This window comes from Pectobacterium sp. CHL-2024 (genome assembly GCF_044751765.1).
In the GTDB taxonomy this organism is placed as follows: Bacteria; Pseudomonadota; Gammaproteobacteria; order Enterobacterales; family Enterobacteriaceae; genus Pectobacterium; species Pectobacterium brasiliense.
The window spans coordinates 230,687-274,490 of the sequence record NZ_JBIXKO010000005.1; the positions used below are offsets into that span (position 1 = coordinate 230,687).

Below are 43,804 nucleotides of genomic sequence, written 5' to 3' on the forward strand. Positions count from 1 at the left end.
CGCATGAAAAAAGTTACCGTTGCCGCAACACAAATGGCGTGTTCCTGGGATCTGCCCAAGAATATCGAAAACGCTGAAAAACTGGTGCGACAAGCGCATGCAAAAGGCGCTCAGGTTATCCTGATTCAGGAACTGTTTGCCGCACCGTATTTCTGTATCGATCAGAGCCCGGAGCACTATGCGCTGGCGCAGGAGCTGGAAACCAGCCCGCTGATTAAGCATTTTTCCGCACTGGCGGCGGAGCTGAACGTGGTGTTGCCGTTGAGCTTCTTTGAACGTGCCAATAACGCCTATTACAACTCGCTGGTGATGATTGACGCGGACGGCACCGTGCTGGACGTTTATCGCAAAACACACATTCCAAACGGCCCAGCGTATCAGGAGAAGCAATTCTTCATTCCGGGCGATACCGGCTTTAAAGTCTGGCAGACGCGCTACGCGAAAATCGGCGTGGGCATTTGCTGGGATCAGTGGTTCCCAGAAACCGCCCGCAGTCTGGCGTTGCAGGGCGCAGAGCTGATTTTCTATCCGACCGCGATTGGTTCTGAACCGGCTTACCCGGACATCGACAGCCAGCCGCACTGGACTCGCGTTCAGCAAGGTCATGCCGCCGCGAATCTGGTACCGGTGATCGCTTCCAACCGTATCGGTACTGAAGCCAGCAAATACATCGATGGTCTGGAAATGACGTTCTACGGTTCGTCCTTTATTGCCGACCAAACCGGTGCGCTGCTTGCTCAGGCCAACAAGACAGATGAAGCGATTCTGGTGCATGAATTCGATTTAGAAGCTATTGCTGCACAGCGTGCGTCATGGGGGCTGTTCCGTGACCGTCGCCCGGAAATGTATGGCACCATTGCCAGCTCAGACGGCAAGACCCGGAGATAAGTGATGTCACAGTTAGCTACCCCTCATCTCACCACGCCGCATCAGGATGGTTTTGCGATGCCCGCCGAGTGGGCTCCGCATGATGCCGTGTGGATGATTTGGCCGTATCGGACCGACAACTGGCGTGAGCGGGGCGTTCCGGCGCAGAAAACGTTCGCGCGTGTCGCGGAAGCCATCGCCCAAAACACGCCGGTGATTATGGGCGTGCCCGCACGCTACATGGCGGATGCGCAAAAAGTGATGCCGGTGAACGTCACGCTGGTGGAAATGGAAAGCGACGACGCCTGGATGCGAGACACTGGCCCAACCATCGTACTGAATTCAGAGGGTGAGCGTCGGGGTATCGACTGGCGGTTCAACGCCTGGGGCGGCGAACTTGGCGGTCTGTACGAAGACTGGCGTCAGGATGAAAAAGTCGCGGCACAGGTGTTGGACTATCATCAGGCCGCGCGTTATGCCGCGCCGCTGATTCTGGAAGGCGGCTCCATCCATGTCGATGGTGAAGGCACGCTGCTGACCACGGCGGAATGCTTGCTCAACCCAAACCGTAACCCGCACCTGAGTAAGGCAGAAATCGAACAGCTGATGCGTGATTACCTCAGCATCTCGACGATTATCTGGCTGGAAGAGGGCGTGTACAACGACGAAACCGACGGGCATATCGATAACATGTGCTGCTTCGTCCGTCCCGGTGAAGTCGCGCTGCATTGGACGGATGATGAAAACGATCCGCAGTATGCACGCTCCGTCGCGGCCTATGAGGTACTGTCGGCCGCGCGGGATGCGCAAGGGCGTGAGCTGAAAATCTGGAAACTGCCTGCACCCGGCCCGCTGTATGCGACCAAAGAGGAAGCGCAGGGCGTGGACAGCGGCGATGCGGTTGAACGCCTTGCTGGCTCGCGTCTGGCGGGGTCTTACGTGAATTTCCTGATCAGCAATCAGCAGATCATTTTCCCGCTGCTGGATGAGAAGACGGATGACGTTGCACGCGATCTGCTGCAACAGATGTTCCCTGGCTACCTGATTAGCGGCGTGCCTGCGCGGGAAATCCTGCTGGGCGGGGGAAATATTCACTGCATTACGCAGCAAATCCCAGCGGCGAAGTAACGTTTCCTATTCTATGGTGACGGGCAATCACGTTAGCCATGATTATTCCCCCTGTTAGCATGCTACTCACAGGGGGATCATCTCATCAGGGTTAGCTTAAAAGACTGGCTCTATGTGGGAGTGTGTAGAGCCCGCATCAAATTTTGATGTCGTTTGGGGAATGGTTTTTAAGCCAATCCGACATCGCTGCATCCATGCGGGTTTGCCAACCACGACCAGTAGCTTTGAATGCTGCGATAACTTCTGGTGAATATCGAATACTCACTTGTATTTTTGGAGCCGGTTTAACGGGGCGTCCCTGTTTGCGCATGGCTTTCAATTTGCTGAAAGGCATAAGCTGCACGTTCTCACCTTCAAGCGAGCGTGTATCAGGATCTTGCGCAATGGCTTCCTGAATTTTACGGTCTTCCTCATCGGTAGGGAGGATAGTACCCTGCTTAAGTTTTGGCATATTTTTCCACCTCCGCTTTAGTGGCTTTCCGCAAACTGATAATGCGGTAAATTTCTTCGTCGTCTCCATCGCTGTAAGTAAATACTACGACATAAATTCGGTTGTTGAGATAAGCAAGGCCGTAAGTGATACCGATGTAACGGTCTTCGCTGTAGTTACCAAGAGAGTCAGATGCGGCAACCATTCGGTCCCAATCCAGATATTTAGCATCGGCTAAGTACACACCGTGTTTTTGCTTATTACTCTGATTCTTAATCGGGTCGAATATGATTTTCATTTATTTATTGTAGCTACAATAAATATGAAGTCAAACGCATAGAAATAGCCAGATAAGCTGACAGTAAACCTAGTGGTGCTGACAGTTGAATGAGATAAAAAAAGCCGGTTGGCGCAATAGCGTGAACCGGCTTTTTGATTAGACGAACCTTTGTCCGCCCGTTTTCGATAAAGCTTAGCCGCGTTTAGCGTCGGCTGCCGCTTTCACGATGACAGCAAAGGCGTCAGCTTTCAGTGATGCACCGCCAACCAGCGCGCCGTCGATGTCCGGCTGGGTGAACAGCTCGGCAGCATTCGCTGCATTCACAGAACCGCCGTATTGGATGATCACTTGCTCAGCAACGGCCGCATCTTGCTTGGCGATGTGGTCACGGATGAATTTGTGAACTGCCTGAGCTTGCGCAGGAGTCGCAGATTTGCCAGTACCGATAGCCCATACAGGTTCGTAGGCGATAACGGTGTTTTCAAATGCTTTCGCGCCCAGCGTGTTCAGCACGGCGTCCAGTTGACGTGCACAGACGGCTTCCGTCTGGCCCGCTTCGTTTTCTGCTTCGGTTTCTCCAATGCACAGTACCGGAATCAGACCGACATCTTTCAGCACGCCAAATTTCTTCGCAATGAATTCATCGCTTTCTTTGTGGTAGGTGCGGCGCTCAGAGTGGCCGATGATGATGTATTTCGCGCCGATATCTTTCAGCATCTCGGCAGACGTCTCGCCGGTGAAAGCGCCGGAAAGGTTCACGTCAACGTTCTGCGCGCCCAGCGCAATGCGGCTGCCGGCCAGTTGGTGATTAGCTTGATCGAGGTAGATAGCCGGTGGTGCAATCGCTACGCCACAGCCGTCAACGGTGCTGAGCTCTTTACGCAGGCCCGCGATCAGTTCGTTGACCATGTTAGTGCTGCCGTTCAGCTTCCAGTTACCCATAACTAATGGATGTCGCATCTTTTTTCCTCCAGCCGGAATCGCGAATGAATCAATATGTTAATAAATCAAGGTGTTAATGAACCGATGCATAAATTTTACTGCCGTCAGGCAATATGACCTGCCCACAGTATAGAGACGAAATGTGACCGTGGCTCTGTTTTTCGTCATGAATTACCGTGTTGATCACGGTTCAGATAGCGTTAGCTTAATCGGTTCAACAGCAAAAGTTAGCCCTTTTTCACCATCATCTGCAACAACATAACGCAAGGCTCCTTCCGTTTGCTGATAAAAGCGCTGTCCTTTGCCTTTTTCCAGCAGGCCGGTGACTTTTTTCACACTCTGTTCTTCCGTCAGTGATGGTGCGAACGTGCGTGCCAGTGCTGCCATATAGTCGATAGCCTGCTTACGGCGCGCCGCAGTTTCTTGTTCGCTCTGCGGCTGCGGCAGCCAGGTGATTTGCAGCGTTTTGATTTTCCCGGTGCCTTTCTCCAGCGCGGTTGAGGCATAGAGGTGGTCGTTGATCCGGCTGGCGGCGCGGGTCAACATGCTGGTGATATTACCGGTGTCGACAACCCGAAATTCACCGATCGGCAGCGTTGGATTGCTCAGATTGTAGCGAGAGCGGAACTGCGTGATGGTTTGATCGAAGGTAGGGGCACCAGCCAACAGATACGGCGCATTGGCTGAGGGTTTAGGCGGGAACGTCGGATCGGCCCCCGCGTGAGTCTGGTACAGCACCAGCGATGATAAAACCAAAAGTGAAGCGATGCGTTTTCGTGTCATAGGGATTCGGGTCAGCCACTTCAAAAGATGTCCAGGCCGATAACGGCAGAATACGTTTGATTAAAGCGGCATTTGTACGTCGTTGTCAAAAATAGTACGTCGTTGTGAGAAATCGCACGTGGCTGACAAAAATCGCGTAAAGATGGCGGGCAACTGTCTCGGTTGAGGTAAAATCAGCCTGCGTAAAATACAGATTAATTCGGCCAGGCTGGCCGACAATTCAGGGCGTTATCGTTAATGACATTACAGCAGTGGTGCTTCTCGTTTAAAGGCCGAGTCGGTCGTCGTGATTTCTGGCTTTGGATGGCTATTTGGGTCGCGCTGATGGCGGTGCTGTTTACGCTATCCGGCCAAAGCTGGCTGGATACGCAATCGACGGCGTTTGGTTTGGTGGTATTGCTGTGGCCGACGGCGGCGATTATGGTGAAACGGCTGCACGACCGTAATAAGAGCGGCTGGTGGGCGCTGCTGCTCGTGGTGGCGTGGATGTTGGCTTCGGGGAATTGGACGATGTTCTCGTCCATCTGGCAGTGGGGCATTGGCCGCTTCTTGCCGATCCTGATTGTCGTGATGACGCTGCTCGACTGCGGCGTTTTTCTGGGAACAAAAGGGGAAAACCGTTTTGGAGCAGCGGCGGAGCCGTTTCGCTTCCGCCGCTGATTAACAACGAACTGCCGTTTACCAATAGTTTTCGGCAGTCATATGACCGGGCCTGCGACGCAGGTGCTTGGTCATTTGGCGCTCTTCTTTCAGCAACAGCTGAGTGTCGCGTACCATCTGCGGGTTGCCGCACAGCATGACGTGGCTTGTCGCTGCATCCATCGGCAGGCCTACGGCGGCTTCCAGCGTACCGCTGCTGATAAGCTGGGGAATGCGGCCCGTCAGCGAGCCCGTTTCTTCTTCCCGACTGACGACCGTTTGAATACGCAGTTGACCGTGGTAGCGCTGCTGTAATTGCTGCATCAGCGGCAGATAACTCAGATCGCGTGAGAATCGGGCGGCGTGCACCAGCACGATATTCTTAAAACGCTCCAGACCCTTGCCTTCCTGAAGAATCGACAGATAAGGGCCGATACCCGTCCCTGTTGCCAGCATCCACAGCGTTTCACAGTCAGGCACTTCTTCCAGTACGAAAAAGCCGGCAGCCTCTTTGACGATCAGGACGTCTGAACCGGGCTGCAACGCATGCAGATGCGGGCTAAGCTTACCTTCTGGCACCGTCACCAGATAGAACTCAAGCGTGGGATCGCTGGGCGCATTCACGTAGGAATAAGCGCGTTGCACCTTCTCGCCATCAATCTCCAGCGCCAGTTTGCCATACTGCCCGGCAGTGAATGCATCGGTGGGCGCGTGAACCCGAATGCTAAACAGACTTTCTGTCCAGTTTTCTACCTGAACTACCTTGCCTGTCACCCATTCAGCCATATGTTGTTGCTCCTGTTGCTTGCATTAGACGCTGCTATTTTTGCATGTCAGTCGTGCATCTACGATACGCCATTTATTAACAACTGTGAAACAATCAGTCAGTCGGGCAGTGGCCTGCTACAGCAGGAATTCGTGCAGCGTACGATCCTTACGATCCAAATAGTGCGTCGATTTAATCCGGCGGATCGTGCGGGATTTGCCGCGGATCAGTAGCGTTTCGGTCGTTGCCATATTGCCTTTACGCGCGATCCCATCCAGCAAATCACCTTTGGTGATGCCGGTTGCAGAGAAAATCACGTTATCGTTGCGCGCCATGTCATCAAGCTTAAGGACACTACCCGCGTCGATGCCCATTTGGCGGCAGCGTGCCAGCTCATCTTCACCGATACGGCGGTTTTCAGCACTATCGCCTTTGACCTGATGACGAGCGAGCAAACGCCCCTGCATGTCGCCATCAAGCGCGCGGATAACGGCTGCTGAAATCACGCCTTCTGGCGCGCCGCCGATGCCGTACAGCACGTCAACTTCGCTGTCTGGCATGCAGGTGAGGATGGATGCCGCTACGTCGCCGTCTGGAATCGCGAACACTTTCACACCCAACTGCTGCATGTCCGCGATACAGGCATCGTGGCGCGGTTTAGCGAGTATAGTGACCGTTAACTGGCTCAGCGGTTTACCCAGTTTCAGTGCGACATTGCGCAGGTTGTCCGCCAGCGGCAGGTTGAGGTCAATCGCGCCTTTTGCCTCGGGGCCGACAATCAGCTTTTCCATGTACATGTCTGGCGCGTGCAAAAACGTACCTTTTTCGCCAACGGCCAGTACGGCCAGTGCGTTCGCCTGACCCATTGCCGTCATCCGCGTGCCTTCAATCGGATCGACAGCGATGTCTACGGCATCGCCCTGACCTGTACCGACCTGCTCGCCGATGAACAACATAGGCGCTTCGTCGATTTCCCCTTCGCCGATGACAATCTGACCGTTAATATTGACCTGATTCAGCATGATGCGCATTGCCTGTACGGCAGCATTGTCGGCGGCATTCTTGTCGCCACGGCCTAACCACTTATAGCCTGCCAGCGCGGCTGCTTCGGTGACGCGCGAGAACTCAATGGCTAATTCACGTTTCATAAATACCTGTCTATTGTCGATCGGGAAAGGAAGAGATGTGGGCGAGGATTTTATCACAACGGGGGAGAGTGGCGGTTGGGCGATAGGAAAAAACGGGCGCGATAGACGCACCCGATGTGGATAGATGCGTTGGCGGATTACGCGTCGTGATCTTCCCAGTTACGGGCACGAGCCACGGCTTTCTGCCAGCCGCTGTAGCGAATGTTACGCTCTACGGTTTCGATGCTAGGGCGGAATTCACGCTCAATCGTCGCTTTGCTCTTCACTTCATCCAAATCGTTCCAGAAGCCTGTCGCTAAGCCTGCGAGGAAAGCCGCACCCAGCGCGGTGGATTCACGTACTTCCGGACGTTCCACACGCGTGCCGAGAATATCGGACTGGAACTGCATCAGGAAGTTGTTGGCGACCGCACCGCCGTCGACACGCAGTGCTTTCAGACGCGTATCGGCGTCTGCTTGCATGGCATCCAGTACATCGCGGGTCTGGAAGGCAATCGATTCCAGCGTCGCACGAATGATGTGGTTAGCATTAACGCCACGGGTCAGACCGAAGATCGCACCACGGGCATACGGGTCCCAGTAAGGCGCGCCCAAGCCGGTGAAGGCAGGGACGACATAAACGCCGTTAGAATCCTTCACTTTCGTCGCGAAATATTCGGAGTCCATTGAGTCGCCGATCAGCTTCAGCTCGTCACGCAGCCATTGGATGGAGGCGCCGCCAACGAACACGGAGCCTTCCAGCGCGTAGTTCACTTCGCCGCGTGGGCCGCAGGCGATGGTGGTCAGCAGGCCGTGTTTGGACAGCACCGCTTCTTTACCGGTATTCATCAGCAGGAAGCAGCCCGTGCCGTAGGTGTTTTTCGCCATGCCAGGATTGACGCAAAGCTGTCCATACAACGCCGCCTGCTGGTCACCCGCGATACCGGCGATAGGAATACGCGTGCCGCCTTTACCGCCAATGTTGGTCTGGCCGTAGACTTCTGAAGACGCGCGCACTTCTGGCAGCATTTCGCGCGGGATATCCAGCGCTTCCAGCATGCGGGTATCCCATTCCAGCGTATGAATGTTAAACAGCATGGTGCGAGAGGCGTTGGTGTAATCCGTTACGTGAACACGCCCTTGCGTCATTTTCCAAATCAGCCAGGTATCGATGGTACCAAACAGCAGTTCACCGCGTTTGGCGCGTTCGCGAGAGCCCTCAACGTGATCCAGAATCCATTTCACTTTGGTGCCGGAGAAGTAGGGATCCACCACCAGACCGGTGGTGTTGCGCACGTACTCTTCCAGACCGTCTTTCTTCAGCTTTTCGCAAATTTCAGCGGTACGGCGACACTGCCAAACGATGGCGTTATAAATCGGCTTGCCGCTCTCTTTTTCCCATACGACGGTGGTTTCACGCTGGTTGGTGATACCAATGCCTGCGACTTCATCCGCGCTGATGCCGGCTTTAGCCAGCACTTCGACCAGCGTTGAGCTTTGTGTGGCCCAAATTTCCATCGGGTCGTGCTCTACCCAGCCCGCTTTTGGATAGATCTGAGTGAATTCACGCTGTGAAACGCTAACGATATTCGCATCGTGATCCAGTACGACGGCGCGGGAGCTGGTTGTGCCCTGATCGATTGCGACAATGTATTTTTTTTCCGGGTTCATAAATCCAATCCTGTAATGATTAACCGTGAAATAGGATGGTCGTGGCGTTAAGTCTAACGGCTTTCACGACGCGTGGTAGCTTCTGCCTCGGGTTCACACACATCGCATGGCAGATTGCGGCCAATCAGTGCGCGATAACCGAAGGCACCCAGACAGGCACCGATAATGGGGCCGAAGACAGGAACCAGGAAGTAAGGAATTTCGCGTGCGCCAGTGAAGGCCACGTTGCCCCAGCCCGCCAGGAAAGCGAACAGCTTAGGACCAAAGTCACGCGCCGGGTTAAGGGCGAAGCCGGTCAGTGGTCCCATCGACGCACCGATAACAGCAATCAGAATACCGATCAGCAGGGGAGCGAGTGGCCCGCGTGGGATGCCGTTGCCGTCATCAGTCAGCGCCAGAATCAGGCACATCAGGATAGCGGTGATGACGGTTTCAACCAGCAGCGCCTGCATAACGGAAATGTGTGGGTTCGGATAGGTTGAGAAAATGCCCGCTAAACTCAGGCTTTCCGTACTGCCGCGCACCATATTGTTGGCTTGTTCAAAATCCACGAACAGATTGTGATACAGACCGTAGACCAGCGCGGCGGCACAAAATGCCCCGGCAATCTGCGCCAGAATGTAAGGCACCACCTTGCGCCCGTCGAAACAGGCAAACAGCCACAGGGCGATAGTAACGGCCGGGTTGAGGTGAGCGCCGGAAATGGCGGCAGTCAGATAGATTGCCATCGCAACCCCCAGACCCCAAATGATGCTGATCTCCCACTGTCCGAAGCTGGCTCCCGCCAGTTTCAAGGCGGCGACACAGCCGACACCGAAGAAAATCAGCAGGCCAGTGCCGAGAAACTCGGCGATACACTGGCCTTTTAGCGTTGAACGTTCTGCTTGGCTCATATTTTTTTCCTGCTGGGTAACGTACAGAGTGGTAGGTCTAAGGATACCGTGGGGGCATCCTCTGTTTTAAATGTATTTATGATGTGAATTTATCGTTAATGCTCGAAAACGAGAAATATCGAAATTGAAATGTGTGTTGTGCGTCAAGAAAATGAGCGTATTCGCTTATAAAATGACTCGCAGTGATTTTTCGCCCACGGTTGATAGTAACGCTCAGGTTAAATTTATTAACACAATAGGAGTAATGGGGAAGCGAACAGGAGTAGTTTTCAGTTTACGCCGCCCATTTTTCCGTTTCGGCTGTTCGTTTTTCAGTTTGTACTGTTTGTTTTTCAGTTTGTACTGATAGTGTTACGTAAGAAAAGCTGCCACACTCGCGTAGTGGGGGATGTGCGCTAGACAGGTGGCGGTTGGCTACATACAATTTCGCTATGGTCTGTCTTGCCAGCCGTCCCGCGGTCAGGATTATGTTTACGGGCGGATGGCGACACCGTTGGGTGTTGGTTACAGAGTCCGAAAGCCAGCGTTAACCGATCTTTGCCTTGTTGCGATTAAAAGGGGTTTGAAGAATGTCATTTGAAGTGTTTGAAAAGCTGGAAGCGAAAGTTCAGCAGGCGATTGATACCATCACGCTGTTGCAAATGGAAATTGAAGAGCTGAAAGAGCAGAACAACGCGCTGTCGCAGGATGTGCAGGCGGCAGCTGGTTCACGTGAAGCGCTGGTGCGCGAGAACGAGCAGTTGAAAGAAGAGCAAGTGGTATGGCAAGAGCGCCTGCGAGCGCTGTTAGGCAAAATGGAAGAAGTCTAATAGGACTTTTGACAGCCTGAGAAGCCTGTTTCACTGAAGTAGAACGGTGATAATGGGATAGAAGAGTAAAGCGTCCGCGCCAGGGATGGCGCGGCTCGAGCGTACAGGGACGTATTTACCGCGTCTTTACGATCTACCCATTATCATCGCTCGACGCCATCAATCCCTGACAATTCAACGATATTATTCAATATCCAGCGGGTCTTCCGCCAAAATAATACCGGTATTATCGGCATACAGATGGTCACCGGAGAAGAAGGTGACGCCACCGAAGTTGACGCGAATATCGCTCTCGCCGATGCCTTCGCTACCCGCGCCGACCGGAATAGCCGCCATCGCCTGAATACCGATATCCAGCTCAGCCAAATCGTCAACCTGACGCACCGCGCCATAAACGACAATGCCTTCCCACTCGTTTTGCGTTGCCAGCCGGGCGATTTCCGCGTTGATCAACGCGCGACGCACCGAGCCGCCGCCATCAACCAGAAGCACGCGCCCGAGGCCGTTCTCTTCAAGGAGATCGAACAGCAGGCCGTTATCCTCAAAACATTTCACCGTGGTGATCTTGCCACCAAATGAAGTACGCCCGCCAAAATTAGAGAACAGAGGCTCAACAACATTCACCTCTTCGTGGTAGATATCGCACAGTTCGGAAGTATCGTATTTCATAGGATTAACGTCTGTTTGCCGCCGGAATCATGAGTATATCCCTTTCTGGCGGCTGTTGGCAAAAGCATCAAATGTTAACTTGATGCGTATCAGTAAATACGCACCACTTTTCGCCCGCGCTCACTTTACCCGCACTAACTCAATATCACGCCAACGGCGAACAGAATGTTGGTCAGCAGCGCACCTTTCACCGTTTTTTCCAGCATCGGACGCATACTGAATGCGCTGGTTTCACGCAGCACATAGCGCGCCTGCTGAATCAGCAACGGAAGCGCCAGAATAAAGAGCCAGCCCGCCAGACTGTGCAGATAAAACGTGGCAAACAGACCGAGACAAACCGGTGCCAGCAACAGCAGCATCGTGTGGTAGAAGCGCGCTTTTTCCGCACCAAGACGTACTGCCAGCGTGTTCTTTCCGCTGATACGATCGTTGTCGATATCGCGCAGGTTGTTGATGTTCAGCACCGCCGTCGCCAACAGACCGCAGGCCGTCGCAGGCAGCATCACGATGCTGTCGAAATGGCCGGTTTGCAGATAATACGACCCCGCGACGCTGAGCCAGCCGAAAAAGATCAGCACTGAGATATCGCCGAGTCCGATATAGCCGTAGGGCTTGTTACCGACGGTATAGGTGATGGCGGCGAAAATCGCCAGCAGCCCCAGAATCAGGAAACCAAAGATATCCGCTGGCTTTTCGCACGCCAGAATCACCAGGCTCACGCCGGAAATGATAGTGAGCGCCACGGTCACGATTAGCGCATTGCGCAGCTGTGCCAGTGTAATCGCCCCAGTCTGAATACCGCGCAACGGCCCGATGCGTTCCTCGGTATCGCTGCCTTTTATCGCATCCCCATAGTCGTTCGCCAGATTGGAAAGGATTTGCAGCAGTCCGGCGGTTAACAACGCCAGTAATGCTACGCCCGGTTTAAAGCTGCTATGCCAGCTCGCAATCGCCGAGCCGGTGACGATGGACGCAAAAGCTAATGGCAACGTTTTTGGACGCAGGCTATCCAGCCAGGCTTTGGTTTTGCTGCTATGGGTCGATAAGGTCATGGTGTGCTTCAATTTTTATTGACGATTCAATTGCGTGAATCATCCGTTTATAAACAAGAAAAGTCAGTGATGGCGGCGTCAGAAACAAAAGTGGGAGGCCAACGCCTCCCACTTTATCGTTAATCGTGCGATCCGCGAAAACGGATTATAAGATAAATCGACTCAGATCTTCATCTGCTACTAATTCATCCAGATGATTACGTACGTAATCTGCGTCAATGGTAACGCTTTGGCCGTTCATTTCGCTGGCGTCGTAAGACACATCTTCGATCAAACGCTCCATCACGGTATGCAGACGGCGTGCGCCGATATTCTCAGTGCTTTCGTTGACCTGCCAGGCGGCTTCGGCAATACGACGGATACCATCGGCGGTGAACGAAATATCCACGCCTTCCGTCGCCATCAGCGCTTTGTACTGCTCGGTCAGCGATGCGCTCGGTTCGGTCAGGATGCGCTCGAAATCTTCCGTGGTCAGCGCCTGCAACTCTACGCGAATCGGCAGACGCCCCTGCAATTCTGGAATCAGATCGGACGGGCTGGCAACCTGGAACGCACCGGACGCGATAAACAGGATGTGGTCGGTTTTGACCATGCCGTGCTTGGTGGACACGGTGCAGCCTTCAACCAGCGGCAGCAGGTCGCGCTGAACGCCTTCACGGGACACATCCGGGCCGGAGCTTTCGCCACGCTTACAGATTTTGTCGATCTCATCGATGAACACGATACCGTGCTGCTCAACGGCTTCGATCGCCTGCTGTTTCAGCTCTTCCGGGTTCACCAGCTTGGCGGCTTCTTCTTCTATCAGCAGCTTGAAGGCGTCTTTGATTTTGACCTTACGGGCTTTCTGCTTCTGTCCTGCCAGGTTCTGGAACATGGACTGGAGCTGGTTGGTCATTTCTTCCATGCCCGGAGGAGCCATGATCTCTACGCCAACGGGAGCGGCTGCCAGGTCGATCTCGATCTCTTTGTCGTCCAACTGGCCTTCACGCAGTTTCTTGCGGAATGCCTGGCGTGCAGCGGAAGGCTCCTGCGTGCTTTCTGCCTGTCCCCAGTTGTTTTTCGCTGGTGGAATCAGCACGTCCAGAATGCGGTCTTCCGCCATCTCTTCCGCACGGAAGCGGTTTTTTTCGATGGACTGAAGGCGCACCATTTTGATCGCGGAATCTGTCAGATCGCGGATGATGGAGTCAACTTCTTTACCTACGTAGCCCACTTCGGTGAATTTGGTGGCTTCCACTTTGATGAACGGCGCATTGGCGAGCTTCGCCAGACGACGAGCGATTTCGGTTTTACCGACGCCGGTTGGACCGATCATGAGAATATTTTTAGGCGTCACTTCATGACGAAGTGCTTCGTCCAACTGCATGCGGCGCCAGCGGTTACGCAGCGCGATGGAAACGGCGCGTTTCGCTTTATGCTGGCCGATGATATAGCTGTCGAGTTCGCTGACTATCTCGCGCGGGGTCATTTCAGACATAGTTGATCCTTACGCCTTGGAGGCTAATTCTTCTATCGTGTGGAACTGGTTGGTGTAGATACAGATGTCGCCAGCAATCCCCAGAGATTTCTCGACGATATCACGCGCACCCAGTTCTGTGTTTTCCAGTAAAGCACGCGCGGCAGCCTGTGCATAAGGACCGCCGGAACCAATCGCGATCAGATCGTTTTCAGGCTGCACGACATCACCATTACCGGTAATGATCAGCGAAGCATTTTCGTCCGCGACGGCTAACAGGGCTTCCAGCTTGCGTAGCATACGGTCGGTACGCCAGTCTTTCGCCAGCTCGACGGCTGCTTTCACCAGATGACCCTGGTGTAATTCCAGCTTGCGCTCAAAAAGCTCAAAAAGGGTGAAGGCATCCGCCGTGCCGCCTGCGAAACCGGCGATGACGCGGTCATGGTAGAGACGACGCACTTTACGCACGTTGCCTTTCATCACGGTGTTGCCCAGAGTGGCTTGTCCATCACCGCCAATGACCACCTGGCCGTTGCGGCGTACGCTTACAATTGTTGTCACGAGTCAGTCCCCGTTTGAAGAAAAAGATCCCCGCATGATTCGGGGCACATTGAAGTTATAGATGGGGGAAGGCGTGGGGTTTTTCAACCCCCGCTGGCAAGAGGAATACAGTTTGATGCGCCCGCGCCCTTAAGACGTTGGATCATGCTATCTGCGGCAGCACGGTTGTTATAAGGCCCAAGCATAATACGGTTCCAGCCGCCGTTAGAGGTGATGCGGCTTTCGATACCGGCAAATGCCAGCTGTGCTCTGACCGATTCGGCAGGATCCATAGTCTTGAAGGAGCCACATTGGATCGCCCAGCGCTGGGTTTTCTCGGCTTTTGGCGCTTCAGGCTGTTTGACCGGCTGTTGCTTCGGCGCTTCCTGTTTTGCAGCTTCTTGTCTTGGTACGACAGGTGCCGCTTGCGTGATCGCAGGTGCCCGAGTGGTAGGTTGCGTCGTTACGACAGGCTGCTGCTGCATCGATTGGGTCGGCGGCTTGATCGTCACCTGAGAACGTGGAACCTGCGTCTGGTCGTTATACGGCACTTCGGAAAGCTGCGTTGGCTGACGACGCATATCAGACTGCATCTGTTCCAGCAGCTGGCGCTGTTCATCCGTCAACTGCACTGGCGACTGAATCTCGCCACCCGCGGAAGGCTCCGTTGGCGTCGTGACGCCCAACTGACGGTTTTCCAGTTCTTTGATGTAACGCCAGCGTTCTTCCGGTTTGGGTGGCAGCCCGTTACCTTTGCCTGCATTCTGATGCGGCAGGACGGGTGAATCATCCGGTTTATTATGGGCGATAAAGTACAGACCGCCCGCGAAGGTGACCAAAACGGCAACAGCGAGTGCGATCATCGTTTTGGACGCACCTGAAGCCTTGCCTTTTTTCCGGCTATTTGTCGTTTTCCGACGCGTCCCTGATGAACGTCCCCGGCTCACGTAGTCTCTTTGTGCCACTGTCGTTTCGCTGTGAATTGATAGGTAAATGTACCCGTCATACTTCAAGTTGCATGTGCGTTGGCTGCGTTCAGTCACCCGAATCACTTACCCGAGTAAGCTCATCGGGATTCCTTCCCTTGCCGCCTTCCTGAAACTCGAATTATTTAGGGGATAACATAATTAGGGGGTCATGTTACTGAACCCTCAAATATTTGACCAGCACCTGAAGTCTTAAAGCCTGTTACGGGCGTAATTCGGTGCGGCGACGCTGTCGCGTATGACCAGCTCACTGGACAACAGACGGGAACCGCTTTGTACCGTGTTGCCTTGCAACTGCTCTAAGAGTAGCAGCATTGCCTCGCGTCCGATCTGATAACGAGGCTGGGCGACAGAAGTCAGAGGCGGCCAGCTGTACTGCGCCTGTTCGATATCATCGAAACCGATAATGGAGAGGTCGCGCGGGATATCCAGCCCCATCTTTCTGGCCTGCGCCAGCACGCCCAGCGCCATGAGGTCGCTATGACAGAAGACCGCGCTGGGCGGCTGAGGATGTTGCATCAGCGCAATCAGGCCGTTTATCCCAGTTTCGTAGGTGAAATCGCCCCGAAAGATATACTGATTATCGATGAGAATCCCGTTACGACGCAGGGCCTGAATATATCCCTGGAGGCGATATTGGCTCAGGTGCATGTGCTCTGGGCCCGCAATACAGGCGATGCGTTGATGACCCGCCTGATACAGATAATGTACGGCTTCAAAGGCGGCGGTCAGGTTATCGATATGCACGGTGGGCAGCGCCAGATCCGGTGAGAACTCATTCGCCATCACCATCGGCGGCAGATTACGCTGCTCTTCTTGGCCTGCGTCAAACGGCAAATTAGAGCCGAGTAACAGCATGCCGTCGATCTGCTTGGTAATAATCAGGTCGACGAAGGTTTTTTCTTTCTGATGCTGGTGAGCGCAATCGCCAATCAACACCAGATAGCCGTGTTCGGCTGCCGTTTCCTCGATCCCGCGAAATATTTCGGAGAAATAGGGATCGCAGATATCCGGAACGATCGTCAGGATCGTGCGCGATTCGTTACGCTTGAGATTCCTGTTGAGTGCGTGAGGCGAATAGCCAACGGCGATGACAGCCTGCTCGACCTTCCTACGGGTGGTCGCAGAGACTTTCTCTGGGTTCATTAACGTTCGGGATACGGTCGCGGTGGAAACGCCCGCTTCATCCGCCACGTCTTTCATCGTCGCCGTGGTGACGCCTTTCTTCTGCTTCAACGCTTTTCTCCTTGCGTCAGCGTTAACTGGCGCTGACTGTCAGCAGAACGCCTCTGTCTACTGACTTTCTATGATTACGGGTAACGCTTTTTGGGGACGGTATGCCGATGGAACGGCGCTATACCTGAGTACACGATCTGACCTCAGTAAACGGTCTGGCCTCAGCATACGGCCTGCGCAGACAGTGATAACAGATTGAACGCAGGTTTTGTTGCTTAATTTGCACAGAAAGTGTGATGAATATCGTGTTCTCGACGCCGATCGCAAAAAATGAGTGGCAAGAAACCGAAATGGCGCTAACAGGAAGCGCTAACCGTCCGTGGGGTCGACATCCAGCATCCATTTCACTTTACGCGCCTGCGGTAACGTGCCGATTAGCGTCAGCGATGTTCTGACTAGTTTCTGCAATAGCGCTCTGGAGGGGTGCTGTAGCAAGAGCTGCCAGCGGAAGCGTCCCGCACGTTTGGGTTGCAAAGCAGGGACTGGGCCCAGCAGCCAGAGTGATTCATCCCGCAGCGGGCTCGCCTCCAGCAAATTACGCAACTGCTGGAGGAATAATGCGGCCTGCTGATTATCGTGGTCGTCAGCGCGGAAGAGAATATGGCTGGTAAACGGCGGTAGAAAAACGCTTTTCCGTTCAGTCAGCGCCTGGCTGGCAAAGGCATCGTAGCCCTGTTGCAGTAGCGTTTGTAATAGCGGATGTTCCGGGTGGTGAGTTTGCAGCGCCACTTCGCCCGCCTTGCCTGCACGTCCTGCGCGACCCGCCACCTGAGTATAGAGCTGCGCAAAACGTTCGGCTGCGCGGAAGTCGGCAGAGAACAGCGAACCGTCCACGTCCAGCAGGGCCACCAGCGTCACGTCAGGGAAGTGATGGCCTTTCGCTAACATCTGTGTGCCGATGAGAAGACGTGCGCCGCCCTGCCTGACCTGCGAGAGTTGCTGCTCAAGCGCCCCTTTACGGCTTGTGGTATCACGGTCGATGCGGGTGATCGGGACATCTGGAAAGATCGGCGCAAGGCTTTGTTCCAACTGCTCGGTACCCAGACCGACTGGCACCATATTGGTTGAGCCGCAGCCGGGACATTGCTGTGGAACGGGACGCTGGCTGTCGCAGTGGTGGCAGCGCAACATCCTCTGATGCTGGTGGTAGGTATAGTAGTGATCGCAGCGCTGACACTCGGCAATCCAGCCGCACTCGTGGCACATTACTACGGGGGCGAACCCGCGCCGATTAAGGAACAAGATAACCTGATTATCGTTCGTCAGATGGTGGCGGATGCGGGTAATCAGCGGCTGGGATAAGCCAGCTGTCAGCGGCAGTCCTTTCAGATCGATGACGTGCTGTTTGGCGAGCGCGGCATTGCCCGCTCGTTTGGTCAGGTTCAAGCGTCGATACTTGCCGATTTGGACGTTATACAGCGTTTCCAGCGCGGGCGTCGCCGTCCCCATGACGATGGGAATGTCTTCCTCTCGGGCGCGGAAGACCGCCAAATCACGGGCGTGATAGCGCCAGCCTTCCTGCTGTTTATAGGAACTGTCGTGTTCTTCATCGATCACAATCAGCCCCAAACGGGCAAAAGGCGTAAATAACGCCGACCGCGTTCCGATGACGATGGCGGCTTCACCGCTGCGTGCACGTAGCCAGACAGCAAGGCGTTCGCTGTCGTTGAGTGCCGAGTGCAGCACATCCACCGGGGCGTTAAACCGTTCGCGGAAGCGGGCGATGGTTTGCGGCGTCAGGCCAATTTCCGGCACTAACACCAGCGCCTGTTTGCCCTGCGCTAGCACGTTTTCCAGCACGCTGAGATAGACTTCCGTTTTGCCCGAGCCGGTGATACCCGCGAGCAGCCAGGCGGCAAAATGGTTATCTTCGCTGCGGATCGCGCCGACGGCAGTTGCCTGTTCGGTATTCAAACGCAGTCGGTCGGTTGCCAAACTAAAACTTTGACGCCAGTCGTGAAGCGTTTGCTCTGCGGCCTGCAATTCGCACAGTCCTTTACTGCGCAGCGCCTGCAACGCCGTTTCCGTCAGCCCGATTTCGCTCACCTGATGGCGGTAAAGCGGCGACTGAAGTAGGGCCGCCAGCGCCTGCTGCTGTTTTGCGGCACGTTTGAGTGTGCTGAGCGGTGTCGCCCGACCCTGTTCGGTGGCAAACCACTGCCAGAGCGGGGCACGATGTGCGGGTTTCCCCTGACGCAGTAGGATCGGCAGCGCGTGGAACAGCACTTCGCCAATCGGATAGTGATAATACTCAACGGCCCACAGCAAAATGCGCCACAGGCTGGGGGGGAACAGCGGCTGTTCGTCCAGCACGTCATGCACGGGTTTTAATTGCTCAAGCGGAAGTTCACTGGTGTCGCTCAGCGCGGTAATAATGCCGATCGCTTTACGGTTACCAAAGGAGACGCTGACGCGCGCGCCGACCTGCGGAGTGATGCCTCCTGCGGGTAGCAAATAATCGAATGTACGTGCCAATGGCACGGGCAAAGCGACCTGAGCGACAGACATAACTTCTCCGTGATAGTCGACGTAGATTGGCGCGGCGATCAATGACATAACCGAGCGGTCTGTATCATGCGCGACGCGGGGTGAAAATAACGCAAGGCGCTAGTGTACATGCTGCGAGGGATAATGTGTGGATGCGATTGCATCAGGGTAGCGGATTCTGTATGATCCGCCGCCATTGTGCCGTTTGCATAATGAAACTTACTTATACAACTTTCGTGTGGTGTCTGGCGGAATAGGGCTGGATAGCGACACGGCCTTAACTGAGGTTTCCCCATGAAAAAAGGTATTCACCCGAATTATTCTGCAGTTACTGTAACTTGCTCTTGCGGTAACGTGATCAAAACCCATTCTACCGTGGGTCGTGACCTGAACCTGGACGTTTGTGGCGAATGCCACCCGTTCTACACCGGCAAACAACGTGATGTTGCAACTGGTGGCCGTGTTGACCGCTTCAACAAGCGTTTCTCCGTTCCAGGCGCTAAAAAATAAGTTTTACTGGTCAATTGGCATTGTCCTTTTTGGCATTGCCCCTTTTGACATAGTAACTTTCTGCAAAGGCACCGATAGGTGCCTTTGTTGTTTCTGGTGGCTCAGTGCTGTTCATCGGGAAGACGAGATTCGCTCTAATGCCGCCTGCGCGAGAAAACCTGAGCGGCTTTTAAATTCAGGATTACTCGCCACGCAACGGTCAATTCGGTCAATCAGCGATTTAGGCAGCGTGACGTTAATTTTTTCTGAACCGCCCATTAAACGCGTCACATCGATATCAACAACCGCCCACGTGTACCCGGCGTATTCTGCGCTTTTTGCCAATTGGCCTACTGACGACACGGTAGGAATATCCTGACCCATCTCGATCAGCAGTTCGATATGTCCGGTAATCGCCTCTTTAGCATTCGCGATGGCATCGTCTAGCGTATCGCCTGCAGAAAAACAGCCCGGTAGATCTGGCACTGTTACACCGTATGCGTGGGTATCGTCGCCTGCTTCAATTGCAATCGGATAAAACATAATTAAGCCTCTTCGAGTCAGCGATGATCATATTCCTGCTTGTTTCCTGATGCTTTTTACCGTGCCTATCGGTAAATCTTTCTTAGGGTGGGGGATTGTGACTAACCCCGGTTTACTAGGATGCATAAAATGGTGGTGGCTTCCGTTCACTCTTATCAGTTCCCACCCATCGGCCTTGATTTCTGCTATTAACGTCCTGCTATCCATCCCTGCACCCCGCTGCCCTTTAATACGATAAAGATAACCCCAATAACTCCAGTTGGCAATACTTTGGAGTTATTGGAGTTATTTCATCCCTGCTGACGTTTTACCAGCATCCCCAGCACGAAGATGCCGCCCAATCCCGCGGTAATAATCCCGATGGGCAATTCCTGTGGTGCCAGTAGCTGTCGGCTGAGCCAATCGCCGCCGCACAGCAGTATCGCACCCAGCACTGCGGTCAGCGGCAGAAGCTTCTTGTGCAGCACGCCGCTCAGCGGGCGAGCCAGATGGGGAATCATCAGGCCGATAAACCCAATCACGCCGGTCAGCGCGACTAACAGCGACGTGGCGAACGCGCAGCAGATGAAAATTTCCACCCGTACGCGAGACAGATTAACCCCCATTGAGGCCGCGGTTTGTCCGCCAGCCAGCAGCGCGTCGAGCGCACGCCAGCGCAGGGCGGTAAGGCCGAATAGCAGTAGAACGCTGAACACCGCAAAAGGTAACGTGTCCCAACGGGCAAGGCCCAGCCCGCCCAGCGACCAGAAAAGAATCGAGCTGGCGGCCCGCTGATCGCCGGAAAACACTAGATAGTTCGTCAACGCACCTAACAGAAATGAGATCGCCAATCCACAGATGATGAGGCGCTCTGCGCCCCGCGCCTGTTGCAGCAGAAACAGCACGGTCACGGCGACGGCCGATAAGAGTCCGCCACAGAAGGCCGCTATCGGCAGCGCCCAGTCACCGAGCTGCTCACCAAAGCGGGTGATGACGGCGACCGCACCCGCTGAGGCACCGGCAGACAGGCCAAACAGAAACGGGTCGGCCAGATCGTTGCGGGTTGCCGTTTGCAAAAAGGCACCGACCATCGCTAACCCCGCGCCGCACAGCGCCGCCAGCAGGCTGCGGGGAATACGCAGTTCGAGAATAATGCGTGACGTCATCGGCGACACGTCTGCTGACGATAGCCCCAACACGCTGGCGACCTGCGTAAGGGGGATCGTCGTGCTGCCTGTCGCAATATTTAACAGCATCAGCCCAGCCAGTATCAGCAGCGCGATAACGAAGGTTGCGGCATAACGTGAAGACCTAGGGCTCACTTAAAAGCATCCGGGTAGAGTGCGTGCGCCAGTTTATCGACGGCAGCGATATTCGCGGGTCCCGGCGTGAGCTCTGCATATTGCAGTTTCAGATAGCGATGCTGTTGTACGGCGGGGGTAAATTTCATCAGCGGATGTGATTCCAGAAAGCGCCTTAACGCATCTGCACCATTGCCGGTCTGGTAATCCAGCAAAATGATAAAGTCAGGCTCGCGTGCCGCCACGCTTTCCCACGATGTCGAGGCCCAGCTCGTCTCCATATCGTCCATGACGTTCTTGCCGCCCGCCGCCTCAATGATGGCGGTTGGCATGGCGAATTTCCCGCTGGTAAAGGGCTTATCGTCGCCAGAGTCATACAGAAAAACCGTCTGCTTCGGTTGATTGCCAATGCTGGTTTGCAGTTCGGCAATGTGCTGCTTCCAGTCGTCAATCTGTTCCTGAGCCTGCTCCTGCTTACCGAAGATTTTCCCCAGTTTCAGCATGTCACCGTAGAGCAGATCCATGCTGGCTCGTGGCCGCTGTTTCTGCTGTTCGGTGAAAACGCAGCTTTCGCTGAGTACCAGTGTCTGAATGCCGTATTTTTGCAGCGCTTGCGGCGTGACTTCGCCACCGACTTTCATGCCGTAGTTCCACCCTGCAAAGAAGAAATCCGGGTGTACAGCCAGCAGATTTTCCAACGTCGGGTATTTTGCTGCCAGTTCAGGGATTGTGCCCTGCTGCTTGATAAAGTCAGGGGGCGCTTTATACCAACCGGTGATCCCCGTCAGTCCGACAATATTTTTTTGCAGCCCAAGCGCAAATGCCATTTCCGTCATGTTCAGATCATGAATAACGGCTCGCTGCGGCGGCTGGGTGAAGGTTAGCGGTTGCCCACAGCTGTCGACCGTGACGGGAAAACCCGAGGCGTGTGCCCAGCACGACGTCAAGGCCAGCAGTCCAGACAGAAGCGTTATTTTCATCAGGGTTCCTTAGTGCAGTTCAGGGGCTTCAAAGATGCGAATGGGCGAGCCGTTTATCGGATGTGGCACCGTAAAGCTCTCCATCCCAAATACGGATTTCACACAGTCGGCGCTCAGCGCGTGTGCAGGTGTTCCCCAGCGGAGTAGCGTTCCCTGCTGCAACACGGCGACACGGTCGGCAAAGGGGGTTATCAGTGGCAGATCGTGCAGCACCGCCAGCGTTGAAATGCCGCGTTTCCGCACGAGAGACAGCAGTTGCGCCCGCGCTAACGGATCGAGATGGTTCGTCGGTTCGTCCAGCAGCAGGAGCTGCGGCGTTTGCGCAAACGCACGCGCCAGCGCCGCGCGTTGGCGTTCTCCACCGGAGAGCGTGCCCAGCAGGCGGTGGCGCAGCGGTAATAATCCGGTATCGTCCAGCGCTTCTTCGATGAGCTGGCGATCGTACGCAGGCGTACTGAATCCGTGGTGGGGAATCCGCCCTAAGGCGACGTACTCTGCGACCCGCAGACGCAGGTCCGGTGCATCGTTCTGCGCCAGAATCGCGATGCGCTTTGCTCGCTCATGGCGGCTGAGTGTATTCAGCGGCTGACCGTTTAGATGGACGTATCCCGTTGTCGTACTGAGCTCGCTGGTTAATACGCGTAGCAGCGTGGATTTACCGCTACCGTTGGGCCCAACCAGCGCCAAACGCTCTCCAGCCTGCATGGACAGCGAAATATCACTGAGCCTCGGTGCGCGATTGGCGTCGGCAACGGAAACATGGTGAAGCTGTAGCAGCACGGGTTTACTGGAGAGAAGCTCTGTCATGATGCGGGCATATCACCGTTATAGGTTAAAATGATATGTTATAACATAACAAATTAAATGCAATCCCGATTCACAATGTGAGTGGAAGACGAAGCGTTCGGAAGAAGTGCGGGCGGTGGAGGGGCGAGGTTTTAGAGGTTAATGAAGAGTGATGTGTTGAGCGGGATTCTCTGCATAGCAAAACCCCGCCGGAGAAGGCGGGGTTAGCCAGAAAGCCGACAGCGCAAACGCGATCAGTATTCCCACGTATCCGGGTCGATACCCATTTCACGCATGATGATTTTCGCGGCTTCAGGAATTTCATCGCTGCGTTCTTTACGCAGGTCTTCGTCATTCGGTAACGGTTGACCTGTGAACGCGTGCAGAAACGCCTCGCACAGCAGTTCGCTGTTGGTGGCATGGCGCAGGTTGTTCACCTGACGACGCGTGCGTTCGTCAGTCAGTATCTTTAGTACTTTCAATGGGATAGATACTGTTATCTTCTTGACTTGCTCGCTTTTTTTACCGTGTTCAGCGTAAGGGCTGACATACTCGCCGTTCCACTCAGCCATGGGATACCTTAAAAATTAATCTAATGAAGACAGCATCTGTCATGAAATGCCACAATTCTAGCGGTTATTATGCTTATGCTCAATCTATACGCAAAGAAGTTTAGATGTCTAGATGTGTTGACGTCTATTAAAACTGCGTTTACTCTTAAGTTCCTATCTTTTCAGCCTCCAGCCAGGAAATGAGCCGATGACGCGTAAACAGGCAACGATCGCAGTCCGCAGCGGGTTAAATGATGATGAGCAGTATGGCTGCGTCGTCCCACCCATTCACCTTTCCAGCACGTATAACTTTACCGGATTCAATCAGCCACGCGCACACGACTATTCGCGTCGCGGTAACCCCACGCGTGATGTTGTGCAGCGTGCGCTTGCCGAACTGGAAGGCGGTGCGGGTGCGGTAATGACGAGCAGCGGAATGTCGGCGATCATGCTGGTTTGCACGGTGTTCCTGCGTCCCGGCGATCTGCTGGTGGCACCGCATGATTGCTACGGCGGCAGCTATCGTCTGTTTGACAGCCTGAGCAAGCGCGGCGCATTTCGCGTCAAATTTGTCGATCAAAGTGATACCGATGCGCTCAACGCGGCGTTGGCAGAAAAGCCGAAGCTGGTGCTGGTGGAAAGTCCGAGCAATCCGCTGCTGCGCGTCGTGGATATTGCCGCGATTTGTCAGGCCGCGCGTGAAGCGGGCGCGGTCAGCGTGGTGGATAACACCTTCCTGAGCCCGGCGCTGCAGAAGCCGCTGGAGCTGGGTGCCGATCTGGTGGTGCATTCCTGTACCAAGTACCTGAATGGTCACTCTGACGTAGTGGCGGGTGCAGTGATCGCCAAAGATGCCGATACCATTACTGAACTGGCCTGGTGGGCGAACAACATCGGCGTTACAGGCGCGGCGTTTGACAGCTATCTGCTGCTACGCGGCCTGCGTACTCTGGCACCGCGCATGGCAGCCGCGCAGCGTAATGCGCAACAAATCGTTGAATTCTTACAGACGCAGCCGTTGGTGAAGGCGCTGTACCATCCTTCATTGCCGAACAATCCCGGCCATGATATTGCCCGCCGTCAACAATCCGGCTTTGGCGCTATGCTAAGTTTTGAGCTGGATGGAGATGAAGACACGCTGCGCCGTTTTCTGGCCTCGCTGGAGCTGTTCACACTGGCGGAATCGCTGGGCGGAGTCGAAAGCCTCATCTCTCATGCGGCAACAATGACGCATGCTGGCATGGCGCCAGAAGCGCGTGCTGCAGCGGGTATCTCTGAAACATTACTGCGTATTTCCACCGGCATTGAAGACGGCGATGATCTGGTTGCCGATCTGGATCGTGCGTTTCAAGCCGCAGCCAAGAGGTAAGAATGAGTGCATTAGGAGTAGCGCCATCGGTAACAGGCCGACAGCTGCATAAGTTTGGCGGTAGCAGTCTGGCCGATGTGAAGTGTTACCTGCGCGTAGCCGGTATTATGGCGGAGTATAGCCACCCCGGTGATTTGATGGTGGTATCTGCCGCAGGCAGTACCACAAACCAGCTGATTAGCTGGTTGAAATTGAGCCAGAGCGATCGTCTGTCGGCGCATCAGGTTCAGCAGGCATTACGCCGCTACCACAGTGAACTGATTGCCGGGCTTCTGCCTGCGCAAGAGGCAGAGACGCTGACCGCTCAGTTTATTCGCGATCTGGAGCGTTTGGCTGCGCTGCTGGATGGCAAGCTGACGGATGCTGTTTACGCCGAAGTGGTTGGACACGGTGAAATCTGGTCGGCTCGCCTGATGTCTGCCGTGTTGAATCATTTGGATATGAATGCAGCGTGGCTGGATGCACGTGATTTTCTCTGCGCAGAACGTGCCGCGCAGCCGCAGGTGGATGAAGGTCGTTCCTGGCCGCTGTTGCAGCAATATCTGACGCAACACGCAGGTCAGCGTTTAGTGGTAACGGGTTTTATCTGCCGCAATGATGCAGGCGAAACGGTGCTGCTGGGGCGTAACGGTAGTGACTATTCCGCCACACAAATTGGTGCGTTGGCGGGCGTTGAACGCGTGACCATCTGGAGCGACGTCGCCGGGGTATATAGCGCCGACCCGCGTAAAGTCAAAGATGCCTGCCTGTTGCCACTGCTGCGGCTAGATGAAGCCAGTGAACTGGCACGTCTGGCGGCACCGGTATTACATACGCGTACCTTACAGCCCGTTTCCGGCAGCGATATCGACCTGCAACTGCGTTGCAGCTATCAGCCTGAACAAGGGTCGACGCGCATCGAACGCGTGCTGGCCTCGGGTACAGGTGCCAAAATTGTCACCAGCCATGATGACGTGTGCCTGATTGAAGTTCAGGTTCCTTCTGAACACGATTTCGTGCTGCTGCAAAAAGAAGTCGAACAGCTTCTGAATCGTGCGCAGCTGAAACCGCTGGCGATCGGCGTTCATCAGGATCGTAACCTGCTGCAACTGTGCTACACCTCCGAAGTGGTGGATAGCGCGCTGCAACTGCTGGCACAGGCTGCGTTACCCGTTGAACTCAATCAGCGTGATGGGCTGGCGATGGTCGCGATGGTCGGTGCAGGCGTGGGTAAAAATCCGCTGCACAGCCACCGCTTCTATCAGCAGTTGAAAGACCAGCCGATTGAATTTGTCCGCCAGGCCGATGATGGCATCAGTCTGGTGGCGGTGCTGCGTGTCGGTCCGACGGAGCATTTGATCCGTGGGCTGCACCATTCGCTGTTCCGGGCAGAAAAACGTATCGGTCTGGTGCTGTTCGGCAAAGGAAATATTGGTTCACGCTGGCTGGAGCTGTTTGCGCGTGAGCAGAGCAATCTGTCTGCACGTACCGGTTTTGAGTTTGTACTGGCCGGTGTGGTGGATAGTACGCGCAGCCTGTTGAACTATGACGGACTGGATGCCAGCCGTGCGTTGGCTTTCTTCGAAAGTGAAGCGCAAGAGCGGGATGGTGAAGATCTGTTCCTGTGGATGCGTGCGCACCCCTTCGATGATTTGGTGGTGTTGGACGTCACTGCTAGTGAATCGGTCGCCGATCTGTATCTGGATTTCGCCAGCTATGGTTTCCACGTCATCAGCGCTAACAAACTGGCGGGTGCATCAGGCGGCAATAACTATCGCCAGATCCGCGACGCGTTCGCGAAAACGGATCGTCACTGGTTGTATAACTCGACCGTCGGCGCAGGGTTGCCGGTCAACTTTGCGGTACGAGATCTGCGCGAAAGCGGCGACAGTATTCTGGCGATTAGCGGGATTTTCTCCGGCACGCTTTCCTGGCTGTTCTTGCAGTTTGACGGCACTGTGCCGTTCACCGAGCTGGTCGATCAGGCTTGCCAGCAGGGGCTGACCGAGCCGGATCCGCGTGTTGACCTCTCTGGTCAGGATGTCATGCGTAAGCTGGTGATTCTGGCGCGTGAAGCGGGCTATGACATCGAGCCTAGTCAGGTTCGGGTTGAGTCGCTGGTGCCGCCGGGCTGTGAGCAGGGTTCTGTCGATTACTTCTTCGAGAACGGCGATTCGCTGAACGAGCAGATGCTGCGTCGTCTGGAAGCCGCACAGGAAATGGGCTTGGTTCTGCGTCACGTTGCACGTTTTGACAGCAATGGTAAAGCGCGCGTGGGCGTTGAAGCCGTCCGTCCCGATCATCCGCTGGCCTCGCTGCTGCCGGGTGATAACGTGTTTGCGATTGAAAGCCGCTGGTATCGGGATAACCCGCTGGTTATCCGTGGGCCGGGCGCGGGGCGCGATGTCACCGCCGGTGCGCTTCAGTCTGATCTGAACCGTTTGGCGCAGTTATTGTAGAACCTGTTGTCAGCGCGACATACCGTTGGCCGTCTCTTAGTCATATTTTTATGCAGACCAAGAGACGGTTTCGTGCGCCACAACCCCGCCATTTTCATGCTACCTCGTAGCAAACGCCCGACACGGGGCGGCTCACGCGCCGCTCGCCCCGTGACCCCTGGCTTTCCGGCGCAAATTATGCCGCTGACGCGGTGCCTTCTTCGATATCCGGCTTAACGGACCGCTTGCGACACGTTCCCTACGTGGCGCAAGCTTGAGCCGCTTCCCTGCGGCTCATCCTAAGCCTGCTATCTCTTCAGCATAATTTTTTACGCCGGATAATGGCAAACTCCGCAGAGCTTTCGCGCACTTATATAAGGCGAGCGTTAAGAGTATTTCCCCATATTCCCCACCAGTCGTGTCATTGAAATGTCACGGTGACAACACGCCACTGACACGATGTCACCGCACAATCAGCGCATTGTTTGATTATCGTGGAATGCACAGCTGTGCAAAAAACAACTTCCTCTACGGCATCACCGCATATTGTCATCGACCACCTACATGTTGGATACGGCACGACCGCCGTATTGAACGATATCCATCTGGAGATTGCACAGGGCGAATTCGTGGCATTGCTCGGGTCGTCAGGGTGCGGCAAGACGACGTTACTGCGTACAGTCGCTGGGTTCTCGTCACCGCGAGCGGGGGCGATTCGCGTTAACGGGCAGGATATGACGCAAGCGCCGCCGGAGAAACGCGGAATGGCGCTGGTGTTTCAGAGCTACGCGCTGTGGCCGCATATGACGGTGGCACAGCATATTGCCTACGGACTGCGTTTGCGCCGCGTCCCGCGTGCGGAGATTGCCAGCCGTGTGGCGGAACTGGAAACCATGCTCGGTTTGACGGGCCTGAGCGCCCGTAAGCCTGCGGAACTGTCCGGTGGACAGCGCCAGCGGGTTGCCTTGGGGCGCGCACTGGCGGTGAGGCCCGATATTCTGCTGCTGGATGAACCGCTCTCCAATCTGGATGCCCGCATTCGCCTACAGCTGCGTGATGAGATCCGTGCGCTGCAACAGCGGCTGGGATTGACCGCAATCCACGTAACGCACGATCGCGAAGAAGCGATGGTGATGGCGGACCGCATCGTGATTTTGAATCAGGGCCGCATCATGCAGGCGGGTAGCCCGCAAGAGGTGTATCACCATCCTGCCAGTTCGTTTGTCGCGGCGTTTATGGGTGCGGAAAATCGGCTTGTGCTGGAAGCGCGCTATGACGGCGAGACGCTGATGATTCCCGGTGATGCCGAGAGTCATTCGCTGGTGCCAGCGAATACGTCGCTACCGCCCGGTGGGATAGAAGCACGTTTTCGTGCGGAAGCCGCTCGTCTTTACGATGCGGCGGACGTCCCGCTTATCCAGCCCGGCATGTTGATGCGCTACGGCACGGTACAGGCACAAAGCTACCCCGGCGGATACTGGCTGCATACGATTTCCAGCGGCACCTGGCGGATACAGGTTCATGCGTCGCACTCCTATGCCATCGGGCAGCGGGTTGCGGTGCAGATCCCTGCCGAGGCGCTATTTCTTTTCCCGCTGGCAGAAGAGACGACATCTTCGACGGCGATACCGGATACCACTTCACGTTATTCCCCGCTTCCCGGCCTGACGGCCTGATCCTGAATTGGAGACAAATGAGATGAAACGCATTTTTGCTGCAACGCTGATGATGAGTACGCCGCTGGCGGCGGTACAGGCACAGGAATTAACAGTGTTGACGGCGGGTGACCAAAACATGGTCGACTATGTCAATGAATATCTGGGGCCGCTGTTTGAGAAGCAGCATCCCGGCGTAAAAGTACGTGCCGTCGGCACCGGACCGGGTGATGCGGGGTCGCAGAAGATTCTTGAGCGTTTCAATGCACAACAGGCCGCTGGTGCCAAAGTCTGGGACACCGATGTGGCGGTCGTGCATGAGAAATTTGTCGGCCCGATGGTACAAAAGGGCGACCTGCTGAAATATCGCGATGATATCGCCAGTGGCAAGCTGGTCAGCATGGCCGCTGCGGATAAAGCCATGGGCACAGATGTGAAAGGCTACGTCATGCCGATGTTCAGCAGCCAGACGGCGCTGGCCTATAATCCCGGCATGGTAGCGAATCCGCCTAAAAGTTATGACGAAATCCAGCAGTGGGCCGCCGCGAACCCGAAGATGTTCGGCTACAACGGCATTAAGGGCGGCGCATCGGGCGTGAGCTTCGTGATGGGCTGGATTTACGCTTACGGCGGCGATGCCCAGAAGCTGATGAACGGACCATTTGATGAGGCAGAAGCGAAGAAATGGCAACCGGCGTTTGAGCGCCTGAAAGCCTTTAACAAGAACGTGACGCTGACGCCGGGCAATGCTGGCACGCTCGACATGCTGAGCCGCGGTGAAATCGCGATGGGGCCGGTGTGGGTCGACATGTTCTATTCCTGGAAAGCGAGTGGACAACTGCCGGACAATTTCAAATTGCTGCTTCCTGCGCCCGGTATGCCGGGGCAGCCGATGCACTATGTCATCCCCGCGCAGGCACCGAACCGCGAACTGGCTAAACAGTTTGTCGAACTTGCCACCAGCGCCAAAGTGCAGGCCGAAGGGATTGTGGAACGCTTTAACTGGTATCCGGGGATCGATGCCAAGTACGTTCAGGCCGAGCTGAAGCCCGCTGTCTGGCAGCGTCTTTTCACGGACGTAACGCCTGATGAACTGGCGAGCAAAGGCAAGACGTTCCCTATCGCGCCTTACCACACTGCGATTCTGAACGCCTATGAGCAGGCGATGGCGAAGTAATTATACCCGTCATACTTCAAGCTGCTTGTGCGTTGGCCGCCCTTACTCACCCCAGTCACTTACCTGAGTAAGCTCCTGGGGACTCGTGCGGTTGCCGCCTTCATGCAACTCGAATTATTTAGGGTATATACATTTAGTACCACAGGCGCTCTGGCGGGATGAAGCCAGAGCGCGGAGATATTCATGTTGCAAGTATCCCAATTCTCTTCCCGACTGGCGGGTATCGCGCTTGTGCTACCCGCGCTGGCGGTGGTGGCTGTCTGTTTTATTACGCCGCTGGGGCTGTCGGTTGGGGGCGCTTTTGTCAGTCAGAATGGTGTGGGTGTTGATAATTTTGTCACTGCATTAACACTCTATCTGCCCGATATTCTGTTTACCTTACTGATTGTGAGCCTCGCGACGCTGCTGATTGGCCTGCTATCCGTCATGATCGGCGGCTACCTGACGTTGGGGGAAAGCCCGCGCATGGTGGCGCTGCTGCGCTGGGTCTATCGCTGGCCGCTGTTTATCCCGTTTATCGTGACCGGGCAAATTTTACGCACGTTTCTGGCCAAGAACGGCTGGTTGAATGGCGCACTGGATACGCTCGGTATTGTCGATATGGCCAGCGCCAGCAATTGGCTGGACTGGCGTGGCATCGTATTTGCCTTCGTCTGGAAACAGACGCCGTTTGTGGCGCTGCTGGTCGCGGGCGCGATGGCATCGCTGGATCGCACGATGATCGAGTCCGCCCGTAACTTAGGTGCGTCGCGCTTGCGTATTCTGTGTGAAATTGTGGTGCCTCAGGTTGGGCAAACGCTGCTCACCGGGCTCATTCTCTCTTTCGTCACCATGATGTCGGTGCTGTCCGTACCGATGATGATCAATGCCCAGTCGCCGACGATGCTAACCGCCAACATTGCCTTCCGCATTAACGCCTACGGCGATTATGGCGTGGCGAATGCGTTGGGGGTGATTTCCCTGCTGATGACCGGCCTGTTTGCCGTGATTTATCTCCGCCTGAACATGAGGGATAAGGCATGAAGAACGTACTGTGGTGGATCCCGAGAATGCTGATTCTGGGGACGCTGATCTTCTTGATCTTTGGGCCATTGGCTAACCTCCTGCTGTGGTCAGTGGCGGAAAAATGGTTCTATCCCCATCTGCTGCCCAATGACTGGGGCTTTGCCTTCTGGAAGCGGGTGTTTTCACCGCGTGGGGTAGCCTGGGAAGCGCTGGGGAATAGCGTGCTGGTGGCGGTGTTCACCGTGCTGGCCTCGCTATCGCTGGCGATTCCGGCGGGATATGCGCTGGCACGGCTGCCGCTGCCCGCTCGTGGATTGATACTGCTGGTCTTCCTGATCCCACAGGCATTTCCGAATCTGACGGTGTACGTCAATATCGCTCGCCTGTTTTATCAGTGGGGGCTGAACGGCACGCTGCTGGGCGTTGTGCTGGTTCACACGGTTCATGGGCTGGTATTTGCGGTCTGGATTGCCTCGGCGGCGTTCTCGGCGGTTGGGCGTGAAATGGAGCAGGCGGCGCGTTCAATTGGTGCCGGGCCGTGGCGTGCTTTTGTCGATATCACTTTGCCGCTGGCTATGCCGGGGCTGATGGCATCGGCCATCTTCGTTTTCCTCGAATCGCTGGATGAGTTTACCGGCAGCTATTTCGTTGGGGCACCGGACGTGCAAATGATGCCGCTGCTGCTCTATACCGCGGGGGCGGGTGGTAACTATCAGATCGCTTCCATTACCGCTCTGGTGCTGCTGATTCCTTCCGTGCTGTTCATGCTGGTGGTGGAACGTTTTTTGAAAGCCGACGTAATGGCAAGGATAGGAAAATGACGGCAGGTAAACAGGGCTACGTTAGCGCACAGGATGTTGCTCGTCGGGCTGGCGTATCACGCTCGGCGGTGTCCCGCAGTTTTACCCCCGGTGCCAGCGTGTCGGCTGCCACCTATGCCAAAGTCATGACGGCGGCGCAGGAGTTGGGCTATCAGGTTAACGATCTGGCCCGCGGCCTGCTGGCGAACAGCAGCCGTCTGGTTGGGCTGGTGGTGACGCATCCCGAGGTCGGATTTCGTGCCAATTTGGTTGCAGAACTGTCGCAGGCGTTAATCCAACGCGGCTCGATTCCTGTGCTTATCAATACCGGTCATGTGCGGGAGGCGATGGCCGCCGCGCGTTCGATTCTGTTTGGTCACCGTGCAGAAGCGACGATTGTGCTTTCCGGCTCGCCGCCGAAAGAATTTGTCGAGCTGGCGCAGTTAAACGGCCAGCCGCTTATTGTCATCGGGCGGCACGAACCGGCGTGTGACAGCATACACATTGATAATGACACCGCCGCGCGTATGGCGGCACGGCTGTTTGCCTCATCGGGCAGAACGCGTCTGGCTCTGGCCGGAGCGGCGTCGGCAACGCCTAATATCATCGAACGTGAACAGGCGTTTTGTGAAGAGGCGCATTTGTTAGGGCTGTCCGTCGCTGTGGTGCGTGGTGGTGATACGGATTATGACGACGGGCTGGCGGTGGGGCTGATGCTGTTTTCACTTCCCGAAGCTGCCAGGCCGGATGCGGTGTTCTGCGTTAACGATTTAGTGGCGTTCGGCGTGATCGACCGCGCAAAGCAGTGTGGACTAGCCGTTCCGCAGGATCTCATGGTTATCGGATTTGATGATATTCCGGCCGCAGGGTGGGATGCCTATGCGTTGACGACATTTCGTCAGGATCCCGCCACGATGGCGGCACAGGCGTTGGCGTTGCTCGATCGACGTCAGTCTCAGGTACAAGAACCCGCGTGTCGAGCGAAAGTGGCTGCCCCGCTAATCCGTCGCCAGTCGGCGTAACGGTATTGGCAGGCGATAGCGCGTGGATAATGAAAACCGAGGATAATATGAAACTGATTCAACTTTCCGACCTCCATCTGACCGCACAAGGCGGCAACTTGCATGGTCGCGACCCGGAGCAGCAACTGAAAGCGGCGATTGCCGACATCAACGCACACCATCGCGATGCCGATCTGGTGGTCATCTCCGGCGATCTGTCCGATGACGGCAGTGCGGCATCTTATGCGTTTCTGGCCTTGGCGCTGGCTGAACTCCAGCTTCCCTGGCGTGTGACGATGGGGAATCACGACGACCGGGAGACGTTTTTGGCCCAGTTCCCGACGCTGGCGGATGAAAATGGATTTGTGCAGAACGTGACGTCCGTGGGAGATGATTGCGTCATTTTACTGGACTCGTTGCAGGCCGGTGACGTTGCCGGAACGCTGTGTTCCGCGCGGTTGGCATGGCTGGAGCAACAGCGTCAGGCTGCGGAAGGCAAGAATGTGTTCCTGTTCCTGCATCATCCTCCGATGTCGATCGGGCTTCCGGCGCTGGATAACGTTCGATTAGCCCCCGAGGCAGCAGATGCGCTGTATCAGGTGTGTCACCGTTTCGGCAATGTGCGGCATATTTCCGCAGGGCACGTGCATCGACCTGCTAGCGGCAGCTGGCGAGGAATATCGTTTAGCACGATACGCGGCACCAATCACCAATCCGCGCTGCGTTTCGCTCCGGGATTTGAGGTCAGTCTGGAAGCCCCGCAGTACGCCATTTTTCTGACGACGGAAGAAGGGCATACCGTACATTTTCACGATTTTCCCTGTGGCTGACGGCGTATCCCCTTGCGTTTATGTAGCCTGAGAGATGGTTTCGTGCGTCACAATCCCGCCATTTTCATGCTACCTCGTAGCACACGCCCGACACGGGGCGGCTCAGCGCCGCGCGCCCCGTGACCCCTGGCTTTCCGGCGTGAATTATGTCGCTGCGCGATGCCTTCGTCGGTATCAGGCTTCACGGACCGCTTGCGACACGTACCCTACGTGGCGCAAGCTTTCGCCGCGTCCATGCGGCTCATCCTAAGCCCGTACTCTCCTCAGCATAATTTTTTACGCCGGATAACGGCAAAACCCACGACATCTCTGGGGTTTGCGTATAAAAGTCACCACGCCTGATCCATTATGAACTTTTTTCATTTACCGTGAGCAATCATCACGGTTTGTCGTGCTGAAAAACGTTGACTCTTTAAGTGGATTACGTCATTTTCTATATAGCCGTCTAAACGTATAGACGTGTAGCGAATGATAATAACAGTCACGGTCAACGGGGTAGCAGGTATGAGCTTTTTTCACGCAAACCAGCGGGAAGCGCTGAATCAAAGTCTGGCGGAATTACAGGGGCGCATTAATGTGTCATTCGAATTTTTCCCGCCGCGTACCAGCGAGATGGAAGACACCCTGTGGAGCTCTATCGATCGACTGAGCAGCCTGAAGCCCAAGTTTGTTTCCGTGACTTACGGGGCAAATTCTGGCGAGCGTGACCGTACTCACAGCATTATCAAAACCATTAAAGAACGTACCGGCTTGGAAGCGGCACCTCACCTGACCTGCATCGATGCTTCACGCGAACAGCTGCGCGATATCGCTCAGGATTACTGGCAGAGCGGTATCCGCCATATTGTCGCGCTGCGCGGCGACTTGCCTCCAGAGGGTGGCAAACCGGACATGTACGCGGCGGATCTAGTTTCGCTGCTGAAAGAGGTCGGTGATTTTGATATTTCGGTTGCCGCCTATCCTGAAGTACACCCTGAAGCGAAAAGCGCGCAGGCTGACCTGATTAACCTGAAACACAAGATTGATGCCGGCGCGAATCGCGCTATCACGCAGTTCTTTTTCGACGTAGAAAGCTATCTGCGGTTCCGTGACCGCTGCGTGGCGACGGGCATCGATGTAGAAATTGTGCCGGGCATTCTGCCAGTATCGAACTTCAAGCAGTTGCAAAAATTTGCCACGATGACCAACGTCCGTGTGCCGAACTGGATGACGACCATGTTTGACGGTCTGGATAACGATCCAGAAACCCGCAAAATGGTGGGTGCGTCTATCGCCATGGATATGGTGAAAATTCTCAGTCGTGAAGGTGTAAAAGATTTCCATTTCTATACGCTGAACCGCGCGGAGCTGAGCTATGCGATTTGCCATACGCTGGGCGTCCGCCCTGATGTGGCACGCTGAGGCGACACACAATATTTCAGGAAGAAAGAGGTCGCAGTGCGGTGACGAAGAGTAATGGGATTGGAATGCCTTTCAACGTCACTTACTGCGGCTCTGAAAAGGAGGAGTCTCAGGGATGAGATTCTTATTCATGCAGTTCGACCGACCGCTACTGACCGATTCAATGATTACCTACAGCACCTGCTTTTATCTCTTATCCCGTTTTTATCCGAGTCGTTCCTATAAATCATCGTTTCTATCATCCATAGCAGTACGATGACCGCCTGGCGGCGTTATTAACCATCCTCCTGACTATTCGAATCCTCTATTTCTCTCCGCTTATTCCCATACCGTTAATGACTTTGCCTGCTGGTCAGATTTCCCGGTGTCGAGCGCGGGAGTATCGTTGGCCGACACACACAAAATGCTGTCGCTGCCAAATCGCTTGAAGATGTCAGCCTGCTTGTTATAGCGTGGCTGAAAGTGGCTAGGTCTACCCATGCGGTGCCGAAATCGTAAAAATATTGTTTTATTCCTGTAGAAATAAATAGATACGCTTTGGTGGGATATATTATTCATTTTGGATGTTGATAGGGATTATCGTTCATTGATATCCTATCTATCGCTGTTAGCTATCATGATAAGGAGAATAATAATGAATATTCGGGACTTAGAGTATCTTGTCGCGCTGGCAGAACATCGTCACTTTCGGCGTGCGGCAGATTCCTGCCATGTGAGTCAGCCAACACTCAGTGGACAGATTCGTAAACTGGAAGATGAACTCGGCGTGATGTTGCTGGAGCGAACCAGCCGCAAGGTCTTGTTTACGCAAGCCGGGCTGCTGTTGGTCGAGCAGGCACGAACGGTATTACGCGAGGTTAAAGTATTAAAAGAGATGGCGAGCCAGCAGGGTGAAACCATGTCCGGACCGCTGCATATCGGCTTGATCCCTACCGTGGGGCCTTATCTGCTGCCGCAAATCATTCCAATGTTGCATCGCACGTTTCCCAAACTCGAAATGTATCTGCACGAAGCGCAAACCCATCAGTTGCTGGCCCAGTTGGACAGCGGCAAACTGGACTGCGCCATTCTGGCAATGGTGAAAGAGTCCGAAGCCTTTATCGAAGTTCCCCTCTTCGACGAGCCGATGAAGCTGGCCATTTATCAGGATCACCCTTGGGCGAACCGTGAACGCGTAGCGATGTCCGATCTGGCGGGTGAAAAACTGCTGATGCTGGAAGACGGCCACTGCCTGCGCGATCAGGCGATGGGCTTCTGTTTTCAGGCGGGGGCGGATGAAGATACGCATTTCCGGGCGACCAGTCTGGAGACACTGCGCAACATGGTCGCAGCCGGAAGCGGTATTACGCTGCTGCCGTCGTTGTCGGTTCCGCGTGAGCGTGAGCGCGATGGCGTCTGCTATTTGCCGTGCTATAAACCGGAGCCCAAGCGCACTATCGCGCTGGTGTATCGCCCCGGTTCACCGCTGCGCGGACGTTATGAGCAACTTGCTGATACCATCCGCGAGCATATGCAGGGCTATATGGAAAACCTGTCAAAATAAGCGGTTAAGCCCGTTCAGCGCGGCTACACGGTACGCTTCTGCCATGGTTGGATAGTTGAAGGTAGTATTAACGAAATATTCGATAGTATTGCCTTCACCTTTCTGTTCCATGATGGCCTGCCCGATGTGGATAATCTCAGCGGCGCGCTCACCAAAGCAGTGAATACCCAGAATCTGTTTCGTTTCACGGTGAAACAGAATCTTCAAACTCCCCACATTCATCCCAACAATCTGCGCCCGTGCCAGATGCTTGAACTGTGCCCGCCCGACTTCATAAGGCACTTTCATCGCGGTGAGTTCTTGCTCGGTTTTTCCCACGGAGCTGATTTCCGGGATGGTATAAATGCCGGTTGGGATATCTTCGATCAGATGCGCGCTGGCATCACCTTTGATGATCGCCTGTGCGGCGAGTCGACCCTGATCGTACGCTGCCGATGCCAGGCTAGGATAGCCAATGACATCGCCGATGGCATAAATATGCGCCAGCGCCGTCTGGTACATGCTGTTGACCTTGAGCTGCCCGCGGCTGTCGGTGCTCAGGCCGATATTCTCTAGCCCCAGCGTTTCCGTGTTACCCGTGCGCCCGTTGGCATAAAGCAGGCAATCCGCCTTCATCTTTTTGCCTGACTTCAGATTAACGATAACGCCATCAGACAGCCCTTCAATACTCTCGAACTCTTCGTTGTGGCGAATCACCACGCCGTTGTTCCAGAAATGGTAAGACAGGGCGTCCGACATTTCCTGATCGAGAAAGGCCAGCAGCCTATCGCGGGTATTGATTAAATCGACCTTAACGCTCAGGCCGCGAAAGATAGAGGCATATTCGCAGCCGATAACGCCCGCGCCGTAAATGATGACGTGCTGAGGCTCGTGGTCGAGTTGCAGAATCGAGTCGCTGTCGTAAATACGCGGGTGATTAAAGTCGACTTCTGCCGGATGATACGGACGTGAACCGGTCGCGATAATGATATTCGCGGCGGTCAGCGTTTCGTGGGTATTGTCTGGGTAGTGAACGGCAATCGTATGTGCATCGATGAAGCTGGCTTCACCGGAAAACAACTCGCACTGGTTACGCTCATAAAATCCTTGTCGCATACGGGTTTGCTGACCAATGACGCTGTCGGCGTGGCGCAGGATGTCGGAAAATGAGGAGCGGATAATGCGGGAGTTGTCACTGTAGAGGGGGTTTTGATTGAACTCGATAATACGGCTGACGGCGTGGCGGAGGGCTTTGGAAGGAATCGTACCCCAGTGGGTACAGCCGCCGCCGACATTGTAGTGACGTTCAATCACCGCAATTTTGGCGCCGTGCTTGGCCAATCCCATTGCTGCACCTTCACCGCCGGGACCAGAACCAATAACGATGGCATCGTAATCGAATTGATGTTGTAGAGTCATGGTAGGTTAAACCTGTTTTTATACAAATTAATAACGCGACTGTAACATTGCGCATTGTAACATCGACTGCGGCAGAACCCAATCATCCCTGCCTTTACTATGGAAACAGATTCTCACATTCTTAATATGGCAAACTTTGTCTCATTCTGCGGACAATAAAGTTTGCTATAGTGCCCCTCTGGAAAGGGGAGTAGATCATTTGGGCAGCATAATGGGTGTCAGAGCACAACAAAAAGAACGGACTCGTCGTTCCCTTATTGAAGCTGCATTTAGCCAGTTAAGCGCTGAACGCAGTTTTGCCAGCCTGAGTCTGCGTGAAGTTGCCCGAGAAGCGGGTATCGCGCCGACGTCTTTCTATCGTCATTTTCGTGACGTGGATGAGCTGGGGCTGACAATGGTTGACGAAAGCGGGCTGATGCTGCGTCAGTTAATGCGACAGGCCCGACAGCGTATTGCCAAAACCGGTAGCGTAATCAGGACGTCGGTTGCCACCTTCATGGAATTTATCGGCAATAATCCTAATGCGTTCCGGCTCTTGCTGCGTGAGCGCTCAGGGACGTCGGCGGCATTCCGTGCGGCGGTCGCACGGGAGATTCAGCATTTTATCGCTGAGCTGGCGGATTATCTTGAGGTGGAAAACCATATTCCTCGCAGTTTCGCGGAAGCGCAGTCGGAAGCGATGGTGACCATTGTTTTCAGCGCGGGGGCGGAAGCCCTGGATGTTTCTCTGGAACAGCGTAAACAGCTAGAAGAGCGGTTAGTACTGCAACTGCGGATGATCGCCAAAGGTGCTTATTACTGGTACAGAAAAGAACACGATAGTAGCTTTACCGTGCCATAAATCCTCTATACCAACAACATGAAAAGGGAGAATCCATGACAGAAAAACCTCACCAAGAAAAAGGTACGCTGGTGCTGGCGTTGATTGCGGGCTTATCCGTCAATGGCGCATTCGCCGCCTTGTTCAGCAGTATTGTTCCGTTCTCGATTTTTCCCCTGATTGCGCTGGTATTGTCCATTTATTGTCTGCATCAACGCTATTTGCACCACAGTATGCCGGAAGGCATTCCGATGCTGGCGGCGGCCAGTTTTCTGCTGGGATTATTGATTTACAGTGCCATTGTGCGCGTTGAATATCCCGCCATAGGATCGAACTTTATTCCGTCAATCCTGTGCGTGGTGTTGGTTTTCTGGATTGGCCTGAAACTGCGCCGCAGAAAAGAAACGGATTCCGTATCCGCAGAAGAGAACGAGACGCTGTAGCGAGTGCATTCTGGCGGGGGTGACCCGCCAGGTTGTGTGCTGTTACTGACGCTTTTCCAACAGCACGCCACACTCCATATGGTGGGTGTAAGGGAATTGATCGAACAGCGCCAGACGGCGAATGTCGTGGGTTTCCGAGAGCGTTTGCAGGTTGTTGCTCAGCGTTTCCGGGTTGCAGGAAATATAAAGAATGCGCGGATACGCCTGCACCAGTTTCACCGTTTCGTCATCCAGTCCGCTGCGCGGCGGGTCAACAAAAATGGTCTCGCACTGGTAGCTCGTCAGATCGATACCCTGTAATCGGTTAAACTGGCGTACGCCCTGCATAGCCTGCGTAAATTCTTCCGCTGCCATACGGATAATCTGCACGTTCTCTATCTGGTTCGCCGCGATATTATATTGTGCCGCCGCGACGGAGGGCTTGGCGATCTCCGTCGCCAGTACGCGTTCGAAATTTCTTGCCAGCGCGAGTGAAAAATTGCCGTTGCCGCAATACAGCTCCAGTAAATCTCCCGTTGATCCCGCTGTCGCATCCAGCGCCCATTCCAGCATCTGAATATTTATCGCGGCATTCGGCTGCGTGAAGCTGTTTTCTACCTGTCGGTAAATCATATCCCGACCTGCAACCGGCAGGCATTCATCGACATAATCGCGATCGAGGCAGATTTTAGTTTTCGTCGCGCGACCAATCAACTGTAGACGGAACCCCTGTGCGGTCAGGCTATCGCGCAGCGCGCGGGCATGTTCCTGCCATTCCTCATCCAGTGCGCGGTGATACAGCAGAGAAACGATCACTTCGCCGCTCAGGGTGGACAGGTAGTCTATCTGGAACAGTTTGCGGCGCAGGACGGAATCGGGCTGAATGGCGGCAAGCAGCTCCGGCATCAGGCGGTTTATCAGTTCACTGGCAGCCGGAAAGCGGTCGACCCGAATGCGCTGTTTGGTTTGCTGGTCAAACATGATGTGATAAAGCTCGTCGCCATCGTGCCAGATACGGAATTCGGCGCGCATCCGATAGTGACTGACGGGAGAACGGAAGACGACAGGCTCCGGTGCATTGAACGGTGCCATCATCCCACGCAGACGCTCGGTTTTCTCTGCAAGCTGGTCGTCGTATTGTTCGATGGGCAGGATTTCTGGCGTCATGGTTTTCTCGTCAACAGCGTCTAAAAGGGTGTTATTGGCCGGGAATTGTAGGGAATCCGGCCAGGAAGTCCAGTTTTGTTACGTGATTATCCTGTAGTGATATAGAAGTCTAGACTTCCACAATTCGCGATTGTAGGATGAGCGTCCGGCCTTGTACCACAAGTTAAAAGGGAATCCAGTGTAAATCTGGAGCTGACGCGCAGCGGTAAGGAATGCCCCGGCGATAGCATTATTATGCAGACACTGTCTTCAACTTTTGAGGATGGGAAGTCATCGCTTTCGTTGTATCCCCTACCGTCGTTGACGATTTGTGGGACAACGGCATCCAAGCCCGAAGACCTACCGGAATACGTCGCAATTGGTTCTGCATATCGCGTGCTATTAACAGAGCCTGCGGCATCCTTATTATTTCTCGGATGCTTTAACAATGATTAAAAAAATTTCGCTGCTGACGGCGCTTTCTGTCACGGCATTTTCTGGCTGGGCGCAGGAAAACAGTTCATCTCCAAATTCGTCATCGGAGAAAAATGCCGATGATATGGTAGTCACAGCAAATCGTTTCGCACAGCCAGTTTCTTCGGTGCTGGCATCAATTGACGTGGTCACTCGTGATGACATCAATCGGTGGCAAGCGAAGAATGTTTTGGAAGTTATGCGTCGATTGCCAGGGGTGAATATTGCTCAAACTGGTGGGTTGGGACAAAGCGCATCAATGTATATTCGGGGCTCGGAAGCACGTCATACGTTGGTACTCATTGATGGTGTCCCTATTGCTAAATACGGTATTACAGGCGATCCAGATTTCAACCTTATCCCTATTGCTTTAGTACAGCGCATTGAGTTTATGCGTGGTCCACGTTCGGCGGTATACGGTGCCGACGCTATTGGTGGCGTGGTTAATATCATTACGCAAACAACAGAAAATAAAACAGTACTTAATGCAGGGGCTGGTTCGAACCGCTATCAGGAATATAGTGGAAGTTTGCATCAGTCGGTTGGTGATAGCACGCGAGTCTCTTTAGCTGGAGCTTATCAGGATACTCGGGGATTCAATGTTTACCCGGATTCATCTAATCAGGCGTTAGACTCAGATAAAGATGGCTGGCGCAATAAAACATTCTGGGCAGGTGTTGAACATCAGTTTAACGATTCAATTTCTGGGTTCTTCCGTGGCTACGGTTATGGCAGCAACGGTGACTATGATGCGCTTTCCCAAGACTTTGGTTTTCCTATTCAAAATGAACAGCAGAGCTACAACCATACCTATAGTGGCGGGTTGCGATTCTCCCGGGAAAATTATGCTTCTCAGTTGATTACCAGCTATCAGAAATATACTTCAATCCAATATCTCAGTACTCAAGGGCGCTATGGTGCTTATAACTCTCAAGATGATATTGACCAATATGACGTGCTGTGGGGGAATACCTTGGCGCTCAGCCATGGTATGGTCAGTGCGGGTATTGACTGGCGCCAGCAGAAGTTAACTTCAGAAGGTGTTAGTTTTAATACACTAAACCGCGAGAGTAACCGCTATAAGCAGGATAACTCAGGTGCCTATTTAACCGCGCAACAGCAATATGGTGCTGTTATTCTGGAAGGATCTGTACGCGGTGATGACAATGAGAAATTTGGTAGACATGGTACTTGGCAGCTTGCATCAGGCTGGGAATTCTTCCCCGATTACCGAGTAAGTCTCTCCTATGCGACAGGCTTTCAGGCACCCACTTTGGGACAGTTGTATGGGCAGAAGCGTTTCGATATTGAATCAAATGAAAACCTAAAGCCTGAAGAGTCGAAACAATGGGAAGCCGGATTGGAAGGTTTAACCGGGCCGTTAAGTTGGCGTTTGTCGGGTTATATTAATAAGATCGATAATCTGATCGCGTATGAGTATGCTTTTGCAACAAATACCGGGACTTATTATAACGTTGATGCAGCAACAATGAAGGGGCTGGAGTGGACGGGATCATTTGAGACTGGTGTACTGAATCATCAAATCACTTTGGACTATCTTGATGCCCGTAACGATGAAAACGATAAGGTTTTGGCCCGTCGCGCGAAGCAGCAAGCAAAGTACCAAGTTGATTGGAACCTGTATGACGTCGATTTTAATCTGAGCTACCAGTATGTAGGTAAGCGGTTTGATAATGCAGCAAATACCCGCCGCCTACCTAGCTATAGTACGGTTGATGTTTCCGCCTCATATCCGATCACCTCTCATCTGACAGTTCGTGGTAGAATCGCCAACCTGTTTGATAAAGATTATGAGACGGCATATGGCTACCGCACGGCAGGGCGAGAATACTATCTCACAGGAAGCTATACCTTCTAACCTGCCATCCCGTCCTACTGTTCTGGTCTTCGATTCCGGCGTAGGCGGGCTGTCTGTTTATGATGAAATCCGGCAGCTCTTGCCGGATCTTCACTATATATACGCATTCGATAACGAAGCGTTTCCGTATGGTGAGAAATCACAGCAGTTTATTATCGAGCGCGTGGTTGAGATTGTTAACGCAGTTCAACTACGCCATCAGCTCGCATTGGTTGTGATCGCCTGCAATACAGCGAGTACGATTTCCCTTCCTGCGCTACGTGAGCGTTTTACTTTCCCTGTCGTGGGCGTCGTCCCTGCGGTGAAACCTGCGGCTAAGCTGACGCGCAACGGCGTTGTCGGCCTATTGGCGACGCGCGCAACGGTTCAACGCCCCTATACCCACGAGCTGATTGCCCGTTTTGCGACGGATTGCCAGATTTTGTCATTGGGATCGTCAGAACTGGTCGAGTTAGCAGAAGCGAAATTGCAGGGGGAGACGATCACCATTTCTGAACTGCAAAGAATTCTGCGCCCTTGGCTACGTTTACCTGAACCGCCAGATACGGTTGTGCTTGGGTGTACGCATTTTCCATTATTAGCAGAAGAACTGAAAATAGCCTTGCCAGATGGTACACGTCTTGTCGATTCTGGTGCTGCTATAGCTAAAAGAACAGCATGGCTGATTGCTAATTTGGATAATCCGCCACTTTCGACAGATAAGAATCTGGTTTACTGCTTGGCGATTACACCTAAAGTTGCCACGCTGTGGCCAATATTGCAGCGTTATGGCTTCGATTCGCTGGAAAAACTGCCACTTTGATAGCCTTGTGGGCAAATAGTAGACAAACGATATTTTTTTTGCATTTAGCGCTTGTCAGCCGCCGAGAAGTCCCTATAATGCGCCTCCACTGACACGGCAACAGCGACACGCCGTTGCGGTGACAGGAAAAAAGATTCAACGAAGGCAGTCAGTAATGACTTGACTTCACAGCGGAAAAGCATAGTATATGCAGCCCGCGCCACCGATGAAGTGGCACTGCTCTTTAACAATTTAATCAGACAATCTGTGTGGGCACTCACAAGACCGTATCTTAAC

44 protein-coding genes and 1 riboswitch are annotated in these 43,804 nt (G+C 54.2%); of the genes, 19 read left to right on the forward strand and 25 right to left on the reverse strand.

Translation table 11 applies throughout. The features are described from left to right. The first annotated feature begins 3 nt into the window (after positions 1 to 3). Positions 4 to 888, forward strand: a complete 885-nt coding sequence (gene aguB, locus ACIPUG_RS10870) for an N-carbamoylputrescine amidase (protein ID WP_010281551.1) — start codon at positions 4 to 6, stop codon at positions 886 to 888. Between the two features lie 3 nt (positions 889 to 891). After that, positions 892 to 1,995: an agmatine deiminase gene (aguA, locus tag ACIPUG_RS10875; RefSeq protein ID WP_039521240.1), complete on the forward strand. Its 1,104-nt coding sequence runs from the start codon at positions 892 to 894 to the stop codon at positions 1,993 to 1,995. 136 nt (positions 1,996 to 2,131) lie between these two features. On the opposite strand, the gene ACIPUG_RS10880 is transcribed toward aguA, so the two are convergent. From ACIPUG_RS10880 to ACIPUG_RS10895, 4 genes are all read right to left on the reverse strand, one after another. Next, a complete protein-coding gene (locus tag ACIPUG_RS10880) occupies positions 2,132 to 2,446 on the reverse strand; it encodes a BrnA antitoxin family protein (protein WP_039502359.1) in 315 nt (104 codons plus the stop codon). Then, entirely contained in the window at positions 2,433 to 2,723 is a 291-nt protein-coding gene (locus ACIPUG_RS10885) for a BrnT family toxin (RefSeq protein WP_039275798.1), read from the reverse strand. Before ACIPUG_RS10885 ends, ACIPUG_RS10880 begins: the two co-directional genes overlap by 14 nt. Before the next feature lie 174 nt (positions 2,724 to 2,897). Next, on the reverse strand, positions 2,898 to 3,665 hold the full coding sequence (gene tpiA / locus ACIPUG_RS10890; protein ID WP_014917006.1) for a triose-phosphate isomerase: 768 nt from the start codon (positions 3,663 to 3,665) through the stop codon (positions 2,898 to 2,900). Positions 3,666 to 3,830: 165 nt separating this feature from the next. Then, the gene (locus ACIPUG_RS10895) at positions 3,831 to 4,430 is read right to left on the reverse strand and encodes a YiiQ family protein (protein WP_014917005.1); all 600 of its coding nucleotides are present in this window, start codon (positions 4,428 to 4,430) and stop codon (positions 3,831 to 3,833) included. Between the two features lie 237 nt (positions 4,431 to 4,667). Here ACIPUG_RS10895 and ACIPUG_RS10900 point away from each other — a divergent pair, with 237 nt between their 5' ends. Further along, on the forward strand, positions 4,668 to 5,090 hold the full coding sequence (locus ACIPUG_RS10900; protein WP_010281540.1) for a DUF805 domain-containing protein: 423 nt from the start codon (positions 4,668 to 4,670) through the stop codon (positions 5,088 to 5,090). An 18-nt stretch (positions 5,091 to 5,108) separates the two neighbouring features. Here the strand turns inward: ACIPUG_RS10900 and fpr are convergent, their stop codons facing one another. The 4 genes from fpr to ACIPUG_RS10920 all read right to left on the reverse strand — a co-directional run bounded on the left by fpr (position 5,109) and on the right by ACIPUG_RS10920 (position 9,525). Continuing rightward, entirely contained in the window at positions 5,109 to 5,855 is a 747-nt protein-coding gene (fpr, locus tag ACIPUG_RS10905; RefSeq protein ID WP_010281538.1) for a ferredoxin--NADP(+) reductase, read from the reverse strand. 117 nt (positions 5,856 to 5,972) lie between these two features. Further along, on the reverse strand, positions 5,973 to 6,983 hold the full coding sequence (gene glpX / locus ACIPUG_RS10910; protein ID WP_039275793.1) for a class II fructose-bisphosphatase: 1,011 nt from the start codon (positions 6,981 to 6,983) through the stop codon (positions 5,973 to 5,975). A gap of 137 nt (positions 6,984 to 7,120) precedes the next feature. Further along, complete coding sequence (gene glpK / locus ACIPUG_RS10915) at positions 7,121 to 8,632, reverse strand: glycerol kinase GlpK (RefSeq protein WP_039499781.1); 1,512 nt, start codon at positions 8,630 to 8,632, stop codon at positions 7,121 to 7,123. 53 nt (positions 8,633 to 8,685) lie between these two features. Further along, positions 8,686 to 9,525, reverse strand: a complete 840-nt coding sequence (locus ACIPUG_RS10920; protein WP_039528809.1) for an MIP/aquaporin family protein — start codon at positions 9,523 to 9,525, stop codon at positions 8,686 to 8,688. A 569-nt stretch (positions 9,526 to 10,094) separates the two neighbouring features. Here ACIPUG_RS10920 and zapB point away from each other — a divergent pair. Next, positions 10,095 to 10,334: a septal ring assembly protein ZapB gene (gene zapB / locus ACIPUG_RS10925; RefSeq protein WP_010281529.1), complete on the forward strand. Its 240-nt coding sequence runs from the start codon at positions 10,095 to 10,097 to the stop codon at positions 10,332 to 10,334. A gap of 183 nt (positions 10,335 to 10,517) precedes the next feature. On the opposite strand, the gene rraA is transcribed toward zapB, so the two are convergent. The 7 genes from rraA to priA form a co-directional block, all read right to left on the reverse strand. Next, complete coding sequence (gene rraA, locus ACIPUG_RS10930; protein WP_010281528.1) at positions 10,518 to 11,003, reverse strand: ribonuclease E activity regulator RraA; 486 nt, start codon at positions 11,001 to 11,003, stop codon at positions 10,518 to 10,520. 134 nt (positions 11,004 to 11,137) lie between these two features. Then, positions 11,138 to 12,055 (reverse strand): 1,4-dihydroxy-2-naphthoate polyprenyltransferase, encoded by a 918-nt coding sequence (locus ACIPUG_RS10935; protein ID WP_014917000.1) that lies wholly within the window; start codon positions 12,053 to 12,055, stop codon positions 11,138 to 11,140. A 145-nt stretch (positions 12,056 to 12,200) separates the two neighbouring features. Then, positions 12,201 to 13,532 (reverse strand): HslU--HslV peptidase ATPase subunit, encoded by a 1,332-nt coding sequence (gene hslU / locus ACIPUG_RS10940; protein ID WP_039281180.1) that lies wholly within the window; start codon positions 13,530 to 13,532, stop codon positions 12,201 to 12,203. A gap of 9 nt (positions 13,533 to 13,541) precedes the next feature. Further along, positions 13,542 to 14,072, reverse strand: coding sequence for an ATP-dependent protease subunit HslV (hslV, locus tag ACIPUG_RS10945; protein WP_005973334.1), 531 nt, complete (start codon positions 14,070 to 14,072; stop codon positions 13,542 to 13,544). Between the two features lie 83 nt (positions 14,073 to 14,155). Next, on the reverse strand, positions 14,156 to 15,016 hold the full coding sequence (gene ftsN / locus ACIPUG_RS10950; RefSeq protein ID WP_104213537.1) for a cell division protein FtsN: 861 nt from the start codon (positions 15,014 to 15,016) through the stop codon (positions 14,156 to 14,158). A gap of 213 nt (positions 15,017 to 15,229) precedes the next feature. Next, the gene (gene cytR, locus ACIPUG_RS10955) at positions 15,230 to 16,273 is read right to left on the reverse strand and encodes a DNA-binding transcriptional regulator CytR (RefSeq protein WP_010281514.1); all 1,044 of its coding nucleotides are present in this window, start codon (positions 16,271 to 16,273) and stop codon (positions 15,230 to 15,232) included. A gap of 309 nt (positions 16,274 to 16,582) precedes the next feature. After that, positions 16,583 to 18,781, reverse strand: coding sequence for a primosomal protein N' (gene priA, locus ACIPUG_RS10960; RefSeq protein WP_104209601.1), 2,199 nt, complete (start codon positions 18,779 to 18,781; stop codon positions 16,583 to 16,585). 273 nt (positions 18,782 to 19,054) lie between these two features. On the opposite strand from priA, the gene rpmE reads away from it, so the two are divergent. Continuing rightward, positions 19,055 to 19,270 carry a 50S ribosomal protein L31 gene (gene rpmE / locus ACIPUG_RS10965; protein WP_010281510.1) on the forward strand — a complete coding sequence of 72 codons (216 nt, stop codon included), beginning with the start codon at positions 19,055 to 19,057 and terminating at the stop codon, positions 19,268 to 19,270. 111 nt (positions 19,271 to 19,381) lie between these two features. Here the strand turns inward: rpmE and ACIPUG_RS10970 are convergent, their stop codons facing one another. The 6 genes from ACIPUG_RS10970 to metJ all read right to left on the reverse strand — a co-directional run bounded on the left by ACIPUG_RS10970 (position 19,382) and on the right by metJ (position 23,410). After that, positions 19,382 to 19,792, reverse strand: a complete 411-nt coding sequence (locus ACIPUG_RS10970) for a type II toxin-antitoxin system HicB family antitoxin (protein ID WP_014916995.1) — start codon at positions 19,790 to 19,792, stop codon at positions 19,382 to 19,384. 27 nt (positions 19,793 to 19,819) lie between these two features. Beyond that, positions 19,820 to 19,999 carry a type II toxin-antitoxin system HicA family toxin gene (locus ACIPUG_RS10975; RefSeq protein WP_010281507.1) on the reverse strand — a complete coding sequence of 60 codons (180 nt, stop codon included), beginning with the start codon at positions 19,997 to 19,999 and terminating at the stop codon, positions 19,820 to 19,822. 83 nt (positions 20,000 to 20,082) lie between these two features. Next, a complete protein-coding gene (locus ACIPUG_RS10980) occupies positions 20,083 to 21,093 on the reverse strand; it encodes a FecCD family ABC transporter permease (RefSeq protein ID WP_400338394.1) in 1,011 nt (336 codons plus the stop codon). After that, positions 21,090 to 22,052: an ABC transporter substrate-binding protein gene (locus ACIPUG_RS10985; RefSeq protein ID WP_400338396.1), complete on the reverse strand. Its 963-nt coding sequence runs from the start codon at positions 22,050 to 22,052 to the stop codon at positions 21,090 to 21,092. Before ACIPUG_RS10985 ends, ACIPUG_RS10980 begins: the two co-directional genes overlap by 4 nt. A 9-nt stretch (positions 22,053 to 22,061) precedes the next feature. After that, positions 22,062 to 22,859: an ABC transporter ATP-binding protein gene (locus tag ACIPUG_RS10990; RefSeq protein ID WP_400338398.1), complete on the reverse strand. Its 798-nt coding sequence runs from the start codon at positions 22,857 to 22,859 to the stop codon at positions 22,062 to 22,064. Between the two features lie 233 nt (positions 22,860 to 23,092). Continuing rightward, positions 23,093 to 23,410, reverse strand: a complete 318-nt coding sequence (gene metJ / locus ACIPUG_RS10995; RefSeq protein WP_005973355.1) for a met regulon transcriptional regulator MetJ — start codon at positions 23,408 to 23,410, stop codon at positions 23,093 to 23,095. A 187-nt stretch (positions 23,411 to 23,597) separates the two neighbouring features. Between metJ and metB the strand changes: the two genes are divergently transcribed. The 9 genes from metB (at position 23,598) to metF (ending at position 35,044) form a co-directional block, all read left to right on the forward strand. Further along, positions 23,598 to 24,758, forward strand: coding sequence for a cystathionine gamma-synthase (metB, locus tag ACIPUG_RS11000; RefSeq protein WP_039499769.1), 1,161 nt, complete (start codon positions 23,598 to 23,600; stop codon positions 24,756 to 24,758). Positions 24,759 to 24,760: 2 nt separating this feature from the next. Further along, positions 24,761 to 27,196 (forward strand): bifunctional aspartate kinase/homoserine dehydrogenase II, encoded by a 2,436-nt coding sequence (locus ACIPUG_RS11005; RefSeq protein WP_014916990.1) that lies wholly within the window; start codon positions 24,761 to 24,763, stop codon positions 27,194 to 27,196. 488 nt (positions 27,197 to 27,684) lie between these two features. After that, the gene (locus ACIPUG_RS11010; protein WP_400338399.1) at positions 27,685 to 28,851 is read left to right on the forward strand and encodes an ABC transporter ATP-binding protein; all 1,167 of its coding nucleotides are present in this window, start codon (positions 27,685 to 27,687) and stop codon (positions 28,849 to 28,851) included. 22 nt (positions 28,852 to 28,873) lie between these two features. Next, complete coding sequence (locus tag ACIPUG_RS11015) at positions 28,874 to 30,007, forward strand: extracellular solute-binding protein (RefSeq protein WP_039552835.1); 1,134 nt, start codon at positions 28,874 to 28,876, stop codon at positions 30,005 to 30,007. A gap of 183 nt (positions 30,008 to 30,190) precedes the next feature. Beyond that, entirely contained in the window at positions 30,191 to 31,030 is an 840-nt protein-coding gene (locus ACIPUG_RS11020) for an ABC transporter permease (protein WP_014916987.1), read from the forward strand. Continuing rightward, positions 31,027 to 31,833: an ABC transporter permease gene (locus ACIPUG_RS11025; RefSeq protein WP_039281140.1), complete on the forward strand. Its 807-nt coding sequence runs from the start codon at positions 31,027 to 31,029 to the stop codon at positions 31,831 to 31,833. The genes ACIPUG_RS11020 and ACIPUG_RS11025 overlap by 4 nt, the downstream gene beginning before the upstream one ends. Beyond that, positions 31,830 to 32,834, forward strand: a complete 1,005-nt coding sequence (locus tag ACIPUG_RS11030) for a LacI family DNA-binding transcriptional regulator (protein WP_400338401.1) — start codon at positions 31,830 to 31,832, stop codon at positions 32,832 to 32,834. Before ACIPUG_RS11025 ends, ACIPUG_RS11030 begins: the two co-directional genes overlap by 4 nt. Further along, positions 32,786 to 33,643, forward strand: coding sequence for a phosphodiesterase (locus ACIPUG_RS11035; RefSeq protein WP_400338403.1), 858 nt, complete (start codon positions 32,786 to 32,788; stop codon positions 33,641 to 33,643). The genes ACIPUG_RS11030 and ACIPUG_RS11035 overlap by 49 nt, the downstream gene beginning before the upstream one ends. A gap of 504 nt (positions 33,644 to 34,147) precedes the next feature. After that, positions 34,148 to 35,044 carry a methylenetetrahydrofolate reductase gene (gene metF, locus ACIPUG_RS11040; protein WP_014916983.1) on the forward strand — a complete coding sequence of 299 codons (897 nt, stop codon included), beginning with the start codon at positions 34,148 to 34,150 and terminating at the stop codon, positions 35,042 to 35,044. Positions 35,045 to 35,362: 318 nt separating this feature from the next. Here the strand turns inward: metF and ACIPUG_RS11045 are convergent, their stop codons facing one another. Continuing rightward, positions 35,363 to 35,524: a hypothetical protein gene (locus tag ACIPUG_RS11045; protein ID WP_205595791.1), complete on the reverse strand. Its 162-nt coding sequence runs from the start codon at positions 35,522 to 35,524 to the stop codon at positions 35,363 to 35,365. A 154-nt stretch (positions 35,525 to 35,678) separates the two neighbouring features. Between ACIPUG_RS11045 and oxyR the strand changes: the two genes are divergently transcribed. Next, on the forward strand, positions 35,679 to 36,587 hold the full coding sequence (oxyR, locus tag ACIPUG_RS11050) for a DNA-binding transcriptional regulator OxyR (RefSeq protein WP_010281486.1): 909 nt from the start codon (positions 35,679 to 35,681) through the stop codon (positions 36,585 to 36,587). Here oxyR and sthA read toward each other — a convergent pair. Next, positions 36,579 to 37,985, reverse strand: coding sequence for a Si-specific NAD(P)(+) transhydrogenase (sthA, locus tag ACIPUG_RS11055; protein WP_014916982.1), 1,407 nt, complete (start codon positions 37,983 to 37,985; stop codon positions 36,579 to 36,581). The two genes, oxyR and sthA, sit on opposite strands and share 9 nt — an antisense overlap. A gap of 211 nt (positions 37,986 to 38,196) precedes the next feature. On the opposite strand from sthA, the gene fabR reads away from it, so the two are divergent. Further along, entirely contained in the window at positions 38,197 to 38,826 is a 630-nt protein-coding gene (gene fabR / locus ACIPUG_RS11060) for an HTH-type transcriptional repressor FabR (RefSeq protein WP_014916981.1), read from the forward strand. A gap of 35 nt (positions 38,827 to 38,861) precedes the next feature. Further along, positions 38,862 to 39,248: a YijD family membrane protein gene (locus ACIPUG_RS11065; RefSeq protein WP_014916980.1), complete on the forward strand. Its 387-nt coding sequence runs from the start codon at positions 38,862 to 38,864 to the stop codon at positions 39,246 to 39,248. Between the two features lie 42 nt (positions 39,249 to 39,290). Here ACIPUG_RS11065 and trmA read toward each other — a convergent pair whose 3' ends face one another. Beyond that, positions 39,291 to 40,394, reverse strand: coding sequence for a tRNA (uridine(54)-C5)-methyltransferase TrmA (gene trmA / locus ACIPUG_RS11070; protein ID WP_014916979.1), 1,104 nt, complete (start codon positions 40,392 to 40,394; stop codon positions 39,291 to 39,293). A 129-nt stretch (positions 40,395 to 40,523) separates the two neighbouring features. Further along, positions 40,524 to 40,756, forward strand: a riboswitch (cobalamin riboswitch). Positions 40,757 to 40,821: 65 nt separating this feature from the next. On the opposite strand from trmA, the gene btuB reads away from it, so the two are divergent. Continuing rightward, entirely contained in the window at positions 40,822 to 42,726 is a 1,905-nt protein-coding gene (btuB, locus tag ACIPUG_RS11075) for a TonB-dependent vitamin B12 receptor BtuB (protein WP_040033340.1), read from the forward strand. Further along, a complete protein-coding gene (gene murI / locus ACIPUG_RS11080; RefSeq protein ID WP_039275758.1) occupies positions 42,671 to 43,528 on the forward strand; it encodes a glutamate racemase in 858 nt (285 codons plus the stop codon). Before btuB ends, murI begins: the two co-directional genes overlap by 56 nt. Positions 43,529 to 43,572: 44 nt before the next feature. On the opposite strand, the gene ACIPUG_RS11085 is transcribed toward murI, so the two are convergent. Next, on the reverse strand, positions 43,573 to 43,804 hold a 232-nt coding region (locus tag ACIPUG_RS11085; protein ID WP_400338405.1), incomplete at its 5' end, for a hypothetical protein.

What these genes read in the sequence shown, in the direction of transcription:
- aguB (WP_010281551.1), top strand. Translation starts at nt 4, where the DNA reads ATGAAAAAAGTTACCGTTGCCGCAACACAAATGGCGTGTTCCTGGGAT.
- aguA (WP_039521240.1), top strand. Translation starts at nt 892, where the DNA reads ATGTCACAGTTAGCTACCCCTCATCTCACCACGCCGCATCAGGATGGT.
- ACIPUG_RS10880 (WP_039502359.1), bottom strand. Translation starts at nt 2,446, where the DNA reads ATGCCAAAACTTAAGCAGGGTACTATCCTCCCTACCGATGAGGAAGAC.
- ACIPUG_RS10885 (WP_039275798.1), bottom strand. Translation starts at nt 2,723, where the DNA reads ATGAAAATCATATTCGACCCGATTAAGAATCAGAGTAATAAGCAAAAA.
- tpiA (WP_014917006.1), bottom strand. Translation starts at nt 3,665, where the DNA reads ATGCGACATCCATTAGTTATGGGTAACTGGAAGCTGAACGGCAGCACT.
- ACIPUG_RS10895 (WP_014917005.1), bottom strand. Translation starts at nt 4,430, where the DNA reads ATGACACGAAAACGCATCGCTTCACTTTTGGTTTTATCATCGCTGGTG.
- ACIPUG_RS10900 (WP_010281540.1), top strand. Translation starts at nt 4,668, where the DNA reads ATGACATTACAGCAGTGGTGCTTCTCGTTTAAAGGCCGAGTCGGTCGT.
- fpr (WP_010281538.1), bottom strand. Translation starts at nt 5,855, where the DNA reads ATGGCTGAATGGGTGACAGGCAAGGTAGTTCAGGTAGAAAACTGGACA.
- glpX (WP_039275793.1), bottom strand. Translation starts at nt 6,983, where the DNA reads ATGAAACGTGAATTAGCCATTGAGTTCTCGCGCGTCACCGAAGCAGCC.
- glpK (WP_039499781.1), bottom strand. Translation starts at nt 8,632, where the DNA reads ATGAACCCGGAAAAAAAATACATTGTCGCAATCGATCAGGGCACAACC.
- ACIPUG_RS10920 (WP_039528809.1), bottom strand. Translation starts at nt 9,525, where the DNA reads ATGAGCCAAGCAGAACGTTCAACGCTAAAAGGCCAGTGTATCGCCGAG.
- zapB (WP_010281529.1), top strand. Translation starts at nt 10,095, where the DNA reads ATGTCATTTGAAGTGTTTGAAAAGCTGGAAGCGAAAGTTCAGCAGGCG.
- rraA (WP_010281528.1), bottom strand. Translation starts at nt 11,003, where the DNA reads ATGAAATACGATACTTCCGAACTGTGCGATATCTACCACGAAGAGGTG.
- ACIPUG_RS10935 (WP_014917000.1), bottom strand. Translation starts at nt 12,055, where the DNA reads ATGACCTTATCGACCCATAGCAGCAAAACCAAAGCCTGGCTGGATAGC.
- hslU (WP_039281180.1), bottom strand. Translation starts at nt 13,532, where the DNA reads ATGTCTGAAATGACCCCGCGCGAGATAGTCAGCGAACTCGACAGCTAT.
- priA (WP_104209601.1), bottom strand. Translation starts at nt 18,781, where the DNA reads ATGTCTGTCGCTCAGGTCGCTTTGCCCGTGCCATTGGCACGTACATTC.
- rpmE (WP_010281510.1), top strand. Translation starts at nt 19,055, where the DNA reads ATGAAAAAAGGTATTCACCCGAATTATTCTGCAGTTACTGTAACTTGC.
- ACIPUG_RS10970 (WP_014916995.1), bottom strand. Translation starts at nt 19,792, where the DNA reads ATGTTTTATCCGATTGCAATTGAAGCAGGCGACGATACCCACGCATAC.
- ACIPUG_RS10975 (WP_010281507.1), bottom strand. Translation starts at nt 19,999, where the DNA reads ATGGATAGCAGGACGTTAATAGCAGAAATCAAGGCCGATGGGTGGGAA.
- ACIPUG_RS10985 (WP_400338396.1), bottom strand. Translation starts at nt 22,052, where the DNA reads ATGAAAATAACGCTTCTGTCTGGACTGCTGGCCTTGACGTCGTGCTGG.
- ACIPUG_RS10990 (WP_400338398.1), bottom strand. Translation starts at nt 22,859, where the DNA reads ATGACAGAGCTTCTCTCCAGTAAACCCGTGCTGCTACAGCTTCACCAT.
- metJ (WP_005973355.1), bottom strand. Translation starts at nt 23,410, where the DNA reads ATGGCTGAGTGGAACGGCGAGTATGTCAGCCCTTACGCTGAACACGGT.
- metB (WP_039499769.1), top strand. Translation starts at nt 23,598, where the DNA reads ATGACGCGTAAACAGGCAACGATCGCAGTCCGCAGCGGGTTAAATGAT.
- ACIPUG_RS11005 (WP_014916990.1), top strand. Translation starts at nt 24,761, where the DNA reads ATGAGTGCATTAGGAGTAGCGCCATCGGTAACAGGCCGACAGCTGCAT.
- ACIPUG_RS11015 (WP_039552835.1), top strand. Translation starts at nt 28,874, where the DNA reads ATGAAACGCATTTTTGCTGCAACGCTGATGATGAGTACGCCGCTGGCG.
- ACIPUG_RS11020 (WP_014916987.1), top strand. Translation starts at nt 30,191, where the DNA reads ATGTTGCAAGTATCCCAATTCTCTTCCCGACTGGCGGGTATCGCGCTT.
- ACIPUG_RS11025 (WP_039281140.1), top strand. Translation starts at nt 31,027, where the DNA reads ATGAAGAACGTACTGTGGTGGATCCCGAGAATGCTGATTCTGGGGACG.
- ACIPUG_RS11030 (WP_400338401.1), top strand. Translation starts at nt 31,830, where the DNA reads ATGACGGCAGGTAAACAGGGCTACGTTAGCGCACAGGATGTTGCTCGT.
- metF (WP_014916983.1), top strand. Translation starts at nt 34,148, where the DNA reads ATGAGCTTTTTTCACGCAAACCAGCGGGAAGCGCTGAATCAAAGTCTG.
- ACIPUG_RS11045 (WP_205595791.1), bottom strand. Translation starts at nt 35,524, where the DNA reads ATGGGTAGACCTAGCCACTTTCAGCCACGCTATAACAAGCAGGCTGAC.
- oxyR (WP_010281486.1), top strand. Translation starts at nt 35,679, where the DNA reads ATGAATATTCGGGACTTAGAGTATCTTGTCGCGCTGGCAGAACATCGT.
- sthA (WP_014916982.1), bottom strand. Translation starts at nt 37,985, where the DNA reads ATGACTCTACAACATCAATTCGATTACGATGCCATCGTTATTGGTTCT.
- fabR (WP_014916981.1), top strand. Translation starts at nt 38,197, where the DNA reads ATGGGTGTCAGAGCACAACAAAAAGAACGGACTCGTCGTTCCCTTATT.
- ACIPUG_RS11065 (WP_014916980.1), top strand. Translation starts at nt 38,862, where the DNA reads ATGACAGAAAAACCTCACCAAGAAAAAGGTACGCTGGTGCTGGCGTTG.
- trmA (WP_014916979.1), bottom strand. Translation starts at nt 40,394, where the DNA reads ATGACGCCAGAAATCCTGCCCATCGAACAATACGACGACCAGCTTGCA.
- btuB (WP_040033340.1), top strand. Translation starts at nt 40,822, where the DNA reads ATGATTAAAAAAATTTCGCTGCTGACGGCGCTTTCTGTCACGGCATTT.
- murI (WP_039275758.1), top strand. Translation starts at nt 42,671, where the DNA reads ATGGCTACCGCACGGCAGGGCGAGAATACTATCTCACAGGAAGCTATA.